Annotated in this window: 49 protein-coding genes, 3 pseudogenes and 1 other annotated feature (2 of these 53 only partly in view); of the genes and pseudogenes, 40 read left to right on the forward strand and 12 right to left on the reverse strand. The window is 39.3% G+C overall.

From position 1 onward, the window contains the following. The 3 genes from IGJ19_RS03555 to IGJ19_RS03565 all read left to right on the forward strand — a co-directional run. Nucleotides 1–1,294, forward strand: partial view of an aminopeptidase C gene (locus IGJ19_RS03555; protein WP_023519252.1) — the 3' portion only. It extends 35 nt beyond the left edge of the window; the window shows 1,294 of its 1,329 coding nt (coding positions 36–1,329); its start codon lies off the left edge, out of view; the stop codon is at nt 1,292–1,294. Nucleotides 1,295–1,475: 181 nt separating this feature from the next. Continuing rightward, on the forward strand, nt 1,476–2,309 hold the full coding sequence (locus IGJ19_RS03560; RefSeq protein WP_430604420.1) for a fructosamine kinase family protein: 834 nt from the start codon (nt 1,476–1,478) through the stop codon (nt 2,307–2,309). A 14-nt stretch (nt 2,310–2,323) separates the two neighbouring features. Next, the gene (locus tag IGJ19_RS03565; RefSeq protein ID WP_430604421.1) at nt 2,324–3,073 is read left to right on the forward strand and encodes an acyl-ACP thioesterase domain-containing protein; all 750 of its coding nucleotides are present in this window, start codon (nt 2,324–2,326) and stop codon (nt 3,071–3,073) included. A gap of 201 nt (nt 3,074–3,274) precedes the next feature. Here the strand turns inward: IGJ19_RS03565 and IGJ19_RS03570 are convergent, their stop codons facing one another. Then, nucleotides 3,275–4,243 carry an asparaginase gene (locus tag IGJ19_RS03570; protein ID WP_071867025.1) on the reverse strand — a complete coding sequence of 323 codons (969 nt, stop codon included), beginning with the start codon at nt 4,241–4,243 and terminating at the stop codon, nt 3,275–3,277. A 142-nt stretch (nt 4,244–4,385) separates the two neighbouring features. On the opposite strand from IGJ19_RS03570, the gene IGJ19_RS03575 reads away from it, so the two are divergent. From IGJ19_RS03575 to IGJ19_RS03640, 14 genes and pseudogenes are all read left to right on the forward strand, one after another. Then, nucleotides 4,386–5,219 carry a DUF72 domain-containing protein gene (locus IGJ19_RS03575; RefSeq protein ID WP_272018004.1) on the forward strand — a complete coding sequence of 278 codons (834 nt, stop codon included), beginning with the start codon at nt 4,386–4,388 and terminating at the stop codon, nt 5,217–5,219. Between the two features lie 120 nt (nt 5,220–5,339). Further along, entirely contained in the window at nt 5,340–6,179 is an 840-nt protein-coding gene (locus IGJ19_RS03580) for a Cof-type HAD-IIB family hydrolase (RefSeq protein WP_071867023.1), read from the forward strand. A 31-nt stretch (nt 6,180–6,210) separates the two neighbouring features. Then, nucleotides 6,211–6,765: an HAD family hydrolase gene (locus tag IGJ19_RS03585; protein WP_430604422.1), complete on the forward strand. Its 555-nt coding sequence runs from the start codon at nt 6,211–6,213 to the stop codon at nt 6,763–6,765. Between the two features lie 202 nt (nt 6,766–6,967). Continuing rightward, nucleotides 6,968–8,689, forward strand: a complete 1,722-nt coding sequence (locus IGJ19_RS03590; RefSeq protein ID WP_071867021.1) for a septation ring formation regulator EzrA — start codon at nt 6,968–6,970, stop codon at nt 8,687–8,689. Nucleotides 8,690–8,889: 200 nt separating this feature from the next. Next, nucleotides 8,890–10,032 carry a cysteine desulfurase family protein gene (locus IGJ19_RS03595; RefSeq protein ID WP_019723566.1) on the forward strand — a complete coding sequence of 381 codons (1,143 nt, stop codon included), beginning with the start codon at nt 8,890–8,892 and terminating at the stop codon, nt 10,030–10,032. A gap of 19 nt (nt 10,033–10,051) precedes the next feature. Continuing rightward, nucleotides 10,052–11,263: a tRNA uracil 4-sulfurtransferase ThiI gene (gene thiI / locus IGJ19_RS03600; RefSeq protein ID WP_430604423.1), complete on the forward strand. Its 1,212-nt coding sequence runs from the start codon at nt 10,052–10,054 to the stop codon at nt 11,261–11,263. A gap of 259 nt (nt 11,264–11,522) precedes the next feature. Continuing rightward, on the forward strand, nt 11,523–12,176 hold the full coding sequence (locus tag IGJ19_RS03605; RefSeq protein ID WP_010736081.1) for a redox-sensing transcriptional repressor Rex: 654 nt from the start codon (nt 11,523–11,525) through the stop codon (nt 12,174–12,176). 103 nt (nt 12,177–12,279) lie between these two features. After that, nucleotides 12,280–12,492, forward strand: a binding site (T-box leader). A 47-nt stretch (nt 12,493–12,539) separates the two neighbouring features. Then, entirely contained in the window at nt 12,540–15,185 is a 2,646-nt protein-coding gene (locus IGJ19_RS03610) for a valine--tRNA ligase (RefSeq protein WP_260697366.1), read from the forward strand. A 121-nt stretch (nt 15,186–15,306) separates the two neighbouring features. Next, nucleotides 15,307–16,620 carry a bifunctional folylpolyglutamate synthase/dihydrofolate synthase gene (locus tag IGJ19_RS03615; protein WP_260697367.1) on the forward strand — a complete coding sequence of 438 codons (1,314 nt, stop codon included), beginning with the start codon at nt 15,307–15,309 and terminating at the stop codon, nt 16,618–16,620. Continuing rightward, nucleotides 16,610–17,263 (forward strand): HAD family hydrolase, encoded by a 654-nt coding sequence (locus IGJ19_RS03620; protein ID WP_260697368.1) that lies wholly within the window; start codon nt 16,610–16,612, stop codon nt 17,261–17,263. The genes IGJ19_RS03615 and IGJ19_RS03620 overlap by 11 nt, the downstream gene beginning before the upstream one ends. 63 nt (nt 17,264–17,326) lie before the next feature. Then, nucleotides 17,327–17,860, forward strand: a pseudogene (gene radC / locus IGJ19_RS03625) (RadC family protein); the annotation flags it as partial. 754 nt (nt 17,861–18,614) lie between these two features. Continuing rightward, a pseudogene (gene ltrA, locus IGJ19_RS03630) lies at nt 18,615–20,534 on the forward strand (group II intron reverse transcriptase/maturase). Nucleotides 20,535–20,639: 105 nt separating this feature from the next. Beyond that, a pseudogene (locus IGJ19_RS03635) lies at nt 20,640–20,795 on the forward strand (JAB domain-containing protein); the annotation flags it as partial. Nucleotides 20,796–20,944: 149 nt separating this feature from the next. Further along, complete coding sequence (locus IGJ19_RS03640; protein ID WP_010736076.1) at nt 20,945–21,145, forward strand: cold-shock protein; 201 nt, start codon at nt 20,945–20,947, stop codon at nt 21,143–21,145. Nucleotides 21,146–21,473: 328 nt separating this feature from the next. On the opposite strand, the gene rnjA is transcribed toward IGJ19_RS03640, so the two are convergent. Further along, nucleotides 21,474–23,153, reverse strand: coding sequence for a ribonuclease J1 (gene rnjA / locus IGJ19_RS03645; protein ID WP_010736075.1), 1,680 nt, complete (start codon nt 23,151–23,153; stop codon nt 21,474–21,476). Nucleotide 23,154: 1 nt separating this feature from the next. Beyond that, nucleotides 23,155–23,367 carry a DNA-directed RNA polymerase subunit epsilon gene (locus IGJ19_RS03650; protein WP_010736074.1) on the reverse strand — a complete coding sequence of 71 codons (213 nt, stop codon included), beginning with the start codon at nt 23,365–23,367 and terminating at the stop codon, nt 23,155–23,157. Between the two features lie 384 nt (nt 23,368–23,751). On the opposite strand from IGJ19_RS03650, the gene efrA reads away from it, so the two are divergent. The 3 genes from efrA (at nt 23,752) to IGJ19_RS03665 (ending at nt 27,800) form a co-directional block, all read left to right on the forward strand. Then, nucleotides 23,752–25,482, forward strand: coding sequence for a multidrug efflux ABC transporter subunit EfrA (gene efrA / locus IGJ19_RS03655; protein WP_430604424.1), 1,731 nt, complete (start codon nt 23,752–23,754; stop codon nt 25,480–25,482). Next, nucleotides 25,479–27,239 carry a multidrug efflux ABC transporter subunit EfrB gene (efrB, locus tag IGJ19_RS03660; RefSeq protein ID WP_074800099.1) on the forward strand — a complete coding sequence of 587 codons (1,761 nt, stop codon included), beginning with the start codon at nt 25,479–25,481 and terminating at the stop codon, nt 27,237–27,239. Before efrA ends, efrB begins: the two co-directional genes overlap by 4 nt. A 72-nt stretch (nt 27,240–27,311) precedes the next feature. Beyond that, on the forward strand, nt 27,312–27,800 hold the full coding sequence (locus IGJ19_RS03665; protein WP_062805556.1) for a gamma carbonic anhydrase family protein: 489 nt from the start codon (nt 27,312–27,314) through the stop codon (nt 27,798–27,800). 82 nt (nt 27,801–27,882) lie between these two features. On the opposite strand, the gene clpP is transcribed toward IGJ19_RS03665, so the two are convergent. After that, on the reverse strand, nt 27,883–28,476 hold the full coding sequence (gene clpP, locus IGJ19_RS03670; protein ID WP_010736070.1) for an ATP-dependent Clp endopeptidase proteolytic subunit ClpP: 594 nt from the start codon (nt 28,474–28,476) through the stop codon (nt 27,883–27,885). Between the two features lie 243 nt (nt 28,477–28,719). Here clpP and IGJ19_RS03675 point away from each other — a divergent pair, with 243 nt between their 5' ends. The 6 genes from IGJ19_RS03675 (at nt 28,720) to glnA (ending at nt 34,160) form a co-directional block, all read left to right on the forward strand. Continuing rightward, nucleotides 28,720–29,184, forward strand: coding sequence for a hypothetical protein (locus tag IGJ19_RS03675; protein WP_371740687.1), 465 nt, complete (start codon nt 28,720–28,722; stop codon nt 29,182–29,184). A gap of 134 nt (nt 29,185–29,318) precedes the next feature. Beyond that, complete coding sequence (locus IGJ19_RS03680; protein WP_071867014.1) at nt 29,319–30,053, forward strand: glycerophosphodiester phosphodiesterase; 735 nt, start codon at nt 29,319–29,321, stop codon at nt 30,051–30,053. Between the two features lie 7 nt (nt 30,054–30,060). Beyond that, nucleotides 30,061–30,984, forward strand: coding sequence for a tRNA (adenosine(37)-N6)-dimethylallyltransferase MiaA (gene miaA / locus IGJ19_RS03685; RefSeq protein WP_071867013.1), 924 nt, complete (start codon nt 30,061–30,063; stop codon nt 30,982–30,984). Continuing rightward, complete coding sequence (hflX, locus tag IGJ19_RS03690; protein WP_071867012.1) at nt 30,981–32,225, forward strand: GTPase HflX; 1,245 nt, start codon at nt 30,981–30,983, stop codon at nt 32,223–32,225. Before miaA ends, hflX begins: the two co-directional genes overlap by 4 nt. A 169-nt stretch (nt 32,226–32,394) precedes the next feature. Beyond that, complete coding sequence (locus IGJ19_RS03695; RefSeq protein WP_010736065.1) at nt 32,395–32,790, forward strand: MerR family transcriptional regulator; 396 nt, start codon at nt 32,395–32,397, stop codon at nt 32,788–32,790. A gap of 29 nt (nt 32,791–32,819) precedes the next feature. Then, on the forward strand, nt 32,820–34,160 hold the full coding sequence (gene glnA / locus IGJ19_RS03700; protein WP_010736064.1) for a type I glutamate--ammonia ligase: 1,341 nt from the start codon (nt 32,820–32,822) through the stop codon (nt 34,158–34,160). A 174-nt stretch (nt 34,161–34,334) separates the two neighbouring features. Here glnA and IGJ19_RS03705 read toward each other — a convergent pair whose 3' ends face one another. Further along, nucleotides 34,335–34,640 (reverse strand): DUF898 family protein, encoded by a 306-nt coding sequence (locus IGJ19_RS03705; RefSeq protein ID WP_071867011.1) that lies wholly within the window; start codon nt 34,638–34,640, stop codon nt 34,335–34,337. Between the two features lie 361 nt (nt 34,641–35,001). On the opposite strand from IGJ19_RS03705, the gene IGJ19_RS03710 reads away from it, so the two are divergent. From IGJ19_RS03710 to IGJ19_RS03730, 5 genes are all read left to right on the forward strand, one after another. Next, nucleotides 35,002–36,612 (forward strand): CTP synthase, encoded by a 1,611-nt coding sequence (locus tag IGJ19_RS03710; RefSeq protein ID WP_034689095.1) that lies wholly within the window; start codon nt 35,002–35,004, stop codon nt 36,610–36,612. A 262-nt stretch (nt 36,613–36,874) separates the two neighbouring features. Next, nucleotides 36,875–37,744: a class II fructose-bisphosphate aldolase gene (locus IGJ19_RS03715; protein WP_010736062.1), complete on the forward strand. Its 870-nt coding sequence runs from the start codon at nt 36,875–36,877 to the stop codon at nt 37,742–37,744. 173 nt (nt 37,745–37,917) lie between these two features. Then, on the forward strand, nt 37,918–39,189 hold the full coding sequence (locus IGJ19_RS03720; protein WP_071867010.1) for a UDP-N-acetylglucosamine 1-carboxyvinyltransferase: 1,272 nt from the start codon (nt 37,918–37,920) through the stop codon (nt 39,187–39,189). Continuing rightward, nucleotides 39,186–40,481 (forward strand): transcription termination factor Rho, encoded by a 1,296-nt coding sequence (rho, locus tag IGJ19_RS03725; RefSeq protein WP_010736060.1) that lies wholly within the window; start codon nt 39,186–39,188, stop codon nt 40,479–40,481. Before IGJ19_RS03720 ends, rho begins: the two co-directional genes overlap by 4 nt. 96 nt (nt 40,482–40,577) lie before the next feature. Next, nucleotides 40,578–40,841 (forward strand): type B 50S ribosomal protein L31, encoded by a 264-nt coding sequence (locus IGJ19_RS03730; protein WP_010736059.1) that lies wholly within the window; start codon nt 40,578–40,580, stop codon nt 40,839–40,841. 180 nt (nt 40,842–41,021) lie between these two features. Here IGJ19_RS03730 and IGJ19_RS03735 read toward each other — a convergent pair whose 3' ends face one another. Beyond that, nucleotides 41,022–42,068: a nucleotidyl transferase AbiEii/AbiGii toxin family protein gene (locus tag IGJ19_RS03735; RefSeq protein WP_142433769.1), complete on the reverse strand. Its 1,047-nt coding sequence runs from the start codon at nt 42,066–42,068 to the stop codon at nt 41,022–41,024. 11 nt (nt 42,069–42,079) lie between these two features. Continuing rightward, nucleotides 42,080–42,802 carry a DUF6577 family protein gene (locus tag IGJ19_RS03740; protein ID WP_071867007.1) on the reverse strand — a complete coding sequence of 241 codons (723 nt, stop codon included), beginning with the start codon at nt 42,800–42,802 and terminating at the stop codon, nt 42,080–42,082. Between the two features lie 257 nt (nt 42,803–43,059). Here IGJ19_RS03740 and IGJ19_RS03745 point away from each other — a divergent pair, with 257 nt between their 5' ends. Together IGJ19_RS03745 and IGJ19_RS03750 are read left to right on the forward strand one after the other, a co-directional pair. Continuing rightward, the gene (locus IGJ19_RS03745) at nt 43,060–44,250 is read left to right on the forward strand and encodes an MFS transporter (protein ID WP_430604425.1); all 1,191 of its coding nucleotides are present in this window, start codon (nt 43,060–43,062) and stop codon (nt 44,248–44,250) included. 426 nt (nt 44,251–44,676) lie between these two features. Beyond that, nucleotides 44,677–46,896, forward strand: a complete 2,220-nt coding sequence (locus tag IGJ19_RS03750; protein ID WP_142432927.1) for a M60 family metallopeptidase — start codon at nt 44,677–44,679, stop codon at nt 46,894–46,896. Between the two features lie 139 nt (nt 46,897–47,035). Here IGJ19_RS03750 and IGJ19_RS03755 read toward each other — a convergent pair whose 3' ends face one another. The 5 genes from IGJ19_RS03755 to IGJ19_RS03775 all read right to left on the reverse strand — a co-directional run bounded on the left by IGJ19_RS03755 (nt 47,036) and on the right by IGJ19_RS03775 (nt 52,170). Beyond that, complete coding sequence (locus IGJ19_RS03755) at nt 47,036–48,358, reverse strand: PTS sugar transporter subunit IIC (RefSeq protein ID WP_019722638.1); 1,323 nt, start codon at nt 48,356–48,358, stop codon at nt 47,036–47,038. A 28-nt stretch (nt 48,359–48,386) separates the two neighbouring features. After that, nucleotides 48,387–48,692 carry a hypothetical protein gene (locus IGJ19_RS03760; RefSeq protein WP_071867004.1) on the reverse strand — a complete coding sequence of 102 codons (306 nt, stop codon included), beginning with the start codon at nt 48,690–48,692 and terminating at the stop codon, nt 48,387–48,389. Nucleotides 48,693–48,911: 219 nt separating this feature from the next. Continuing rightward, nucleotides 48,912–49,715: a TPM domain-containing protein gene (locus IGJ19_RS03765; RefSeq protein WP_142432928.1), complete on the reverse strand. Its 804-nt coding sequence runs from the start codon at nt 49,713–49,715 to the stop codon at nt 48,912–48,914. Continuing rightward, the gene (locus IGJ19_RS03770; RefSeq protein WP_430604426.1) at nt 49,712–50,905 is read right to left on the reverse strand and encodes a TFIIB-type zinc ribbon-containing protein; all 1,194 of its coding nucleotides are present in this window, start codon (nt 50,903–50,905) and stop codon (nt 49,712–49,714) included. The genes IGJ19_RS03765 and IGJ19_RS03770 overlap by 4 nt, the downstream gene beginning before the upstream one ends. 17 nt (nt 50,906–50,922) lie before the next feature. After that, nucleotides 50,923–52,170 (reverse strand): SPFH domain-containing protein, encoded by a 1,248-nt coding sequence (locus IGJ19_RS03775; RefSeq protein WP_430604427.1) that lies wholly within the window; start codon nt 52,168–52,170, stop codon nt 50,923–50,925. A gap of 465 nt (nt 52,171–52,635) precedes the next feature. Here IGJ19_RS03775 and dnaX point away from each other — a divergent pair, with 465 nt between their 5' ends. From dnaX to IGJ19_RS03810, 7 genes are all read left to right on the forward strand, one after another. Beyond that, nucleotides 52,636–54,372, forward strand: a complete 1,737-nt coding sequence (gene dnaX, locus IGJ19_RS03780; RefSeq protein WP_142432930.1) for a DNA polymerase III subunit gamma/tau — start codon at nt 52,636–52,638, stop codon at nt 54,370–54,372. Nucleotides 54,373–54,390: 18 nt separating this feature from the next. Further along, nucleotides 54,391–54,702, forward strand: a complete 312-nt coding sequence (locus tag IGJ19_RS03785; protein ID WP_010736051.1) for a YbaB/EbfC family nucleoid-associated protein — start codon at nt 54,391–54,393, stop codon at nt 54,700–54,702. A 23-nt stretch (nt 54,703–54,725) separates the two neighbouring features. Beyond that, a complete protein-coding gene (gene recR, locus IGJ19_RS03790) occupies nt 54,726–55,322 on the forward strand; it encodes a recombination mediator RecR (RefSeq protein WP_019722633.1) in 597 nt (198 codons plus the stop codon). Nucleotides 55,323–55,411: 89 nt separating this feature from the next. Next, nucleotides 55,412–56,074, forward strand: coding sequence for a dTMP kinase (gene tmk, locus IGJ19_RS03795; protein ID WP_071866999.1), 663 nt, complete (start codon nt 55,412–55,414; stop codon nt 56,072–56,074). Continuing rightward, nucleotides 56,071–56,400: a cyclic-di-AMP receptor gene (locus tag IGJ19_RS03800; protein ID WP_010736048.1), complete on the forward strand. Its 330-nt coding sequence runs from the start codon at nt 56,071–56,073 to the stop codon at nt 56,398–56,400. Before tmk ends, IGJ19_RS03800 begins: the two co-directional genes overlap by 4 nt. Nucleotides 56,401–56,408: 8 nt before the next feature. Then, nucleotides 56,409–57,347 (forward strand): DNA polymerase III subunit delta', encoded by a 939-nt coding sequence (gene holB, locus IGJ19_RS03805; protein WP_071866998.1) that lies wholly within the window; start codon nt 56,409–56,411, stop codon nt 57,345–57,347. A gap of 39 nt (nt 57,348–57,386) precedes the next feature. Further along, nucleotides 57,387–57,671 carry the 5' end (the start) of a PSP1 domain-containing protein gene (locus IGJ19_RS03810; RefSeq protein ID WP_071866997.1) on the forward strand. Its footprint extends 540 nt past the window's final position, so the window shows 285 of its 825 coding nt (coding positions 1–285); the start codon lies at nt 57,387–57,389; the stop codon falls past the right edge of the window.

Raw genomic sequence — 57,671 nt, forward strand, 5'->3', positions numbered from 1 at the left:
TGCCGATCAATTTCAAACGAATAAAAAGCAACAAGCTTTACAAAATGCTGTTGTAAAAAATGGGATCACTGCTTCAGCAGAAAATATTGCTTCACATACAAAAAACACACCGGTATTTTCTGTAGATCTAGCGACTGGGAAAGTCTCAAACCAAAAACAATCTGGCCGTTGCTGGATGTTTGCGGCGTTGAATACATTCCGTCACAAATTGTTGAATCAATTCCACTTAAAAGAATTTGAATTATCACAAAATTATACTTTCTTTTGGGATAAATATGAGAAAGCAAACTATTTTTATGAAAATATTCTTGCAACTGGTAATGAAGCATTAGACAGTCGTAAAGTCGCTTTTTTACTAGCTGTTCCCCAACAAGATGGTGGACAATGGGATATGATCGTATCATTATTCCAAAAATATGGTGTCGTACCAAAATCAGTGATGCCAGAAAGCGCGAATAGCTCAAATTCTCGTGATTTGAATAACTACTTAAACAAATTATTGCGTAAAGACGCCGTTAAACTACGTCAATTAGTGGCAGAAGGAAAAACAAATGAAGAGATCCAAGTAGAAAAAGAAAAGATGTTAGCTGGGATCTATCAATTTCTAACAACTTCTTTAGGTACGCCACCAACTGAATTTGATTTTGAGTACCGAGATGAAGAAAAAAATTACCATATCGATCAACAATTGACTCCACAAATGTTTTACGATAAATATATTGGTGTAAATTTGGATGATTATGTAAGTATCATCAATGCACCGACGGCAGACAAGCCTTACGATCGCTCTTATACGGTCGAAATGTTAGGGAATGTTGTGGGAGGAAAAGAAGTCAAATATCTTAATGTCGATATGACAACGTTCAAAAATTTAGCGATTGCTCAATTGGAACAAGGAGAATCTGTGTGGTTTGGGTGTGATGTTGGTCAATCTTCTACAAGAGATAGCGGCATCATGGCAACAGACGTTTATGAGATGGATGAATTATTTGATTTAGATTTTTCTATGACGAAAGCGGAGCGTTTAGATCATGGAGAAAGCTTGATGACTCACGCGATGGTCTTGACTGGTGTCGATTTAGTTGATGGAAAATCAACTAAATGGAAAGTCGAAAACAGCTGGGGAGAAAAAGTCGGAGATAAAGGGTTCTTTGTGATGAGTGATGAGTGGATGGATGAATATACGTATCAAATCGTTGTCCGCAAAGATTTATTGACGGAAGAACAGCTAGCCGCATTTAATGCTGAACCAATTTTATTAGCTCCTTGGGACCCAATGGGGGCATTAGCTTAATTTCAATATCAATCAAAACAGATACAGAGACTTGATAGTTTTCTGTATCTGTTTTTTGTTGATTTCTTGATTTCAGGATTTTATAAATACCTGTGTTATACTTTAAAATGATATAGGAGTTGTTGCGGGTGTACTTGATCGATGAATGATCGATCTTGTGAAATAGCAAGGAGGAGTGAAAATGGATATCCAAGAAGTGTTAACAGAGATTCGTTTGAGTGGTAAGGTGATACCGATTACTGGGGGAGATGTGAATCAAAACTATCGAATTGAAGAACAGCAAAAATCCTATTTTCTAAAAATCCATCCTCATGTGACCAAACGCTTTTTTGAAGCAGAAGTGGATGGTCTGAAAGAGCTTGCACCACATGTACGAGTACCTGAAACTTATATGTTAGGCGAAACAAATGAAGGTGCCTATCTATTGATGGAATGGATCGAACCAGGGAAAGGTGATCCTCGAGAACTGGCAAAAGACTTAGTAAAAATCCATCGTTCAACTGCACCACAGTTTGGTTTTCGCAAGGACAATTATCTAGGCAGTTTACCACAGCTCAATACATTTGAAGAAGATTGGTGGACCTTCTTTTTCAAAAATCGCTTGGAGGCTCAAATCGACATAGCGGAGAAAAACAATCGATGGAATGAAACACGTGAAAAAGAGTATCAGCGGTTAAAAAAGGAACTACTAAATCGTGACGATCATCGGAAGATTACGCCTAGCCTCTTGCATGGAGATTTATGGAGTGGTAATGTTTTCTATGATAGGCAAGGAAGACCAGTGTTTATCGATCCGGCAGTTTCTTATGGGAATCGCGAACAAGATATTGCGATGAGTCAGTTGTTCGGTGGCTTTCGTCCTGAATTCCTAGAAGCTTACCAAGAAAGCTGGCCATTGGAAGAGGGCTGGGAGAGTCGTTTGCCACTCTATCAACTCTATTACTTGTTGGCGCATCTCAATATGTTTGGAGAGAGTTATGGGACACAGGTCGATCAGATATTAATGAAGAAGTAATTGGAGGTTTTCTTTTGGCACAAAAATATACAAAAAAACATGAAGTATCTTATTATGAATGTGATATCAACAAAACAATGACTTTTCCGTCCATGCTGGGTGTAGTCATCAAGACTTCGGAAGAACAAAGTGATCATTTAGGTCGAGGAACCGACTTTGTCAGTAGCTTTGGCTTGACTTGGGTAATCACGAACTATTCGATGAAAATCAATCGCTTGCCTCATGTAGGTGAAACAATCGATGTTACCACACAAGCGATGCAGTATAATAAATTCTTTTGCTATCGTAATTTTTGGATTCATGATGAGGAAGGAAATGAATTAGTTGAAATCGAATCAGTATTTGTTTTGATGGATCTAGTGAACCGTAAGATGAGTAGTGTGAATGAAGAAATCATTGCACCTTTTGAAAGTGAAAAAATCAAGAAAATCAAACGACAAGAAAAAATCGAGCCAATCGAATCTGGCTTGATGTTGCCATATCGTGTTCGATTTTATGATATTGACAGCAATCAACATGTGAACAATGCGATGTATTTCAACTGGATCATTGATGTTTTAGGTTACGATTTTTTGACAACACATACACCTAAATATGTGTTGATCCGTTTTGATAAAGAGGTTGAATATGGCAATGAGATCGAGAGTCATTATGAACAAACGGTTTCTGAAACAGAAGTAAAAACGAGACATGAGATCAGAATGCAAGAGCAACTTTATTGTGCAGCAAATATCTCATGGGAGAAAAATGCAGAAACAAAATAAATCGAGTGAGATAAGATTGTGAGATGTTTTGCTTCGATAAATAAGCGCGAAAAACCGAAAATTGTTCTTCCAATTTTTGTGTTTTTCGCGCTTATTTCTGAAGGAGTTTCATTTGGAACTCCGTTTATCAACAATATGATTATAGCGTCTATTGAGTTCTCAACATGATGAGACGTACAAGACCCGTATTACTCGATTTTTTTATTGTGTCATAAATTTGATCAACTGTTCTTCTGACAAGCCACCGTTAATGGCAATCAAAAGTTTTATTCTAGCTTTTTGGCTATTGATACTATTACAAAAAATAACGCCCATACTTGCGAGTTCTTTTCCGCCACCCTCGTAATCATAGACGGGTTCAGCGATTCCGTTGAAACAACGAGAAACCAAGACTACTGGTATTTTTTGGATCAAGAGTTTCTTTAATGCTGTTAATGCCTGCGGAGGGAGGTTCCCAGCGCCTAAAGCTTCAATGACCAGACCGTCGACTTTCGAATGGGCAAGTGCTTCTAATAAATCACCTTGCATACCCGCATAGGCTTTGACGATTGGGATCGTTCCTTTGACTGATGCGATATCTAGTCTTTGCGCTTCAAGTAATTCTTGCATAAACAATATACGATTTTTAGTGATCAAACCGATTGGTCCTAACGTAGGAGTACGAAAAGTAGCGACATTAGTCGTGTGGGTTTTAGTGACATAGCGTGCTGAGTGGATCTCATCGTTCATCACGACTAAAACACCTTTGTCTTTTGCTTCCTCACAACTTGCTACTCGAATCGCACTTTCAAAATTATATAGACCATCGCTACCTAACTCATTACTTGAACGCATCGCTCCTGTTAAGACGATCGGTAATTTATCGCCAATCGTTGAGTCTAGAAAAAATGCTGTTTCTTCCAACGTATCTGTCCCATGGGTGATCACGACACCTTGGATGTCAGAAAGAACGGCTTGATTGATTCTTTCTTTAAGTTGTAACATATGTTTAGGCATGATGTGCGGGGAAGGAAGATTAAAGATATCTTCCATGATCAAATCAACATTTTCTGGAATCGTTACTTCTGCATCTAATAGTGGGTTAGCCACATCTGGACTCACGCCACCTGTTAAAGAATTTTCTTTCATGGCGATCGTACCGCCTGTGTGTAAGATAAGAATTTTTTTCATTTTCAGAACTTCCTCACGAATAATTTTGCATAGGGTTTCTAGCTTATTGTATACTATATAAAAGAGTTTTGCTATGAATGAATCAAACGGAGTAACTTGAACAAAAAGATAAAATGAATTTAACGAATGGAAGTGATTCGCCGTGATCAAAGTTGGCTTGACTTCATTTAAAGAACATGACAAATTAACAGGAAAAAAGAATAATACTCTTTACGATTATGCGAGTGTCCTTTCATTAGTCGAATTAGATACCGCCTACTATGGCATCCCCAGAAAATCATCTGTGGAAAAGTGGGTGAACGAGGTGCCGGCAGCTTTTCGTTTTGTGATAAAAGCCTATCAAGGAATCAGTGGTCAAGGTGACTGGCAAAAGTATTATCAATCTGAAGAAGAGATGATCGCACGCTTTTTAGAGGTGATGGCACCGATGAGTGAAACAGGAAAACTCTTTTGTTTTTTAGTTCAATTTCCAGCTTCATTTAAATGCACCAAAGAAAATGTCGCCTATTTAAGAAAACTAAGAAAATGGTTCAATGGCTATCCGGTAGCTATTGAGTTACGTGACTATTCTTGGTATAGCGACCAATTTCTGTCACGCACGAGACAGTTTATGACTCGTGCAATGTTTTCCTTAGCAATCATTGATGAACCACAATTACTGAATACGACGATTCCTTTCGATCCTTATGTGACAAATACGGATTTTACCCTTTTTCGTTTTCATGGAAGAAATGAGCAAGGTTGGCAAGCAAATGATCAGGATTGGCGAAAAAAAAGAACGTTGTATCGCTATTCTGAAGAAGAGTTACAGGAATTAGCAGCAGCCATCAAAAAAGTAGACGAGTCAACAAAATATGTTGGGGTGATCTTCAATAATAACTCTGGTGGAGATGCGGCTGAAAATGCCTTGGCATTACAAAAGATCTTAGGGATCGAACCAGATGAGCTGAATCCAAAACAAATCGATTTGTTTTGAAGACCTGTCTTTTGTAATCACTCTATATAAAAAGTAGCACGCACGCCTTACCAATAAGAATTGAAACTGTTCAACTAGAAATTTTTACTAAATAATAATCGGAAGAGGTGATGGAACGACATGATCAAAGCAGTTTTTTTTGATATCGATGGCACATTAGTCAACAACCAAGCAAAAGCGTTGGCTTCAACTAAATATGCGATTGATCAACTACAAAAAAAGGGCATATTATGCGGTGTTGCCACTGGGCGCAGCCCTGTAAGAATCAAAGAAGTGATCGATGAACTTGAACTAGACATGTTCGTCGTCTACAATGGTCAATTAGTCTTTGACCGTGATCAAACGATCGTCGACCATCCTTTTGATAAAACAGTATTAGCGGATATCGTCCACTTTTCAGATGCTCATCACCGACAAATCATTTTTGGTGGGCGAGATCAACTAGATGGTTCAACGACGATGATGCTAGGACAATCGATCATCATCAAAAAAATCGTCAATCACTTACCAAAAAAATTCCCTGTACGTCTGTTGAAAAAAATCTTACAAGTGTTCAGTCCACATCGTCAACGTAAACGGTATGAAACCTTAGCGATATTGAATGAACCGATTTATCAATGCATTTTATTGAGCCAAACATCTGAGCAAGAAAAACTCATCCAACGATTCCCAGAGTGTTCGTTCCAACGTTCTAATCCTTATACGGTCGATATTATTCCTAAAGGGGGATCCAAATTGTTAGGAATCCAACAGTTTGCGACAAGCAAAGGAATGGCATTGTCTGAAATCATGGCATTTGGCGATCATTACAATGATGTTGAAATGCTAAAAGGAGTAGGAATCGGTGTTGCAATGGGGAATGCGCCAACTGGTGTGAAGCAGCAAGCTGATTTTGTCACAGCATCAAATGAAGCGGATGGTATTTATAAAGGTTTGAAGCATTTCGGGATAGTTGATTGAATGTATGTCAGTTAGGAGGACTAGAATCATTATGGAGCCAGAAACACCTTATCAAAAAGTAGAACAATTCCATCGGACATTCGATCCAAGAATACCAGAGCGACCCACTGCATTTACTAAAGAACATGCGGATGATCGAGCAGGATTCAAAATCGAAGAGTTAGTTGAATTTGTGGCAGCAGCCAGTGAGGGTGATGCGAAAAAATTGCATGATTCCGTCCAATACTTGCATCATGCACTTGATCAAGCAGAAAAAAAGATTCTCAAAAAAAATGTTTGGGGAGAGGAAAGTCTCGTCGAGCAAGTAGATGCGCTGACCGATTTGCTTTATTTTACGTATGGCTCTTTTTCTTTGCTGGGCGTTGATCCTACGAGGATTTTTGATATTGTCCATCAAGCGAATATGGGTAAACTATTTCCAGATGGTAAACCTCACTACGATCCTGTTACAAACAAAGTATTGAAGCCAGACAATTGGCAAAAAAATTACGCGCCTGAAGAAAGGATCGCAAAGGAAATCAAGGAGCAAATGAAGAAGGCAGAGCAAGTAAAGTTTGCCACAGAAAATTCTTCAACGGGTCCTTGATAAGGTCTTCTCATTTTAGTTGGTAGAAAGATGGCCAAAAGATTTTTTATGTAGGTAGTGTATGACTGAACATAGTATGTTATAATATAAAATAGATGTCTTTTTGCACGAAAGACGTATTTACAATGTTATGCAAATCAGATTCGTCTGATCATAAACAAATAGAGACAGTAGATGCATATTGAAAACGGAGGAACCTTAAATGGGAAATAATGTTATCATCGGGATCGTCATTGCAATCATTATAGTCGCCATTCTGGCTTTTTTGGTTAGTTACGTAATGAAGAAAAAAAACCAAGATCGATTGGACGTCTTAGAAAAACGCAAGGAAGAATTATTCGACTTGCCTGTGATTGAAGAAGTTGACGATGTCAAAAAAATGCATCTAGTGGGGCAAAGCCAAAATACCTTTCGTGAATGGAGTCAAAAATGGAACGACATCTCTACCTCATCATTTGCCGAGTTAGAAAGTCAGATCTTTGAAGTCGAAAATCTCAACGAGAGCTTTAGATTCTTAAAAGGAAAAAAAGCAGTAGAAGAAGCCGAAGCAACCATGAACCAAATGGAAAAAGAAGTTGCGGAGATTCGTGAAGGCTTAAAAGAATTGCGTGAAACAGAAGAACGTAATTCCTTAGCTGTTCAACAAGCTTTAGACGTTTATGAGGAACTAAAAGCAACGATCCGAGAAGAAGAACAGCAATACGGTCCAGCTTTACCTGAGTTACAAAAGCAAGTGAAAACGATTGAAAATGAGTTTACACAATTTGTTACGTTAAATACTTCAGGTGATCCAGTGGAAGCCCGTGAAGTGCTGGATAAAGCGGAAAAACACACGTATGAAGTGGATGCGTTAATGAAAAAAATCCCGCCATTATTTGAAGATCTGAATACGACTTTCCCGGCGCAAGTGGAAGAGATCCAAGAGACCTATGACCGCTTGATCAAAGAGGAGTATGTTTTTCCAGAAGAAAACCTGTCTGGCGATATCGAAACGATCAATCGTCGAATCGAACGTTCGTTGATCAATATTGAGAAAACGGAAGTTGAAACTGTTGAATTTGAAAATCGTGAAACGGCTAATCTGATCGATGCATTATATGATATTTTAGAACGTGAGATGGAAGCACAAGCATTTGTGACTAAAAATCAAGCAACGATCGAACAATATATCAAACATGCGACAAAAAACAATCGTCAATTGTTGATCGAATTAGATCATACCGCTCAAAGTTATACATTGAACCATAACGAAATTGGGCGTGTACGTGGTTTCCAAACAGAAGTGGAAGAAATCGAACGCCAAAACGAACAAATCAAACCACAGTTACAACAACATGAAGTGGCTTACTCAGAAGTAAGAACGTTCTATAAGAAAGTCTTCAAAGTATTAGAAGATATTGAAAACCAACAGGTTGAAATCAGCGATTCTTTACACGAACTAAGAAAAGGTGAAAAAGAAGCGCAAGAAAAAATCGATACATTCGAATTTAAATTGCGCAGTCTTAAACGGTTTGTTGAAAAACAACGATTACCAGGTTTGCCAAATGATTATCTAGAGTTTTTCTTTGTGGCAACAGAACGTATCGAAGAATTGAGTACTGTGTTGAATAAAATCAGAGTCAACATGGATGAGGTCGAACGTCTTGTAGCATTATGTGAAGAAGATCTAGAGTTACTTGATAAGAAAACCCACGATCTAGTGGATGCAGCAGCATTAACCGAGCAAATGTTGCAATATGCGAACCGTTACCGTCACACACATGAAGAAGTGAAAGAAGCCATTGAAAAGAGTTATTACTTATTCAATAAAGAATATCACTATCAAGAGGCTTTGGATGAGATCGGCACAGCATTAGAGCGCACAGAACCAGGTGCATTCAAACGAATCGAAGATTTTTACTTCAATCATCCTGATTTAGTATAATCCTGCGATCAAAAAAGACAACACAGGCAAGTGCCGAGTGTTGTCTTTTTTTGGGAGTCATTGACTAGTAACTATTGGGTAGAGAAATACGTTGATTCGATCGATTTTTTTATAGAGTCCAACTCAGAGAAAACGCCACTTGAAAGCACAAGGGACAACCGTTATAATAGGTAAGAATTTCAAAAAAAGAAGGTTTAAATATGATATATTTCGATAATAGTGCGACAACACCGATTTATCCGCAAAGTTTGGATGCGTATGTCAAAACAAGTCAACGGATCATCGGGAATCCATCAAGTCTACACGATTTAGGCAATCAGGCGAACCGCCTGCTACAACAAGCGAGAAAACAAATCGCTGAACTGATTGCTGTCTCCCCTGAAGAAGTGTATTTCACATCAGGTGGAACAGAAGGAAATAACTGGGTGCTTAAAGGAACGATGCTTGAAAAACTAGGTTACGGTAACCACATGATCATTTCAGGCGTTGAACATCCAGCTGTCAGTGAAACAGCTGAGCAGTTAAAAAAACTCGGTATCGAAGTGAGTATTGCTCCTGTCGATAAAAGAGGGATCGTCCGCGTAGATGAGTTGAAAAAATTAGTGCGTAAAGAAACGATTTTAGTTTCCGTTATGGCAGTAAATAATGAAGTAGGTGCGATCCAACCAATCAAAGAAATCAGTAGTTTTTTAAATGATTTTCCTAAAATCCATTTCCATGTGGATGCGGTACAAGCCATTGGTAAAGTTCCTTTAGAGGAATGGTTGACTGAACGTGTGGATTTTGCCACTTTTTCTGCCCATAAATTCCACGGGCCTCGTGGTGTTGGTTTTGTTTATTGGAAAAAAGGCCGCCGGTTAGCACCGCTGTTCACTGGAGGCGGACAAGAGAAAAATCAACGGAGTGGAACAGAGAATGTGCCGGGAATCGTCGCGATGGCAAAAGCCCTGCGTTTAGCTCTAGATATCAAAGCACAAAAACCAAACCAAACTGCCTATCTTAAACAAGCATTGATTGAAGCTTTACATACGTATGATAAAGTAACGATTTTTTCTGAAGGTGAAGATTACGCACCCCATATTTTGTGTTTTTCATTAAAAGGTATTCGTGGTGAGGTATTGGTCCATGCATTAGAAGAAAAACAAATATTTGTCTCTACGACAAGCGCTTGTTCTTCTAGAAAGCACATGGCAAGTAGTACGCTGCATGCGATGCAAGTACCCAATGATTTAGCTACTTCAGCGATTCGCGTCAGCTTAGATGAAAGCAATACGATGGCAGAAGTCGAACAATTCATGATCATCTTTAAACAGTTGTACAAGAAATTTTCAGTCATCAATTAAGAAACAGAGGAGTGTTTTTGTGAAGTACAGTGAAATCATGGTTCGCTATGGTGAACTTTCAACAAAAGGAAAAAATCGTCGCAGTTTTATTATGCAGTTGGCACAAAATGTCAGACAGGCATTGAGCGATTTTCCTGAAATCAAGATCCACGCAGAGCGTGATCGGATGCATCTACTGTTGAATGGTGTAGACGGAGACTTAGTTATCCCTAAGTTAGCGAAGATATTTGGAATCCAAAACTTTTCACCTAGCGTGCGAGTAGAAAAAGAAGTACAAAGTTTAAAACAAGCGGTTCAGGAAATCATGCAAGAAATCTATACAGGAAAAGAAACATTCAAGATCATTGCAAAACGTAGTGATCATAGCTTTGAATTGGACAGCAATGAACTAAACCAAGCATTAGGAAATGCAGTCATCGATGTTTTTCCGGATATCCAAGTACAGATGAGAAAGCCAGATATTGCGTTGCGTGTGGAAATCCGCCGAGATGGGGCTTATCTTTCCTATGAGACGATCAAAGGAGCTGGCGGTCTGCCTGTCGGTACAAGTGGAAAAGGTATGTTGATGCTTTCTGGAGGGATCGATTCTCCAGTTGCCGGTTATTATGCCATGAAACGTGGGGTAGAAATTGAAGCTGTCCACTTTGCTAGTCCACCTTACACGAGTGAACAAGCCTTGCAAAAAGCGAAAGACTTAACAGTGAAGCTGACACCCTATGTTGGTAAAATCGAATTTATCGAAGTACCGTTTACAGAAGTGCAAGAAGAGATCAAACGAGTGGTGCCCCAAGGCTACTGGATGACGATCACACGTCGGATGATGCTTCGTTTGACAGATGAGATCCGCCGTATTCGTCATGGACTAGTGATTTTAAATGGTGAATCATTAGGGCAGGTGGCTTCCCAAACACTCCAAAGTATGGTGGCAATCAATGAGGTCACGAATACACCGATCATTCGTCCTGTAGCGACGATGGATAAATTAGAGATCATCGAAGTGGCTGAACAAATCGATACGTTTGATTTGTCCATTCAACCATTTGAAGATTGCTGCACGATCTTTGCACCGCCACAGCCTAAAACTCGTCCACGACTAGAAAAAGTGCATCAATACGAAGAACGTTTGGATATCGAAGGGATGATCGAACGTGCATTGGCAGGATTAAAGATCGAAACGATCCACACAGAAACAGCAAAAGAACAAGTAGAAGAATTTTCTGATTTACTTTAAACGAAGGAACTTGTACTTCTTGTACGAGTCGATCATTCGTAATAAAAGATCCAGTCTCAAGAAGTAGACAGGTGAAAGAGGACGAGACAATTGTTTAGCCTCGAGAAATAAGGCGCCATCCACAAAAATTGTATGTCAAATTTTGTGGATGGTACCTTATTTTTCTTGTTTTTCATGGAGTTAAGCTTCCTCCTATTGCGAGGTTCCTTGTTCCATGCTAAACTAAAATTATGTGAAATGATTAACAAGGAGAAACGATATGCGAGAAAAATCAGAAACGTTACCCAAAGCAACAGCGAAACGGTTGCCTTTATATTTGCGCTATTTGAATATGTTGAATGATTCTGGTGTTCAACGAATCAAATCAAATGAATTTAGTGAGATCACACAAGTACCTTCTGCCACGATCCGAAGAGATTTTTCTCATTTAGGAGAATTAGGGCGAAGCGGTTATGGGTACGATGTTCCCTATTTGATTGAAGTATTTGATCGAATTTTGAACACAGAAGAAGAAAAAAGAATCGCTTTAGTTGGTTTTGGGAATTTAGGAAAAGCATTGAAACACAATAATTTCAGAAGAAATGCAAATTTGAATATTGTTTGTGTATTTGACAATGATCCAGCCATCGTCGGAAAAGAAATCGAAGGTGTGATGGTTTATCCTATGGATCGTTTTAGTGAAATCGTTGAAAAAGAAGGAATCAAAGTGGCGATATCGACTGTACCAAGTAAGTATTCACAAGCAGCTATCGATGAAATCGTCAAAGGAGGCATTACTGCGATCTTGAACTTTGCGCCAGATCGTGTCAATGTTCCGCCACATGTCCATATGCAATACATCGATCTGACAACTGAGCTACAGACGTTGATCTATTTTGATGAAAATTATTCGCAAGTCTTTCCTTCCAAGTAGAAAACAAGTGGAAAGATCGTACCAAAGTGAAGTCTTTATGTGAATCGAACAGTGATTCATCAAGAGCTTTTATTGACTTTGGCTACTAACCATTGTAAAATGAGTCAAGATGTTGATCAAGAGGAGTAACTAGTCCGACGTTTAGAGAGAGAGAACGAATGGTGGAACGTTCTTAGCGAAAGCTAGTGAAGGTAGCTTGGGAGTTTTTGTCTTGAATCGAGTAGAGATGAACGAGTAGTGATCGTTAACTCACTTTGAGAGGTAATAGGCAACTATTACAAATTAGGTGGTACCGCGTAATTTATACGTCCTAAATACGAAAGTATTTAGGGCGTTTTTTTTATTTCAAAGGAGGAAGACAGTATGACGGAAGAAAAGAATCTATCGACAAAGTATAATCCGCAAGAAGTTGAAGCGGGGCGTTATCAAAACTGGTTAGACGAAGATTTATTCAAACCTAGTGGCGACAAAAAAGCAAAACCTTATTCAATCGTTATCCCACCTCCCAATGTGACTGGTAAACTCCATTTAGGTCATGCTTGGGATACAACATTGCAAGACATGTTGATTCGACAAAAAAGAATGCAAGGCTATGATACGTTATGGTTACCGGGGATGGACCATGCAGGGATTGCAACGCAAGCAAAAGTAGAAGAAAAACTACGTGAGCAAGGTGTTTCTCGTTATGATCTAGGTCGCGAAAAATTTATTGATCAAGTATGGGAATGGAAAGAAGAATATGCCGGTCATATCCGTGAACAATGGGCAAAAATGGGTTTATCTTTGGATTATAGCCGTGAACGCTTCACCTTAGATGATGGCTTGTCTGAAGCTGTTCGTAAAGTATTCGTTAGCCTATACGAAAAAGAGTTGATCTATCGTGGCGAATACATCATCAATTGGGACCCACAAGCACGCACAGCTCTTTCTGATATCGAAGTGATCCACAAAGAAATCGAAGGTGCCTTTTATCATATGAGCTATGAATTGGCTGATGGTTCAGGTGTGGTGGAAATTGCAACGACTCGTCCAGAAACGATGCTTGGTGATACGGCGATCGCTGTTCATCCAGAAGATGAGCGTTACCAAGCATTGATTGGTAAAAAAGTCATTTTACCACTAGTGAATAAAGAAATACCGATCATAGCAGATGAATATGTCGACATGGAATTTGGAACAGGGGTTGTAAAAATCACGCCCGCACATGACCCAAATGACTTTGAAGTCGGTAACCGTCATGACCTCCCACGAGTGAATGTCATGAATGAAGATGGCACGATGAATGAATTAGCAGGTAAGTATCAAGGAATGGACCGTTTTGCAGCACGTAAAGCGATCGTTGCGGATCTAAAAGAACTTGGGCGTCTGATCAAAATCGAAACGATGATCCACAATGTAGGCCATTCTGAGCGTACAGGGGTAGTTGTTGAACCTCGTTTATCAACACAATGGTTTGTAAAAATGGCACCTTTAGCTGAAAAGGCGATCCAAAATCAAGAAACTGATGATGCAGTTGAGTTTTTCCCACCACGTTTCAACCAAACCTTCTTACGCTGGATGGAAAATGTTCATGACTGGGTAATCTCACGTCAACTATGGTGGGGACATCAGATCCCTGCGTGGTATCATAAGGAAACTGGTGAAATGTACGTGGGCATGGAAGCACCAGCAGACAGTGAAAACTGGTTACAAGATCCCGATGTGTTGGATACTTGGTTCAGTTCAGCGCTATGGCCTTTTTCAACAATGGGCTGGCCTGACGAAGACAATGAAGATTACCAACGTTACTTCCCAACAAGTACATTAGTAACGGGCTATGATATCATCTTTTTCTGGGTAAGCCGAATGATTTTCCAAAGCTTGGAATTTACAGAACGTCGTCCATTTGAGAATGTACTGATCCATGGATTGATTCGTGATGAACAAGGACGCAAGATGAGTAAATCTCTTGGAAATGGGATCGATCCAATGGAAGTCATTGAAAAATACGGTGCTGATGCGTTACGCTGGTTCTTATCCAATGGTTCAGCACCAGGACAAGACGTACGTTTTAGTTACGAAAAAATGGATGCTTCTTGGAACTTCATCAATAAAATCTGGAACGCTTCTCGTTTCGTTATCATGAATGTAGAAGGAATGACCGTAGAAGATATTGATCTTTCAGGTGAGAAAACTGTAGCCGATCGCTGGATTTTGACACGTTTGAATGAAACAATCGCTAAAGTGACTGATTTATTTGAACAATTTGAATTTGGTGAGGCAGGTCGCCAATTGTATAACTTTATCTGGGATGATTTCTGTGACTGGTACATCGAGATGAGTAAAGAAACACTTTACGGTGAGGATGAAGTAGCGAAACAAACCAACCGTAGTATTCTTATCCATACGTTGGATCAGATCTTACGCTTATTGCATCCGATCATGCCATTTGTCACAGAAGAAATCTGGCAACACATCCCTCATAAAGGCACATCTTTAGTAGTGGCTGATTATCCAGTCGTGCAACCGGAATACGATGATGAAGCTGCTTCAAAAGGGATGGAAGTACTGAAAGAATTGATTCGTTCTGTACGTAATATCCGTTCTGAAGTGAATACACCATTATCAAAACCAATCACGTTACTGATCAAAACAAATGATCCGAAGATCGATCAATTCTTAAATGAAAACACTAGCTATATCGAGCGCTTCTGTAATCCAGCAGAGTTGACGATCTCAAGTGACGTAACTGCACCGGATCTAGCAATGTCAGCGGTCTTGACTGGCGCGGAAATCTTCTTACCTTTAGCAGGGCTGATCAACATTGAAGAAGAAATCCAACGTTTAGAAAAAGAACTAGCAAAATGGACAGGCGAAGTGAAACGTGTACAAGGAAAATTAAGTAATGAGCGTTTTGTATCGAATGCACCGGATGATGTAGTTGAAGCAGAGCGTGCAAAAGAAAAAGATTATTTAGAAAAACAAGCAGCTGTCAATGAACGTATTGCGCAATTAAAATCAATCAAATAAAACGAAAGGGAGAGGTGACGGAAGTTGCCTCTCTTTTTTAAGTAAAAAGAGTTCTTCTGGATTTCATTGTTTCCTACGTAAGCTTTTTTGTTATAATGAAGAGGAATGGGGGGATAGTAACGTGAAAATCGAAGAAGCAATCAATTGGATCCATAGCCGATTACCATTTGGCTCACGTCCTGGATTAGACAGAGTAGAGGCCTTATTAGAGGTAGTCGGACACCCAGAAGAAAAAGTCAAAACGATCCATATTGCAGGGACGAATGGCAAAGGTTCAACAGTGACTTATTTAAGATATTTATTAGAAGAAGCCGGCTTGACAGTCGGAACATTTACCTCCCCATATATCGAATCCTTCAATGAGCGCATTTCGATCAATGGACAAGGCATTCCTGATGAATCATTGATTCGACTAGTAAAGAAATATCAACCGCTAGTTGAGCAGATGGATCAATTTGAAGCAGTAGCTGGCATTACCGAATTTGAAACGTTGACTGCTATGGCATTTGATTATTTCTTGGAAGAACAAGTGGACGTCGCGATCATTGAAGTGGGATTGGGTGGTTTACTCGACTCAACAAACGTAGCGAAACCTTTGTTGACGGGTATCACAACGATTGGTATGGATCATACAGATATTTTGGGCGACACGATCGAAGAAATCGCTGCTCAAAAAGCAGGGATCATCAAACAAAATGTGCCACTGGTCACTGGAAATATCGTACCTGAAGCCTTGGCAGTGATCGAAAAACAAGCAAAATTAAAAAATGCTACACAACACGCATGGGGAGAGGCTTACACAGTCAGTTACAAACATCCGGCAGAAGAGTGGGGCGAAATTTTTTCATTCCAAAATGAGTTTGGCAAAATCCCTAAGTTGATCATCCATATGATTGGGAGACATCAAGTTGAAAATGCGGGTATGGCGATTGAAATGTATCAAATCTATTGTGGACGGATGAATCTTCCATTCCGTGAAAAAGACGTGATCAATGGCTTGAAAAAGGCGCAATGGCCAGGTCGTATGGAACGATTAAGTGAAGAACCCTTAGTGATTTTAGATGGGGCGCATAATACCCATGCGATGGCACGTTTAGTCCAAAATCTTAAACAAGAATTCAAAGGCTATCATATCCATCTTTTGTTCTCTGCTTTACGAACAAAAGAGGTTGATAAAATGTTACACCAATTACAAGAAGTACCAGACGCAACAATTTACGTCACTACTTTTGATTATCCTAAAGCAATCGAGCTGTCGGATATCCAAGCAACGACTGATGAGAAAGTTACGATTGTTTCAATGTGGCAATTTGGGCTTGCAGAGATCTTGGAGAAGATGACGGCTGAGGATGTTCTTGTAGTGACAGGTTCACTCTATTTTATTTCGGAAGTGCGACGTTTGCTTGTACAGTTGGGAGGAAAAAATGAAAGTTAATGCAGTGATTTTTGATATGGATGGCTTATTATTTGATACAGAGATCGTTTATTATGAGGCATCCCAAACAGTAGCCGATCGGATGGGGTTTCCCTATGACAAAGATCTTTACTTGCGATTTTTAGGCGTTTCTGATGAAGAAGTTTGGGCGAACTACCATACTATTTTTGCAAACTTTGGTCGAGAAACTGTCCAAAAATTTATCGACGATTCCTATCAAGAAACGCTTGATCGTTTTGCCTTAGGTCAAGTTGAATTAAAACCAGGTGTTTTAGAATTCTTGAACTTTTTGGAAGAAAAAGATATCCCAAAAGTAGTCGCATCAAGTAATCAGCGACATGTCATTGAACTGTTGCTAGAAAAAAATAATCTACGTCATCGTTTTGATACGATCGTCTCAGCTGAAAATGTCAAACGTGCAAAACCAGATCCAGAAATCTTTTTACATGCCCAGGCGTTTTTAGGTACTGAAAAAGCGGAGACATTGATATTAGAAGATTCACAAAATGGGGTACTAGCAGCGTATGGTGCAGGAATCCCAGTAATCATGGTGCCAGATTTACTAGCGCCTTCTGATGAATTAGCCGCTAAGACAACAGCGATTGTTTCTTCACTTCACGAAGTTCCGGCATTGATCAAATAAAAATAAAATAAATATCCTCCTTTTTCGTATCTTATTTTGAGCGCACGGGAAAGGAGGTTTTTTATGGAAAAAAATTTGCTTCAAACAGTACCCGCTACGTCTCTACCAAGGGAGAGGATGGAGACTTATGGAGAGGATGCGTTATCAGATCAAGAGCTTTTAGCCATTTTGCTTCGGACTGGTCAGCATCCGTATAATGTATTAGAAGTTGCGGGTACGTTATTGAAGAAATTTGGTGGTTTAGCGCTCTTGAGACAAGCAACACTAGCAGAATTAGAAGCGGTTCGTGGGATTGGTCGGGTCAAAGCCTTAGAGATCAAAGCATTGATCGAGCTTGGTCGACGGATACAAGTCGATCAGTTGCGTCAAACGACGACTGTCCATGCGAGTTATGAATTGGCAAAAGAATTGATCCTAGAACTAAAAGATCAAAAACAAGAACATTTAGTTTGCATCTATCTCGATACCAAAAATCAAATCTTACTAAAGAAAACCTTATTCATCGGGTCATTGGATCAGACAATCGCACATCCACGTGAAGTGTTCCATTACGCAGTCCGCTATTCAGCAGCACGGCTTGTACTTGCTCATAATCATCGTGAGACACGTTCGTAATTGAAAAGATTACGCACGTCCTCTCAGAAATAAGAGAGTCGTGAACTCTTTGCTTGATAGGTGAAATGAAGGAGTAACGTCCTGAAGCGCTTACTCTGATACTCCGGCATGCGTCATTTCATATATTGGGAATGAGGTGTGAATCTCGGTGAAGTCGGCTGAAAGATACCGTCTGTTGATTAAAATAGTGAACTGCAACGAAATCTCTCTAGCGGTAGAGGGTGTATCAGATAGGTCGGGAGTCGTTAAACTTGATAAGGTGAGAATGTGGTGAAACACTGACGAACCAGCGAATGAAATATCCATAAGTGGCGAATACCTAGAAATGGGTAAGGCTAACAGTAGGTTAGTTATGTTCCGTGGGCGAGTACCTATGGTGGTTCCGAAAGCTCCATGCACAGTTACAGGCTGTGGAGAGAACATTGGGTAAGAGTTGGCACCTAAGTCAAGACATAAGATAAAGCAAAGGGAACGTGGAAAGCTGTCATCGTGGAGAGAGTATACTCAATGAAGCGATTTTAAGGGGAATCATAAAGAGGAAACTTAAATTTGTGGCAGTGAGAGTGGAGGCACGAGCGAAGAAATTTCTGTAATGGAGATGGAGCAACAGCCTCTAGCCGTTAGTTTGATATACTTCAACTCAGTCATAGCAAAGGATTCTGGTATGACTCAAAAGGTCACGTACCTATAAGGAGCGTGATAGACCTTGAAAGAAAGTTTTAAGAAGATCCCTAGAATGAAAAACACACGGTTACGCCATGCGGAATATTATGGTATGACCGAAGTCTTCGATTCAATCTATGAGCGAAGTAATAAGGGCGAAAAATTTAAAAACTTGATGACGATCATCACCTCAACAGATAATATTCTTCTAGCCTATCGAAATATCAAACGTAATAATGGTAGTGCGACACCTGGAATAGATAAGGTGACTATCTACGATATCGAGAAGCTGGATACAGAGGAGTTTGTCAACAAAGTCAGGAAACGTTTCACTCATTACAATCCTCGAAAAGTAAAACGAGTAGAGATTCCCAAGCCGAATGGGAAAACCAGACCACTAGGAATCCCATCAATGTGGGATAGAGTCGCACAACAATGTATCCTACAAGTCCTTGAACCAATCTGTGAACCAAAGTTTTATAAACACAGCTTTGGCTTTCGACCAAACCGTTCAGCAGAAAACGCTGTTTCTACAGCGGCGGGGCGAATTAATCGAGCAAAAATGCAATATGTAGTCGATGTAGACATCAAAGGATTCTTCGATGAAGTCGATCATACAAAATTATTGCGACAGATATGGACATTGGGAATACAAGACAAACAACTACTCGTGATTTTGCGTAAAATGTTAAAAGCACCTATCCAAATGCCTAATGGAGAAACGATCTATCCAACGAAAGGGACACCACAAGGCGGGATTCTTTCCCCGTTGTTGGCAAACATCAATTTGAATGAATTTGATTGGTGGATCGCGAAACAATGGGAAAGTTTCAATTGTGAAAACATTAATGACTATTACAACGAAAAGGCTGAAAGATGGAATCACCAACATAGATATAAACGGTTGAGAAAAACGTCAACACTAAAAGAAATGTATATAGTCCGTTACGCAGATGACTTTAAAATCTTTACAACTACAAGAGCAAATGCTGAAAAGATTTTTACAGCAAGCAAAATGTGGTTGGAAGAACGGTTAAAACTACCTATCTCTCCAGAAAAATCAAAGATTACAAATCTGAAAAAGAAAAGTAGTGAGTTTCTTGGATTTGAATTGAAAATGGAACGTAAAGGATACGACAGAATGGGACGTAAGAATTATGTTTGCCAATCCCATATTTGTGATAAAGCCAAAAAGAGGATCAAGAAACAGCTCAAAGATCAGATAAAATTGATATAAAAAGCACCAAACGGCAATGATGTTACCCGTCACCTAAACATTTACAATAGTATGGTTATCGGGATTCACAATTATTATCAAATCGCAACACAAGTCAATGCCGATTTGATGCCGATCCAGTATCAATTAACCCAAGTTGAGAAGCACAGATTTAAATACTTGGGAATAAAGAAGACATCAAAATATAAAACTCGTGATAAAGGTATTCGACCGTATCTAAAATCGAAAATGACAAGGTATATTAACGATATACCGATTATACCGATTGGTTTTATAAAGACGAGAACGGCTTTAATGAAGCACAACGGTGTGTGTAAGTATACAGAAGAAGGTAGAAAACTGATTCATAAAAAGCTTCAAGTAGTTTCAGTGCAAGCACTTCAATGGCTTAGAAGCCATCCAGTGATTGGCGAACGAGCAACAATTGAGTTTAACGATAATCGTATTTCTCTATTTGTGACCCAACAAGGAAAATGTGCGGTTACAGGTGAAGAACTGGATGTCATACAAATGCACTGTCACCATAAAATCCCATGGATCAAATCAAAAGATGATCGATACTCTAATCTCGTTTTGATTAGCGATACCATTCATCGATTGATTCACGCAACACGTGAAGACACACTTCTATCTTATTTGCAAGACCTTAACTTGTCGGATTCGGAATTAGAGAAAGTCAATAAATTGCGAGTAGCAGTAGGAAACACAAAAATTTCATTCAGTAATCAATTTAAAACCGGACTGAGACAAACATGAAGTAATGAACTAACGGGGGAACGCCGTGTACGGTGAAAGTCGTACGCACGGTGTGAAGTGGGGGAAAAACTGGCGATAATATCAAAGGTTTACCTATCGCTATCCAGCGGCAACGTTCTTCCGTCCAAGCAAGACATGCGATTGACACGACGCATTCAGGAATGTGGAGAGATGATGGGGATCGAAGTTCTTGACCATCTGATTATTGGCAGCAAACAATACTTTAGTTTGCGTGAAGAAGGATTAATGGAAAAAGAATGATGTAGCTTTCTTGCAAAAAAAAACAACCAAGTGTACAATTATAATGTAATTTTGTTTGGGAATAGAAGTTGAAACATCTGTTGCACCTCTATCGTACACGAGCAATGTTACAATCAAATAAGTGCTTTGGCACGAGGAGGGTATTATTAATGGAAAACGGAACAGTTAAATGGTTCAACGCTGAAAAAGGATTTGGTTTTATCTCACGTGAAGATGGAAGCGACGTATTCGTACATTTTTCAGCAATCCAAGGTGACGGATTCAAAACATTAGAAGAAGGTCAAGCAGTTACTTTTGACGTAGAAGATTCAGATCGTGGCCCACAAGCTACAAACGTTGAAAAAGCGTAATCTATACGAAAATATACTGTTATGAGGCTTGCTTTGTCATGGAGCGAACCAAGTAATTGATGACAGAGGTTGAAACCAACATGTTTCCCTCGAAAAATAAGACGAGACCCACAAAAATTGTTCTTTCACATTTTTGTGGCTCTCGCTTTTTTTATAAAAAACCGGGAGTAGGACATTAATTCTCACCACCTAAAACCGAATAAACGGCGGGAACAGAAGAACCGCTTCGATAAACAAGGCGCCAACCACAAAAATTTGAAGAACAAATTTCGTGGCTGGCGCCTTATTTATCGAGGCTGAACACTTCTGGCCCGACCTCGCTTTTAAGTTAGTTTTGATCCGGTGTCATCACCATAGGGATGATCATTGGATGTCTTTCTGTACGATCGAACAAGTAAGGTTGTAATGCACCGACCATCGCTTCTTTTAATTTGTGCTCCGAACAGTCGGGGGCATTTAGCACATCACGCAATGCGTGGAACAAAATGCGTTGCGCTTCATTGATCATATCCCCTGATTCACGCATATAGACGAAGCCACGAGAAAGGATATCTGGTCCAGCTAGAATTTCTTTTTTCTTGATATCGACAGTTGTCACTGCAAGAACGAGTCCTTCTTCTGAAAGTAAATGACGATCTCGTAAAACAACATTACCGATATCACCGATTCCACTGCCATCGATATACACATCGCCAGCGACGAATTTTCCAGCTAAACGAGCAGAATCACTTGTCAATGCTAATACATCACCGTTTTCCATGATAAAACAATTCTCAGCTGGTACACCTGTGTCTTGTGCAAGAGAGGCATGGATCTTCAACATCCGAAACTCACCATGCACCGGTACAAAATATTTTGGCTTCATCAAACGAAGCATCAATTTTTGTTCTTCTTGACCACCATGACCAGATGTGTGGATATTATTGATTTTTCCATGAATTACTTCAGCACCAGCTTCAGACAATAAGTTGATCAAGTGGTTCACACTTGTTGTATTACCTGGGATCGGTGAGCTAGAAAAAATCACCGTATCATCTGGTTGGATTTGGATTTGACGATGGGTACCATTCGCAATGCGGCTCAATGCAGCCATTGGTTCACCTTGCGAACCTGTACATAGGATCATTGTTTCATTTGCAGGCAAACGATTGATTTCATGCGCATCGACAAAGGTACCGTCAGGCACTTTGATGTAGCCGAGACGTTGTCCGTTGACGATCGCATTTTCCATACTACGCCCGAAAACAGCAATTTTTCTACCCGTTGCTACAGCGGCTTCCGCTGCTTGTTGTAGACGGAAGATATTGGAAGCAAAGCTGGCAAAAATGATCCGACCTTCGATTTTCTCAAATATTTTCAAAATAGAAAGGCCAATCGTTTTTTCTGATTTCGTAAACGTTGGAATCTCTGCATTGGTACTATCTGAAAGGAGGCAAAGAACGCCTTCTTCTCCGATACGAGCCATTTTATGCAAATTTGCTGGTTCTCCTACAGGTGTAAAATCGAACTTGAAATCTCCAGTAGCCACGATGTTACCAGAAGGTGTTTTGACAACCACACCTAAAGCATCCGGAATACTATGGGTCGTTCGGAAAAAGCTGACGGATGTTTTTCTGAAACGGATCACAGTGTCTTCATTGATTTCATTTAGCACAGCGTCACGAAGTAAGCCATGTTCGTCCAGTTTATTTGTGATCAAAGCTAAAGCTAGAGGGCCAGCGTAGATCGGGATATTTGCTTGCTTTAATAAGTAAGGTATCCCACCAATATGGTCTTCGTGTCCATGAGTGATCACTAAAGCTTTGATTTTGTGTATGTTTTGTACGATATAGTTGTAATCAGGAATGACGTAGTCAATGCCAAGCAGTTCATCTTCTGGAAACTTGATTCCAGCGTCGATGATAATGATTTCATCTTGGAATTGTACCCCATACGTATTTTTCCCGATTTCACCTAATCCACCAATCGCAAAGACGCCTGTCTCATTATTTTTGATGGAAAGTTTCATCTTAAAACTCCACTAATGTGAATGCTGGGTTTTCTTTTTCGTATTCTAGATGGTTACCTTCTAGAAGTTGTACGAATTCGATATTGTATGGGGTATTTTCTTCCACTCGTTGGCGTGCTTCAACATCGCTGTTTGCTTCGATGTATAGCGATTGTGTTTCTTCACGTTTTGGGTTACGGATTTTTGACTCTTGATAATAAACTTTGTAAATCATGGTTTATGTCTCCTTTATCTGCTTAAAGCAGTAATTTAGCGTATTTTTTGGACAACACAAAACGAGGGGACAAGCCACCTATGTTTTTTTATACTTTAAGAAAAATACTTGATTCTCCTTAAAGAGACAAGCCTCGCATTTGCTTATCCAATTGGAATATTTTTTACTCGGATCCTCTGTATGAAACATACAATAGTTAATTGCTATTCTAGCATAAATCAAGAGATAAGTATAGAAAACGGTCACTGTAAAATGAAAAAACGTACGAAGAGAAAATATTTTTCAGAAAAAATTCTTTTTAAAAAATGTAGTGTTCTATAAAGTAGTAGATTGTGCTACTATTGAAAGTAATGGCAAGATAGAATATTTAAAGGAGATGATAAAGTGAAGTTAATGTGGCATTACACCATGCGCTACAAAAAATATTTGGTGTTGAATTTTATTTGTGTGTTCGGCTTTATTCTGATCGAACTAGGTCTACCAACTATTTTAGCGCGCATGATCGATGTTGGAATCCTCAACGATGATTTTGACTATGTGAAACAACAAGGACTATTGATGATCGTGATTACTGTGATCGGGATCATAATGAATATATTTTTAGGTTATTTTGGGTCAAGGATCACGACGAATATCGTTGCAGACATTCGTGATGATCTGTTCAAACATATCCAAACGTATTCACATCAAGAGTATGAAACACTAGGCGTATCATCATTGATCACTCGTACGACCAATGATGCGTATCAAATCATGTTGTTTCTACAAAATATTTTAAGAATCGGTTTTATGGCACCGATGATGTTTGTTGTTAGTTTGTATATGGTTATGCGAACAAGTCCATCTCTTGGTTTATACGTGATTGGTGCATTGCCATTCTTATTATTGGCTGTTGTTGGGATTGCTAAGTTTTCTGAACCTTTATCAAAAATCCAACAAAAGAATTTAGACAGGATCAATAGTATTCTACGTGAAAACCTATCAGGTCTACGCGTTATCCGCGCGTTTGTAAATGAAAAATTTGAAGAAAAAAGATTTGAAAAAGTCAACGAGAATTATGCTTCAAGTTCTAAAAGCCTCTTTCGCTTGATGGCGGTTGCCCAACCTGGCTTTTTCTTCTTATTCAATATCGTGATGATTTTGATTATTTGGAGCGGTACGCTACAAATTGCAGATGGACAGTTGCAAGTAGGGAATCTAATTGCTTTTATTGAGTATATTTTCCACGCGTTGTTTTCATTTATGTTGTTTGCGAGTGTGTTTATGATGTATCCACGAGCAGCAGTCTCTGCTAGTCGTATCCAAGAAGCTCTAAATGCTGCTCCTGCTATTGTTGAAGATCCAAATGGCATATCAGAAACAAAAACGAAAGGCTACATCGAATTTAAAAATGTGACCTTCGCTTACCCTGGACATTCGCAAGAACCAGTGATTCGCAACGTCAGCTTTACTGCTTCACCTGGTGAAACAGTGGCATTTATTGGTAGTACAGGTAGCGGGAAGTCTACATTGATCCAATTGATTCCACGTTTTTATGATGTTACTCATGGTGAGATCCTGATTGACGGTGTAGATGTGCGTAAGTACAAGTTGAGTAAACTAAGACAAAAAATCGGGTTTATTCCACAGAAAGCACTATTGTTTACTGGGACGATCGCTGAAAACTTGAGATACGGAAAAGAAGATGCAACGCAAGAGGAAATGGAACGTGCGGCTGATATTGCGCAGGCGACTGATTTTATTTCTAAAAAAGCGGACGGTTATGATGAACATCTTTCTGAAGGTGGCGCAAACTTCTCAGGTGGGCAGAAGCAACGGTTAGCCATTGCTCGGGCAATCATCCGTCGACCAGAAATCTATATTTTCGATGATAGTTTTTCAGCACTTGATTATCAAACGGATGCAAAACTTCGTGCGAGATTGAAAAAAGAAACAACTGAATCAACTGTATTGATCGTTGCACAACGTGTGGGTACGATCATGCACGCCGATAAGATCATCGTATTGAATGAAGGAGAAGTAGTAGGCATGGGCACACATCGTGAACTACTAGAAAATTGTCCGATTTATTACGACATTGCCGCTTCTCAATTATCGAAGGAGGAACTAGCATGAAAAAAACCTTCGCTTCATTTAAACGTTTAGCTCGCTATATCCGTCCTTATCGATTGACGTTTATCTTCGTGCTACTATTTACATTTTTAACGGTGGCTTTCAATGCGGCATTGCCTTATGTCGTCGGGCTTCCAACAACAGAAATCAGCAAAAATCTAGTGAATAATGAGGCAATCAATTTTTCTTATATCATCAACTGTTTGATTTGGATCGCGGTGGTTGGTACAGGTTATAGTATCTCTCAATTGCTTTCTGGGGTATTGATGACAAATGTTGTTCAGAGTGCCATGAAAGACTTGCGTAGAGATATTGAAGAAAAAATCAATCGTTTGCCGGTTTCTTATTTCGATAAAAATCAACAAGGGAATATTTTATCTCGTGTGACGAATGACGTAGATGCAGTTAGTGGTGCCTTGCAACAAGCCTTTATCGGTATCGTCAATGCAATCTTAGGGATTACGATGGCAGCAGCGATGATGTTTTATATCCAACCGGTCATGGCGTTGATTTCAATGATCATGATTCCAGCGTCAATTTGGATATCTAAACGAGTGATCAATGCTTCTCAAAAATATTTCCAAGAAATGCAAAATTCTTTAGGTGAATTAAATGGCTATGTTCAGGAAAACATGACTGGATTCAGTGTGTTAAAAGTATACGGTCGTGAGAAAGAAACATTTGAAGGATTTCATAAGGTCAACCATAGCTTGAAACATTTTGGGTTTCGAGCAGCCTTTATTTCTGGATTGATGATGCCGTTAGTACAATTAACTGCCTACGCTACGTATATCGGTATGGCAGTTTTAGGAAGCTTTTATGTGATTTCTGGAGTCATTGTGGTTGGGCAATTACAAGCCTTTATCCAATATATTTGGCAAATCAGCCAACCAATGGGTAATGTGACGCAATTATCTTCCGTATTGCAAAGTGCATCCGCAGCCACGAAACGGGTATTTGAGATTTTAGATGAACCTGAGGAAAAAGAAAACAAGACCGATGTTCCTTTGCCAGAAACGATCCATGGAAATGTTTCGTTTGAACATGTCGATTTTGCTTATGATCCGAAGAAACCTTTGATCCAAGACTTGAACTTTGAAGTGAAAGCTGGACAAATGGTGGCAGTTGTCGGACCGACGGGCGCTGGGAAAACAACATTGATCAACTTATTGATGCGTTTTTATGATGTGACGCATGGCGCGATCAAAATTGATGGTATTGATACGAAAGCGATGAGCCGAAGTGATGTTCGTTCCATGTTTGGGATGGTACTGCAAGATGCTTGGTTGTACGAGGGAACGATTGCCGACAACATTCGTTTTGGTAAATTAGATGCAACAGATTATGAGATCGTTGATGCAGCGAAAACAGCGAATGTCGATCATTTTATCCGAACGATGCCTGATGGTTATGAAATGGAGATCAATTCAGAAGGAGATAATGTCTCGTTGGGACAAAAACAATTGCTGACGATTGCTCGTGCGGTTGTTTCCGATCCGAAGATATTGATTCTGGATGAGGCGACTAGTTCCGTTGATACGAGACTTGAAGCGTTGATCCAAAAAGCAATGGATAAAGTGATGGAAGGACGAACGAGTTTTGTGATCGCTCACCGTCTATCAACGATCCGTGAAGCCGATCTGATCTTAGTGATGGATCAAGGCCAAATCATTGAAAAAGGAACACATGAAAGTTTATTAGCAAAAGGCGGTTTCTATGAGAAACTTTATAACAGCCAATTTGCTGAAGCAGCGGAATAATGAAAAGAGGTTTCTAGAGGCGAACAGCCTTCTAGGACCTTTTTTCTTCAATAAATGAAAAGAGGGAAAAAGATGGCAAGGTTTATAGCAGATAATGCGACGGTTATCGGTGATGTAGAATTAGGAGAAGATGTCACGGTTTGGTACCAAGCAGTGGTTCGTGGCGACAGCAATTGGATCAAGATCGGCAAAGGAACCAATATCCAAGATGGGACGGTCATCCATGTCGATCATGATGCCCCAGTTGAGATTGCTGAAAATGTCACAGTCGGACATCAATGTATGCTTCATGGCTGTAAAATTGAAAAAGGCGCATTGATCGGCATGGGAGCGACTGTTTTGAACCATGCAGTCATTGGGGAGAATAGTTTGATCGGAGCAGGCTCACTTGTGACAGAAGGAAAAATCATCCCACCGAATGTTTTAGCTTTTGGTCGACCAGCCAAGGTAATCCGTCCGTTAACAGAAGAAGAAATCCAAAAAAATAAACAGAATATCACGCATTATATCGAAATGGGACAAAAACATGCAGAAGGATTCTTCAAAGAATGGCAACAATAGTTTTAACACATGTTTTTACAGCAAAAAAAGAAGGTCTGTCATCCAAGGATGAAGGCCTTCTTTTTTGATCTTGATAGGTTGATTAGCTTAATGAAGCACTGTTTTCCATGACTTCATCGATCAAGCCATATGCTTTGGCTTGTTCAGCAGTCATATAGTTGTCACGATCTGTGTCTTTTTCAATCACTTCGATTGGTTGACCAGTACGTTCCGCTAAGATTTTATTCAAACGTTCGCGGGTTTGTAAGATATGACGCGCAGCGATTTCAATTTCTGTTGCTTGTCCTTGTGCGCCACCAAGTGGTTGGTGGATCATGATTTCAGCATTTGGTAAAGCAAATCGTTTCCCTTTTGTTCCGGCAGTCAATAAGAAACTTCCCATTGAAGCAGCCATCCCCATAACGATTGTTTGGACATCTGCTTTGACAAAATTCATTGTGTCATAGATGGCCATTCCAGCAGTCACAGAACCACCAGGTGAGTTGATATAGATGTAAATGTCTTTTTCAGAATCTTGTGCATCTAGAAATAGTAATTGTGCGATGATTGAGTTTGCTAAATCATCTGTTACTTGTCCACTCAACATGATGATGCGGTCTTTCAGTAAACGTGAGTAAATATCGTAGGCTCTTTCCCCACGTGAGGATTGTTCAATAACTGTAGGAATTAAATTCATAATAAGGTTCCTCCTTGATTTGTTTAGAAATAGTGTAACATAAATTGATTTTGATTACCTACAAAGTAGTATACATTTTTGGTCAATAAAGGTCAAATGAAAAAACTTTCCGAGAGCTAGTCTCATAAAGTGAGTTTATGTTATGATAAAAAAGAAATCAATAAGAAGGAGGAACCGTAATTGGTAATTGCTATCACAGGTTTTATCGGTGTATTAGTAGGAGCGATCTTAGTCTACTTAGGGATGGCGATCCAAATGCGTCATCTTGAGAATAAAGAGCAACGTAGACGCGAATTGGAACTGAAAGTCAAAGAAATCGAAACATTGAATCAATTAAATAAAAAAATCAATGAGATTCTCCAAAAGCGTGCGAGCTTGTTGGAAGAATATGTCAGCTTTGATGCTTTTGACGATTGTTATATCACAATCGATGACTTTGCGTATCTGCAATCATTTTCTGCACAAAATAATTTTTATTTACCAAATTATATTTTAGATGAATTATTCCAAAATATCGCTCACCGCAAAGTGATTCTTTCACCGGATGAAACGATGAAGATCGGCGGCTATGCTTACAAAGGTGGGCGTGTCATTTTGGAAAACTTTACAGATAATTTGACCGCAATGATCAATGAGAAAAAATCCCAGTTGAAAAATACGACGAGACAACCAATCGGCTTTTTCTCAAAAGATGATGTGTGGAGCTAAACAAAACATATTGTTTGTTCAAGGATAAGAGAAACTAAACATTTTGATAAAGTAAAAGTTTGGGCACTTACAAGGAGTCCAAGCTTTTTCTTTTTTGTTCCTGTGGTAAAATAGGGATGATCGGAGTGAGGACTATGGTACAGATTTATGCACATCGAGGAAGTAAAGGAACCCATCCGGAAAATACATTGCCCGCCTTTTCTGAAGCAGTAAGAGTGGGGGCGGACGGGATCGAGCTAGATGTCCATCTTAGTAAGGACGGTCAAGTAATCGTTATCCATGATGAAACCGTTGATCGAACAACCAACGGCAAAGGCCTTGTTCGAGAAAAGACTCTCGAAGAGCTGAAAAAATTGAATGCAGGTAGTTGGTTTAGTAAAGATTTCCCAGCAGCGAAAATCCCTGCGCTAAAAGAAGTACTCTCGCTACTTCTCCAAAAAAATTATCGAGGAACATTGATGATTGAAATCAAAACGGACAAGTATGAGTATGAGGGGATCGAAGCACAAGTGTCTGAACTCATGACAAAAAATGAGTGGCCGTTTCGTCATGCTTATTGTAGTTTCAACCTTCGTTCATTAGAACGTTTATCCGTCATCGAACCAGACGCACAACTGGATCTTTTAATGAGTGATTCAATGAAAAAATTAGATCTAGCTAAGACCTTACCTTTTATTGAAGGTCTTCACCCTAAAGCAACTTGGGCATTTGCGCATCCTCAGGAAATACAAGAGTTTACAAAGCGTATTCGTCTTTGGACAGTCAATACGACAGAAGAGCTTGAAAGAGGATTAAAGGAACCTGTGGATGCACTCATCACAGACTTTCCTGAACGTGCTTGGTATGTTAAACAATTAATGAAAAAGTAGGAGCCATATGGAAAAAGTATTAGTGATCGTAGGACCCACAGCAGTTGGTAAAACAGCGTTAAGTGTGACACTTGCCCAAAAATTCAACGGCGAGATCATCAGTGGAGATTCCTTACAAATTTATAAACATCTGGATATCGGTACGGCAAAAATCAAGCCAGCTGAAATGATGGGGATTCCTCATCATTTGATTGATGTGATCGAGCCAGACCAGCAGTATTCGGCAGCGGATTTTCAACAGGCAGGTCGCAAGTTGATCAAGGAAATCACCGAAAGAGGACATTTGCCGATCATCGTCGGTGGCACCGGTTTATATATTCAATCGTTATTGTACGATTTTCAATTAGGAGCAAATGAAGAAACGGATTCTGCTATTCGAGAGAAATATGAAAAAATGGCTGAAGAACTAGGAAAAGAACAACTTTGGGCTTATTTGAATGAACGCGATCCGCTTGCGGCGGGAAAAATCCATTGGAATAATCAGCGAAAAGTGATTCGCGCATTAGAAGTATTTGAGACAACAGGCTACAGTATCATGGCACCGAAAGAAAGACCTGAGTGCTTGTATGATTATTATATGATCGGTCTGGATACGGAGCGTGAGTTCCTTTATAGTAGAATCAACCAACGAGTGGATCAAATGCTCACAGAGGGATTGATTGCAGAAGCAAGAAAGGTCTATGAATTAGGGGCGGTTCAAGCCAGTCAAGGGATCGGCTATAAAGAATTCTTTCCTTATTTTGAAGAAAATATCACTCTAGATGAGGCAGTCGAACAAATCAAATTGAACTCTCGGCGCTATGCCAAACGACAACTGACTTGGTTTCGTAATCGCTTGACGGCGCATTGGTTCGATCTCTTGAAAAAACCGACAGATCTAGCAGAGATCGAAAATGCCATCGAAGGTTGGCTGAAAGAGGTGAGGACATGAGAGAAGCAAAAGAAAAAGTAATCATTGTTGGTGTGGAAACGGAAGAAAATCAGCGATATTTTGCTGAATCAATGAAAGAATTGGAACAATTGATCGATACAGCAGCTGGTGAAGTCGTATATAGACTCACGCAAAAACGACCGCAAGTGGATCGTCAAACGTTGATCGGTAAAGGAAAGCTTCAAGAATTGACTCAATTAGCAGATGCTTATGAGGCAGATCTTGTCATATTCAACCACGAATTGACTCCGCGTCAAAGTCAGCTGATTACCGATGCAGTAGGGGCGCCGGTCATTGATCGAGTCCAATTGATCTTGGATATCTTTGCGATGCGTGCGCGATCTAAAGAAGGAAAACTGCAAGTCGAATTGGCGCAATTGCAATACCTACTACCTCGTCTTGCTGGACAAGGCGAGTCGCTTTCTCGTCTTGGTGGTGGGATCGGTACAAGGGGACCAGGAGAAACGAAACTGGAAACGGATCGTCGGCATATCCGCAACAAGATCTTAGGCGTAAAAAGAGAGCTAAAAGCAGTGGAGGCCCATCGAGAACGTAATCGGCAAAAAAGACAAAGTAGTGAAGTGTTTCAAATTGGTTTGATCGGTTACACGAATGCGGGTAAATCAACAATCCTTAATTTATTGACGCAGGCCGAATCATATGCGAAAGATCAACTATTTGCCACCCTTGATCCGCTGACGAAAAAATGGCGTTTTGCGGAAGGATTCGAATTGACTGTAACGGATACCGTTGGTTTTATCCAAGATCTGCCCACCCAGTTGATTGATGCGTTCCATTCAACCCTTGAAGAAAGTCAAGGGATGGATCTCTTGCTCCATGTTGTCGATGCAAGTTCTTCTGATCGAATCTTGCAAGAACAAACGGTTTTAAAGTTGATGGATGAGTTAGATATGAAAGAAATGCCTGTATTGACTGTGTATAATAAATCAGACCAGATCGATACAGCAGGGTTTACACCGACTTTATTTCCGAATGTCTTGATTTCTGCTCAGACACAAGAGGGGAAAGAACGCTTGATCGAGGCCATCAAACGGCAGTTGATGGAGTTGATGCTTCCTTATACGAAACTTGTGCCGAGTGACCAAGGACAAACATTAAGTGAGTTGAGACGGCAGACACTTGTATTAGATGAACACTTCATTGAAGAACAAAATAGCTATGAAGTACGTGGGTTTGCGAATAAAAATTCAAAATGGCTAAAAAAAGATGAGTTATTTTAAAAATGAAATAATAAGAAAATACGAGCTTGATCGACTTCATTTAGAAGTGGATCAAGTTTTTTTATAAAAAAAACCGTTTCTTATGTAAGGAAACCTAACATGAGAGGTTGACAGTCTTTTTTGTGATTGGTATACTTTATTCAATTGATAGGACGAAAGGAGACGTCAGATGGGAGAAAAGGAATTACGTCGTTCAATGTCAGTATTTCCAATTGGTACAGTTATGAAACTAACAGACTTGACTGCTCGACAAATCAGGTATTATGAAGAACAGGAATTTGTTCACCCTGAGAGAAGTGAAGGGAATCGACGCATGTATTCACTGAATGATATCGATATTTTATTAGAGATCAAAGACTATCTTTCAGAAGGATTGAATATGGCTGGAATCAAACGGGTCTATGAAATGGCACAGGCGAAAAAACAAGAAGAAAAAAGTAAAAAACCGCTGACCGATCACGACGTTCGTCAAATTTTCCGTGATGAGATATTAGCTCAAGGCGGGTTAGCCAAAACAGGACATTATCAGTCACAAGGCTTGCAACAACGTCAATACTTTGACTGAATGAAATAAAAAAAAGAAAGAGGGATACCATGGTAAAGAAACAAATCACAGGCGAAGAGATTAAACGAATCATTGAGGATGAGAACGTACGCTTTTTACGTTTGATGTTTACAGATATATTAGGAACAATCAAAAATGTTGAAGTTCCAGTGAGTCAAATCGACAAAGTACTTGAGAATAAAATGATGTTTGATGGTTCTTCGATTGAAGGATTTGTCAGAATCGAAGAAAGTGATATGTACTTGTATCCTGATCTTTCTACTTGGATGATTTTCCCATGGGAAAGCGACCACGGCAAAGTGGCGCGCCTGATTTGTGATATTTATAATCCGGACGGTACTCCGTTTGCTGGTGACCCTCGTGGCAATCTGAAACGTTCATTAAATGATATGAAAAAACTTGGCTTTACCTCATTTAATTTAGGACCTGAACCAGAATTCTTCTTGTTCAAATTAGATGAAGATGGTGGCATCACAACGACGTTGAATGACAAAGGTGGTTACTTCGATTTTGCACCAACGGATCTAGGCGAAAATTGCCGTCGAGATATCGTACTGGAATTAGAAAGCTTAGGCTTTGAAGTGGAGGCTTCTCACCATGAAGTGGCTCCTGGACAACACGAGATCGACTTCAAATATGCGGATGTCGTTGATGCTTGTGACAATATCCAAACGTTTAAATTAGTTGTGAAAACCATCGCTCGTAAACATGGCTTGCATGCGACTTTCATGCCAAAACCATTATTCGGGATCAACGGTTCTGGCATGCACTGCAATATGTCTCTATTCAATGAAGATGGAAATGCCTTTTACGATAAAGACGGAGATTTAGAATTAAGTCAAACTGCGTATCATTTCTTAGGTGGCTTATTGAAACATGCGCGCGCGTATACGGCAGTCTGCAATCCAACGGTCAACTCTTATAAACGTTTAGTTCCAGGCTACGAAGCACCTGTTTATGTGGCATGGAGTGGACGTAATCGTTCGCCATTGGTACGTGTACCGGAATCTCGTGGTTTATCCACTCGTTTAGAATTACGTTCTGTCGATCCAGCAGCGAACCCATACCTAGCAATGGCTGTTTTATTACAAGCAGGTTTAGATGGTATCCGAAATGAATTGACACCACCACCGGCTGTTGATCGTAACATCTACGTGATGAACGAAGAAGAACGTGAAGAAGCACAAATCCAAGATCTGCCATCAACGATCCACAATGCCATCAAAGAATTACGCAAAGACAAAGTAATGATCGATGCGTTAGGCAATCATATCTTTGCAAACTTTGTGGAGGCAAAACGTCTGGAATGGGCTGCCTTTAGACAAACCGTTTCTGAATGGGAAAGAGAACAATATTTAGAGCTTTATTAATCCAGTTTGTAGAAAATAATAAAAAATGTAAAATGCCGAATCTATGGAGTAACATCCATGATTCGGCATTTTTTTATCTACGGAATATGCATTTCTTGTAAGTATATTGATTAGTTTTGCGATGAATTTTAAGGAACTGATTTACTGCTATTTATTTCATATCATATGTAAACATCAATCGATTGTATGTGTGTGTTTCACTCGCCATTGTTCTAATTTAATAGTTAACCAGAAACCATATATTCCTAAAGTAATGAGAGTGAGTAATAACCATTTGATCCAATGACCAAATAATTGCATTGCTGTACCATCGAAATAAAGTCTTTTTCCGTTGATTACAGTATGTTTGATTTTCCAATTATACAAAAAACAAAATCCCCAAGGTGCGCAGATACCTAACGTTAATATGGTGATAAGTGAAGCTAAAATCGATGTACCAATATAAGTAGCAAGTCCACCATCAAAATAAGATTCTTTCATAAATATTCCTCTTTTCTGGATATATTTTTTAATTCAATATTAATAGTAACATTTTCTGCCTATATTTTCCTAAAATTTCGGTAACATTTCCTATGTTGCCATTTTCCCTCTTACTTTGATCAATTGAATACTAATCAAAGTCTTTTACGAAAGTGAGTGTATCCTTGTTTAGTGAATTTGTTCAATCACAATTGAATACTTGACTTTCGTTTAGATAGCTTGTAATATACACCTTGGGCACCCTTTTAGAGGGTCAGAAGTTTACAGAAATCAACGCTCCCTATTCTTTAGAAGGATAGGGAGCCTTATTTATTTTCTTAGACTTTTCCTGCAGATAAAACAAGAAGGAGTTTTTGAACATATGACAAAATACATTTTTGTGACAGGCGGCGTGGTTTCATCGATTGGTAAAGGGATCGTAGCAGCATCTTTAGGCCGTTTGTTGAAAAATCGTGGATTGAAAGTAACGATCCAAAAATTTGATCCATACATCAACGTGGACCCAGGGACAATGAGTCCATACCAACACGGAGAAGTTTTCGTTACGGATGATGGAGCAGAAACGGATTTGGACTTAGGCCACTACGAACGTTTTATTGACATCAACTTGAACAAATACTCCAATGTGACGACAGGAAAAATTTATTCAGAAGTTTTACGTAAAGAACGTAAAGGGGAGTACTTAGGCGCAACTGTCCAAGTGATTCCGCATATTACGAATGAAATCAAAGAAAAAATCATGCGTGCAGCTAAAATGACTGACTCAGATATCATTATTACAGAGGTCGGCGGCACAGTTGGGGATATTGAATCACTGCCATTCTTAGAAGCGTTGCGTCAAATGAAAGCTGATGTTGGTTCTGATAACGTGATGTATATCCATACAACGTTGATTCCTTATTTAAAAGCGGCTGGTGAAATGAAAACTAAACCAACACAACATAGCGTGAAAGAGTTACGTGGATTAGGTATCCAACCAAATATCTTAGTCGTGCGCACAGAGCAACCTGTATCTCAAGATGTCAAAAATAAATTGGCACAATTTTGTGACGTTGAACCAGAAGCCGTGATCGAATCACCAGACGTAGATACACTATATTCAATCCCGTTATTATTGCAATCACAAGGAATGGATCGGATCGTTTGTGATCATTTGAAGCTCTCAACGCCAGAAGCAGATATGACAGAATGGAAAGCATTAGAAAATCGTGTCTTGAACTTGAAGAAAAAAGTTCGCATTGCTTTAGTAGGGAAATATGTTGAATTACCTGATGCGTATATTTCAGTTGTGGAAGCATTGAAACATTCAGGCTTTGCATTTGATGCAGATATCGAATTGGATTGGGTCAAAGCACATGAATTGACGAGTGAAAATGTGGACGAACGATTGAAAGAGGCAGATGGGATCTTAGTACCAGGTGGTTTTGGTGATCGAGGAATCGAAGGGAAAATCGAAGCCATTCGTTATGCTCGTGAAAATGATGTCCCATTCTTAGGGATTTGTTTAGGGATGCAAATGGCTTGTGTTGAATTTGCTCGCAATGTCGTAGGTCTAGAAGATGCTGCTTCAGCAGAAACAATTCCAGAAACGACAAACAACATCATCGACTTGATGGCAGATCAAGAGAACGTTGAAAATCTTGGTGGAACATTGCGTTTAGGGCTTTACCCATGTAAAGTCAAAAAAGGCACGACTACTGCTACAGCTTATGATGGTGCAGAAGTTGTCCAAGAACGTCACCGTCATCGCTATGAATTCAACAACAAATATCGTCAACAATTTGAAGCACATGGTTTAGTCTTTTCAGGTGTATCTCCAGACAATCGTTTAGTTGAGATCGTTGAGATCACCGAGAAGAAATTCTTTGTTGGATGTCAATTCCATCCAGAATTGATCTCACGTCCGAACCGTCCACAGAAATTGATCAAGGCATTTGTTGGTGCTTCGTTAACGGAACGCGAATCAAAATAAAAAATACTAGGAATTGATCCGTCAAAATCAGCGGGTGTCAAATTATTAGAATTGTTATTAATAAATATTTTAAATGTTTATAGAGAACCTTTTACCTACGATATTTCAGTGAATTTTATTTATTTAATGAAAAAAGCGTCTTGAAAATTTTCATTTTTATTGATTTTAGTAGAAAACTAGTGAAATGTTTGGTAAAATAGGTTCGTTGGTTAAGGATCATCTTAACAAATTTAGTTTTCACAAAATTTAGGAGGAATTTATTATGCCAGTAGTATCAGGAGCTGAATTTTTACAAGCTGCTCGTAAAGGCGGTTATGCTGTCGGCGGGTTCAACACAAACAACTTAGAATGGACTCAAGCGATCTTAGAAGCAGCTGAAGCTAAAAAAGCACCAGTACTTATCCAAACTTCAATGGGTGCAGCTAAATACATGGGTGGTTACAAAGTATGTAAAGACATGATCACTAATTTAGTTGAATCAATGAACATCACTGTTCCAGTGGCAATCCATTTAGACCATGGTGACTACGATGCAGCATTAGAATGTATCGAAGTTGGCTATACTTCAGTTATGTTCGATGGTTCTCATTTACCATTCGAAGAAAACTTGAAATTAGCTAGAGACGTTGTTGAAAAAGCTCACGCTAAAGGAATCTCAGTTGAGTGTGAAGTTGGTTCAATCGGTGGAGAAGAAGATGGAATCATCGGAACAGGCGAATTAGCAGACATCGAAGAATGTAAACAAATGGTAGCAACAGGTATTGACTACTTAGCATGTGGTATTGGTAACATCCACGGTCAATATCCAGAAAACTGGAGCGGATTAGCATTTGATCACTTACAAGCAATTGCTGATGCTGTAGGTTCAGATGTACCTTTAGTATTACACGGCGGATCTGGTATTCCTCAAGATCAAATCGAAAAAGCTATCTCAATGGGTATTTCTAAAGTAAATGTGAACACTGAATTCCAATTATCATTTGCTGCAGCAACTCGTGAATATATCGAAGCTGGTAAAGACCGCGAAGGTAAAGGATTTGACCCTCGTAAATTATTAGCACCAGGTAAAGCAGCAATCGTTAAAGATGCTGAATCTCATATCGACTGGTTCGGTTCTGCTAACAAAGCATAATCGATTAAAGTTAGATCAAACGAGATAACTGATAGAAGAGAACAATGTGCCGATCCGGCGATTGTTCTCTTTTTTTATTTAAATAAAAGGAACGATACTCGTTTCTTCGTTTCATCTATGATAAAATACAAGCATATGTATAAAATTTGAGGAATAAACAAGGTGGGGAACAAATGAAAAAAATAATCATCGAAGGAAATCGTCCATTGACTGGTGAAGTAACGATCAGTGGTGCTAAAAACAGTGCAGTTGCCTTAATACCAGCAGCGATTTTAGCAGATTCTCCTGTGATCTTGGAAGGTGTACCTGACATTCAAGATGTTCATTCATTGATAGAAATTTTAGAAATCATGGGCGCGACTGTCCGTTTTGAAAACAATGTATTAGAAATCGATCCACGCGGTGTCGTTTCAGTACCGATGCCAAGTGGGAAGATCAATAGCTTGCGTGCTTCTTACTATTTTATGGGCACGTTATTAGCTAAATTTGGCGAAGCAGTTGTTGGTCTACCAGGCGGCTGTTACCTTGGTCCGCGTCCAATCGACCTTCATATCAAAGGATTTGAAGCGTTAGGAGCAAAAGTCACAAATGAACATGGTGCGATGTACCTACGAACAGAAAACAAAACGCTTCATGGAAATCGTGTGTTTATGGATGTGATTTCTGTTGGTGCAACGATCAATATCATGTTAGCCGCAGTAAAAGCAAAAGGACAGACGACGATCGAAAATGCGGCGCGTGAACCTGAAATCATTGATGTTGCGACATTATTGAACAATATGGGTGCCAAGATCCGTGGAGCAGGCACTGACGTGATTCGTATTGAAGGAGTAGAAGAACTGCATGGCTGTCGTCATTTCATGATTCCTGACCGTATCGAAGCAGGGACTTATTTGGCTGTAGCTGCTGCTGCAGGAAATGGTATAAAAATCAAGAATGTGATCTATGAGCATCTTGAAAGTTTTATTGCTAAACTTCAAGAAATCGGTGTGAGCATGAAAATCAGTGAAGATGAGATCGAAGTCTATCCTTCAAAGAATTTAAAAGCCGCGAATGTGATGACTTATCCGTATCCAGGTTTTGCCACAGACTTACAACAACCGTTGACACCGTTATTATTGATGACTACTGGAACTGCTGAGATCGTGGATACGATCTATTCGAAGCGAGTGAATCATGTTCCTGAATTAGCACGAATGGGTGCTGATATCTCAGTAGAAGGGAATATGATCATCCTGAATGGGCCGAATAAACTTCATGGCGCGGAGGTCGTTGCCTCAGATTTGCGTGCAGGTGCTTGTTTAGTCATTGCTGGATTGATGGCAGAAGGCACGACAACGATTTATAATGTCGAATATATTTTGCGTGGCTATGATCATATCATCGAGAAATTAACAGCAATTGGAGCAAGTATCAAAATGGTGGAGGAAGTGGAAGCCGAATGAGCGATTATTTGACAATGGCCGAACTGGAAAACAAAACACTAAAAGATGTTTACAGTTATGCAAAAGAATTCAAGATTCCTTATTATAGTAAGATGAACAAAAAGGAATTATCCCTAGCTGTTATTCGAGCTCAGGCTGAAAAACAAGGCTTTTACTATATGGAGGGGATTTTAGATATTGTTGGACAAGACGGCTATGGTTTTTTGCGTCCGATCAACTATGGGCCAAGTGTCGAAGATATTTATATCTCTGCCTCCCAAATTCGTCGCTTCAGTTTAAGAAACGGTGACAAAGTAGCTGGTAAAGCAAGACCGCCTAAAGAATCAGAACGATATTACGGATTGATGCACGTTGAAAGTGTCAATGGGAGAGATCCGGAAGATGCGAAAGAGCGCCCGCATTTCCCAGCATTGACGCCGCTTTATCCGGAGAAGCAACTTCGTTTAGAAACGACACCGCAACAAATTGCAACACGCATGATCGATATTTTCTCGCCGATTGGCTTTGGACAACGTGGGTTGATCGTTGCACCGCCGAAAGCAGGAAAAACATCCATCTTGAAAGAAATCGCTAATGGAATCACTGAAAATCATCCAGAAGTGGAATTGATCGTCCTATTGATCGACGAAAGACCTGAAGAAGTAACCGATCTTGAGCGTAGTGTCAAAGGCGATGTGGTTTCTTCCACATTTGATCTGCAACCACAAAACCACACGCGGGTTTCTGAATTGGTTTTAGAGCGTGCCATGCGTTTAGTTGAAGATAAACGGGATGTCGTCATCTTGATGGACAGTATCACTCGCTTGGCTCGTGCTTATAATCTAGTGGTACCACCAAGTGGTCGTACATTGAGCGGAGGGATCGATCCTGCTGCACTGTACAAACCGAAAAAATTCTTTGGCGCTGCCAGAAATATTGAAGAAGGCGGTAGCTTAACGATTTTGGCTACGGCATTAGTTGATACAGGGAGTCGGATGGATGATGTCATCTACGAAGAATTCAAAGGAACAGGGAACTTAGAATTACAACTCTCTCGTGAACTATCAGAGCGACGTATTTTCCCTGCTATCGACATCAAAAAATCAGGTACTCGTAAAGAAGAGTTATTGATGGATAGTGATCAGCTAGAAGAAATCTGGAAACTCCGTAAGCATATGATTGGCGACTCATTAGAATATACGGAACAATTGATTCGTTTCTTGCGAAAAACTAAAAATAACCAACAATTTTTTAAAGATTTCCAAGATGTTTCTTTTGGCAAAAAAAATCCCACAAGAAATTTAAAAAGATAATTGCAAGCTTATAGGAAACATGGTAAGATGTAAATGTTGTAAATCGACAAATCAACTCTGGTTCAGCAAATGAAGCAGGGCAAAGGAGCGAATAGCATGAAAGAAAATATCCATCCAGATTACCATCCAGTCGTATTTTTGGATTCTACAACTGGTTTCAAATTCTTGTCAGGTTCAACAAAAACTTCACAAGAAACAGTTGAATGGGAAGACGGTAATACATACCCAGTCATCCGTGTCGAAGTAACTTCTGACTCACATCCATTCTACACTGGACGTCAAAAATTCACACAAGCAGACGGACGTGTGGACCGTTTCAACAAAAAATACGGTCTCAAAGACGAAAACGCTGCAGAATAATCAAACCATTGTTAAGTCAAGGTTTAACAGACTATCCTATCAGGATAGTCTGTTTTTTTTGATCTTTTGTAATTCTTATGTAGAGCTCATAAAAACTGCAAAACGATTTGCTGTTTCTTCTGATTACTGGTTATGTGTTTACGAATAATCTTAAATGTTAGGTTTATTCGTTTGTTATATCTAAATAATTTCTTGAGCCTTCACAAAATAATAATATGCTTCTGGACTAAATTTTTTAATCTTTCCCATTTTTTTAAAGAGTGGAACACCAGTTAGCTCAGATAAAGGTTTAGAGGAATTGTAATGGTCAATATTAGTATGATTAGATTTTAACAGACAAGCTAAATATGCAGCTTTAGAAGCACTGACCACAGCTTCTTCTAAAATATAGTTTCTACTAATGATATGAGACTTGATTCTACGTATTCCATCTTCTAATTTTAAGAATGTTTCTTTATAGCTACTACCACGCCCTCCAATGATACATGCGGTCTTTAAGATATCGTCTAAAACATCCTCAGGATTCAAGCTACTTAATTCGCGATATATAAGTTCTTGTTTAGCACATTTGATGAATGCAGCTCTTATTTTACCTAAATCAATTGCTTGATCAAATAAACTTTCAATATCAAATAACTGCTTAATAATTTCCATTTCTTTTCCTTTATTGTAAGGAATACCAGTAGTATTTGGGGCAAATGCAGTTAACTTATCGCCTAGAATGTTTTCGATATCTGGGACGGAAACTATTTTGTTTGGTGGTGAAGTAACAACAAAAGGACTTTTGATTGGAAGTTCTATTAAATGATTGTAGGGAGAGGGTTCAAATAAAATATCAAGTAACACATAAGATTCTGTACCATCTAATGGCGATGGATAGAAAAACTTGAAATGGACCTTTGGAATCTCAGTTTGATAGCGTGATTGTTCTTCAAATCGGGTAAAAATAGAACAGTCAATAATTGTTTGTAACGTATTAGAAAGTTTTTCTTTGGAGATTATTTCAGTAATAACAATATCAATATCAATAGAGAATCGTTTGATTTTTTCCAGTAATAAAAGTAAACAAGTTCCACCCTTGAAAATAAACTCTAATTGAGTATCTGTAAGCTTTTCTAGTAAATATAAAGCGTGAGTTACTTTGTCCAATAAGTTATGATCTAAGTTTTGATAGTTATTTTCTACAGAGGCATACCAGTCAGTAGTAAAACTTGATTCTTGAATCATTCTTCTTCTCCTTATATAGGCAATATTTTTTTAAGTTCTTGGTGTACATTTCTCTTGTTTGCGTAACGGGTAAGTGTTGAATAATTAATATTGTACGTATCTAGAGCAGTAGAGATAATTGTATGGATTTCTGAAGAACTGATTGGAAGAATAATCGGATTGTTCACAAGCAAATCGACAATTAATTTTTCTATTTTAGGAGTATAAAAGCTTCCATCAAACCTATTTAAAGGAGCATCAACATATAACCTATTTACAATAATATTTTCTTCTGAAGGGTTAATATAGTAGTCATACATCTTTTGATCCGGAGATACAAAAGTATTTGGAAACCGTTCCTTCAAATAATGAAAGGCAGCATTTAAGGTATCAATCTCAATCTCAATGATCAGATTATTTGTCTGATACATGTGATTGGATAGATTCCCAATCCATCCTGTAGAGTATATACTGAAATTCATATACGGAAACTTGGTTTGTAAAAGGTTGGCTATGCGTAAAATTTTATCATTAGGTGCTAAAGCAAATGTCTCCTTTTCATTGAGTGCATAGACACCTCTTTTGGGACTATATATGATTCCTTGTTGTTTGAGCGCATAAATTCGCCAACGTAAGGTATTCAATGGTAATTCGGGAGTGAATTGCCGATAAAATAGCAAGAGTTCTTGTGTGGAAACTTCTGATTTATTTTTTAAATAATCAATTAGCTCATTTTTGTATAAATTACTAGACATAATAATTCTCCTAGGCAAATAATTGGGTTTAAACGTATTTTCAACCCGAATGTTTGCTTAATTCTACCAAATAATTGGGTGTAAATCAAATTATGACCCGAATATTTTTATTATTCTAATCTCTAATTTTAAAAGTCTGACTTGTGATAATATAGATTACAAAAGAGATGGCAAAACCTCATATTAATTCCTTGGTAATTAATGATCTCTTGCAACAAAAACATGTAAGAGAAGAGGCGCAGAAAAAGGAGAAAAAAATGAAGGATAAAAAAGCTTTTTTGTGTTTGGTGTTCGGTCAAGCAGTAGCGAATATCGGTGATACGATTTATACAGTAGCAATCATCAGTGCTGTTTTTTCTTGGACAAATTCAGCATTTGCTTCAGCCGTTGTACCAGTCGTCGTTACAGGAGCAATGATGTTGGCTAGCTTTTTGACACCCTTATTCTCCATGAAAATATCGCTTGATAGAATGTTGAAATGGAGTCAAATAATGAAGACCATTTTTTTGACTGTTCTAGCAGCCTATCTCTCTTATCTGCCTAAACCAATTAACCTAGGCGTAATTTACTTTTTGATTGCTTGTATTGCATTTTTAGATGGATGTGCGGAACCAGTCAGTATGGCACTTATTCCTCGATATATCAAAAAAGATCAGTTGATTCGGGCAAATAGCTTATTTAGCACGATGCTTCAAGTCGTTAATATCGGAAGTTGGGCGGTAGGTGCTTCTCTACTTATCTGGTTTTCTGTTTCTGAGCTAGTTTGGATAGACGTGGGACTATTTTTAGTTTGTTCTGTTTTATTTTTATTTCTACCTAGAGCTGTTGAAAAAGCAGCAAAGCACTCAAAATGGCAAGAGTTGAAAAAAGGTTGGCGATACGTTTGGAGAGAGCCTTTGATACGGATAGTCGTGATCATGGATACAATAGAAGGAATTGCCAATACAGCATGGGCCTCTTCTATTGTGCTGGTTTTTGTATCGGTAGTATTGGAACAACCAGCTAACTGGTGGGGCTATATCAATACTTCTTATTTTATTGGCGCGTTACTCGGAAGTTTGATCGTGATGAAAAGTCCGGCCTTTTTTGATAAAAGTAAAGGAAAAGCAATCGTAGGAGGCTCTTTTTTGGGTGGTGTAGCAACTTTGCTAGTCGTGTTGCTCCCTTATGCGTCATTTGTTTTTCTCTGTACGTTTATGATCGGAATCTTTTTCCAGATAAAAAATATTCCGCAAGCAACGATCATTCAGCAAAAGACTTCAGAAGAAAAGTTACTTTCTGTGTATGCGATATCAGGAGTAATCCATATGGGCACTTTTTCGACTGCGATGCTAGTTATGGGGAAAATTGCTGATCTTTTTGGCGTGAAAGTTGTTTATCTTTGTTCAGGGATACTTCTTATACTCGTGGCGCTCATCGGTCAGTATAAGAAAAATCTATTTGCTTGAAAAAACTAGTATTATTTTAACACGAGATGGGACAGAAGTGTTTAGCCCTGATAAATAAGGTGCCATTGACGAAAAATTGTTCTTCAAATTTTCGTGGATGGTGCCTTATTTCTGAAAGTGTTACTTCTGTTTCCACTGCTTATTCGATTTCAGGTGGTGGGAGAGGATTAATAGCCTAAACATGTTTTTTTATTATTGTGAGAAAATATGGCAAGCGTGTTGTTGTTTATTTATTTTTTACATCATTGTTTGGTAAGGATAGTGGTATAAACAGCAATTTTATAGGTAATTGTCAGTAGAAACATAAATAAAATAAAAATTTTTTTATTTTTTTCAGATGTGAAGAAAAATTGGTAAATAACACATTCTTGCGGATGTTATAGTTATTTTGTAATAAAAAATGATTTTAGGGGAGTTATTTTAAAAATGAAGAAAAGTTTATTATTTAGCGCTGCACTTTTAGGGATGGTTATGTTTTCTGATGTAACTACCGCAGAGGAAGTTATTCATTCGGGGGATAATGAAAAAGCTACCACTTCTGCAATCGTACAAAACAATCAAAATATTTCTACTAAACTAGAACTCAAACAGAGTGAGAATCTAAATACATATAGATCAACTATTTTAGATAATCCATATGGTCCGAGTACTAATCAATCGACCGGAATATATAAACGTGCGAATGATGTGATCGAGATATACGTAGATGAATCAACTGATCAAACACAACTACCGACGTATACAGTTACTACACCTGCTTTAACGAATTTTTCGGAAGGCTCGGCAAATGGAACACAACTTGTTAAGGGACGTAATGTGATTTCTGGTTCGCAAGTCGGTCTGATCCACATTCGTAATGAATCTGGTCAAACAGCGCAAGGAAAACTAAGTATTGAAATCAAAGGCGGGGTAACGATTCCTCGATTTATTCTTGGTGAAACAACTCAGCAAGAATGGACAAAAATGATTGCCGATAATCCGACAGCAGTAGGCTATGAACTAGTCAGTGACCGTGTGTTAGTGACAGGATCGAATCGAACACTCCAAGATGCAAAGGATCCTGAGACGATTCTTAATGCACATGAGAAAGTCATTACGTTCCATAATCAAACATCTGGTTTAGATGGTAGTTCTGCTGTCCATCGTAAGCCAGTTGGGTTGTTCCAACATTTGCGAGAAACTATCCAGTCTGGCTATTATATGTACGCTTTTTACCAACATACAGCTTATAACAGCACCTCCGATGCAATGAGAGCAGTACTGAATCCTACGACTAGGGGACAATGGGGAATTTGGCATGAACTTGGTCATACCTACCAATTATCACGAATGAATTGGAAAGACTTGACGGAGGTCACAGTAAACATCTATTCTATGCGTGCAGAAAAAGGACTGGGCGTGCGTAGTCGTCTAGAAAGCGATAATCGTTATCCAACTATTTTCAACTATTTGAATGGAACAGGGCAAAAACAATTTGATAGCCAAAACGTTTGGACAAAATTAGGAATGTTCTGGCAATTGGAATTAGCATTTGGTGAAGATTTCTATCCAAACTTACATAAAATGTATCGAAACGAACAACGATCACTGCCGACGGAACAAGACAAACGTCAGTATTTTGTCGTTGCAGCTTCAAAAATCAGTGGTCAAAACTTGCAACCTTTCTTTGAAAAATGGGGCATCCAAGTGACTGCTGAAAGTCGAATCGAAATGGAAAAGCTACCAAGCTTGACTAAAAAAATCTGGGAATACCGAGATGAGATGACAGGTGAAGTAGGGGATATCGATGGTGGTACGAACAATAATGACAAAGAAGCACCGACAATCCCAACAGGTCTTGCAGCGAATGAGGTAACAAGTCATTCTGTTAAATTAGCATGGAACCCATCTTCGGATAACACGAAAGTCAAAGGGTACAATATCTATAGGAACAACGTAAAAGTGGGAACAACGGATAAGCCTGAATATTTAGATGGAAATCTAAAGAGTAACGAAGTATATGTGTATCAGGTGAGCGCTTATGATGAAGCAGGGAACGAATCAGAAAGAACGAGCTTCTTGACGGTCGTTACAAGACAAGAAGAAAAAGATGATGAAGCACCAAGCATCCCAACAGGTTTGACGCAGGGAAGTGTAACGACTAATACCGCGCAGATCATTTGGACTGCTGCGACAGATAATCTACGTGTGGCTGGCTACAATATCTATCGTGACGGTGTAAAAATCAATTCAGTAACAGGTTTGAATTTCACTGATACGAATCTAGCAAGCAATACTAGCTATACTTACCAAGTCAGTGCTTATGATGGAGCAGGTAATGAGTCAGGAAAAAGTCAGGCAGTGACAATCAAGACCAACGAGCAAAATGTTATTCAAGATACTTGGCGCAGTGACCAAATTTACACAGCAGGAGACTTAGTGATTTATAACGGCATCCAATACCGTGCTAAATGGTGGGTCAGAGGAGAACGTCCTGATACATCACAGGCTTGGGAGAAAGTAGATAAAACACAATCAGAAGAATGGGGAGCGAACAAGGCATATTCTGGTGGTGACCAAGTTGTCTACAAAGGAAAGACCTATGAAGCAAAATGGTGGAATACTAATAGCAATCCAGAAACAAGCAGTGTCTGGGTATTGAAGTAATAAGTTAAAACAAATCAGTTTCACTAGAATAAAAAATCAGTAATGAAAAACAGCACCTACTTCTTTCTCTAAGGAAAGTAGGTGCTGTTTTTATGAAATAAAAGAAGTAGACTCAATCTTACTCTAAGTATCTCTCAAATTAGTTAGATAGTGGTGTTTCTTTTGATGTTTCAGTTTCTAAAGCCTGTTCTTTTGCTAATTCATTTTTATCATAAATCTTAACGAATGGATAATACATAAAAATGGAAAGAATGATTAATAAAATGTTCAATACGGCTGCCCGCCAGTCACCACCTGTAGCTAAGTAAGCACCAATAGGACCAGGGAGCGTCCATGGTGCGGTGATGGTAACAGCACTGACTAAGCCTAGTTTAGTCGCAAACCAAGCGATGGTTGCGCAAACCATTGGAGCAAAGATAAACGGAATGATTAGTGTTGGATTCAATACGATCGGTACGCCAAAGATAACTGGCTCATTGATATTGAAAATAGAAGGAGTGATGATTGCTTTACCTAATTTTGAAGCATATTTTGATTTGGCTGTGAAGGCAAGCAGAATCGCTAAACCGATCGTACAACCTGCGCCACCGATCCAAACAAACCATTGATAAAAAGGTTCAGCTGCAATGTTGGGTAACGCCTCACCAGCTGCTGCTGCAGTTGTATTGGATTCTAAGATCTGCAACCATAAGGGGCGAGCAAGTGAACCAATGATGGATACGCCATGGATACCGAATGCCCAGAAAAAAGTGATTAGAAAAATCAGCAACAAGACACTCGGCAACGTATCGGTTGCGCTGATCAAAGGGCTGACAATTTTTGAAACGGCAGTGTGCCAATCAAAGCCGATGTAATAGCTGATCGATGCCATGACTAAAATCACGATCAAGGTTGGCGTTAATGCTTCGAAAGAACGAGCGACCGCAGGAGGTACTTGCTCAGGCATTGTGATTTTAAATTTCGATTTATCCGTCAAACGATACACTTCGACTGCAAAAATTGAAGTAATGATTCCGACAAACATCCCACCACCGCCAAGATTGGCCATAGGCAAAACAAAACCAGAAGTACCAGCAGCTTCCGCAGCCTCAAGAGGAATATTGACAGGGATAAAGGTCAACAAAAAAGCAATCGTAGCGAGTAACCCGCCAGAAACAACATCTAGTTTATAGGTTTTGGCTAAACTGGCACCGATACCAAATGTCGCATATAGAGACATGATATACATGGTCATGCGATAGGGTAATAAAATAGTTGCTGCATTTTCGGACAAGAACTGATAGATCCCCCAACTGGGCGGTAAAGGAGGAAAAGCAATGATCAAGAAAAACGAACCGACGATAATTAGTGGCAATGTAGCGATGATCCCATCACGAATGGCACGTAAATGTCTTTGGTTGGCAATTGTAGCCATTGGACCTGCCAAATAACGCTCAATGATTTCTGTAAACTTTGTTAACATTTCGACACTCCTTTTTTATCGATAGAATTTAGAAGATGATGCCTTGATACAACCATAAGTAAGCGGCGGACATGAGACAGACTGTAGCAATAAGAAATGTTCGGATACATCCTTTAGTAAAGCCTATATTAGTTGAAATAAAATAATAATTGCCAGTGATGACAGCAGCTAAAGAGGGAGGAAGAAAGAGAAAGACACCCAGTCGAACTTCCCAGTGTAATAAATAGAATAAATAGGGAATGAAGATACCACTCACGATACAAGCAAGAAGCAAGTAACAAGCCGATTTCATTCCAAAACGAATGATTGATGGAGCTGTTTCTTTATTATTCATGGTACGACCTCCTTTCATTTTTGAAACGCTTACATAAGTCAAGTATACATTTATGAAATTAAAAATCAACATATATATCTATTTAACGTAATTTTATTTCTATGACTATTTCAGTATGGGTAAGTGTGTAAGTATTTAATGATAGTATAAAAAAACATGAATCAGATAGAGGGATTCCCTCATAGTCTGATCCATGTTTCGTGTTCTGTTTTCATTGAATTAAAAACTTCGGCCACCGCCGCCAAAGGTACCGCCACCACTCGAATGAGTCGTGCTGCCACCACCACCGCTTCCTGGGGGTGGCGCTTTAGGGATACGACGAGTCGTGACAAAGGAGTTCGTTAAACGATCTGTTTTGTCCGTCAATTTGATACTTGCCTTTTCACGGAATGGGTATTTATATGTCCCGGATTTCAATTGGTATCGTGAGGCGGTGATCATATAAAAAGCGATGCTTAAGATAGCTGCCAAAGCCACCGCAATCACTATTTCGACGGTAGTCAAAACTTTATACCGAGTGATTTTACCTGTGGCTTCATCTATACGATAATGACCGCCAGGCACTCCTTCATCTACATAAGTAGAAGCTTTGGTCAAATAGGCTTGGGCTGCTGCATAATAGTTTGCATTCGTCATCTGATCATAGACATCATCCAAAATCGAATCGATCCTGCGGTCCGTCAAATAGTCGATCATATTTCCAGAAGTGGAGATATAGATTTCTCGTTGCCCCATATCTAAAAGTAAAACAGAACCATTTTGATCATTTCCTATTGCGGTTCTTAAATAGTTGTCAGCGAAATCTCTCGGTTCTGAACTATTTGAGGTAGTTGTGACGATAAATACTTGTCCTTTGATCTTTTCATTGATTTCTTTCGCTTGTTGGTTCAGTGTGTTGACTTGTTCGCTTGTAAATAAATTCGCGTCGTCATTGATTGTTGGGGTAGCAGCTCCTACGATCGGTGTCCACAGTAAACTAATAGCTAATAAAAAGAAAATGGAGAGACTTTTTTTACTCATCATATCAAATAGCCTCCAATCATAAAGAGGATCGCTAAAACAGTGAATATCCCAAAAGAGGTCAAAGCGAGTTTTTTATGACTGATCGGTAATACACCGCTAACTTTACCCGTTTGGCCATTCATTGCATAATAATAGACTTTCTTGTTAGAATCGTTGCTACGGTAAGTAACAAGCCAGACCGGTAACAAGACATATTCATTTTTTTCGCCAGTGATTTCCGCAGAAGTACGTACTCCGGTCAAAGTAGTATAGCCATTGGCTGTATCTCGCAACAATTTTTCGGAATAATCACGTAACTCATTTTGGATATCTGCTTTGATTGCTTGGTACTCAATGTCACGTTTCTCTGCTTGGAAACCAGCAAGATACTGACTTTTGAATCCGATAGCTTTAGCTAATGGAAATGGTTGGACAGCCTCCACCATTTTTTGTTGTGTATTTTTTGACAAAGCATTTTTTACTAATTCTTTGAAGGAAAGCTTTCCTTCGCGGTGAACCGCATATTGTTTTGTTTCGGTATACTCGATATCACCAACACGCCAGATCCTGACCACTGTCCCGTTGGCTTGTAAGGAACCATCTAGTTCAGCATCGGTTGCCCAATAAGGGAAATAAACGCCAGTTAATTTGTCGATTTGATCCTGATTGAAAAATGCTTTTGGTACAAACCATTTTTTCTTCGTCCATGCGAGAAACTGTTTGATTGCTTCTTCTTTTTCCACAGCAAAAGGTAGGACTTTATTTGGTAAGAAGTCACCACTTAACCGTCCTGATAGCACGACTGGATTATGGCAGTAGTAACAATAGGTAGCAGCTGTAGTGGCTTCTGTGACGATTTCTGCACCGCAGTTTGGACATAAAAATAGTTCCATGTTGCTTTGCTCATCGGTAGCCGTCTGTCCAGCTGTTGTCTCTGTATGGGTTGTTCCACCAGCATCTGCAAATGCTTGACGTTCTGTTTCATCCATTTGATCGAACTGTTCTTCTGCTGTAAAAGTGAAGTCATCCGTTGCAACTGATTGATCTTGAGTCCCATTGATGTCGCGGGCCGCTGTTTGTTCTTCTTCATATTGACTAACTTCTGCTTCTGTATAAATATTTAAGCAATAATCACAATGAAATTTTTGATCTTTTGGATCGAAGGTCAATGGTCCGCCACAATTGGGGCATTTATGTGTTAAAGCATCCATTCAGGCACCCCTTTCAACTAGTCGAGTGGGATACCTTTGAATGGTTTTCCACAATTTGGACAAAACTTAGGAATTCCATTTGAAAGATCCACTACTTCATGACATTCGCTACATTTCATTTCGAGCTTTGGCTGGCTATTCGCTACTGGTTTTGCACCACCACAGTTTGAACAGAATTTACCAGTGTTTTCGGTACCACAGACAGGGCAAGTCCATGTATCATTAGTGCCTTGCGCTGTTTGTTGGTTTTGTTTTTCTTGTTGTTGCTTGATTTGTTCTTGATTATTTTGTGAGGACTGAGCTAAGTAGGAGCCATTGGCATTCATGCCCATTCCCATGCCCATAAAGCCAGTCATTGCACCGGCATCATTTTTACCTGCAGCTTCCATCCCACGAGCAATCGAACCTTGCACATAGCCCTCACGGACACTAGGATCACCTAACATGGCACCTTCATTACGCATGTTGATGAGTTTGACCGAATCATCTGTGTAAGAGATGCTAGCAACTGCGACAGATACAATCTCCATCCCACGAAGCTCACGCCAGGAATCGTCTAACGCTGTGCCCATATATTTGCTTAGTTCTAAACTTTTTGATGGGACATAGGAAATACGTTGCCCATCAGCAGACATTTGGTTGATCGCTGATTGAAGAGCAGTCAAAAATTCTGCTAAATATTGTTCATTGATATCTGCAATTTCAACTTGCGTCTTATTTTTAGGAATTGCATTTGTATAGAATAAGATTGGATCGGTGATATGGATAGAGTACGTTCCATGCGCACGTAAGAATAATTCTGCATTATAGAAATTATCAAAGTAATTCAACGGAGCGCTTGTGCCAAATTTGATTCCCTTGATCTCTTGTAGATTGATATAGAATACTTGTTGTTTTTGTGGTGTCACGCCACCAAATTTAAAGCGGTCGAAGGTTTCAGCGATTGCACCTTTCAATGAACCATTGAACATGGAAGGGGCAGCATCATTTTTGATCGTATAATAGCCTTCCTCAGCTGTGTAATCGATGATTTTTCCACCATCTACCAAGAGCATCATCATGTTCGGATAGACATGAACGACTGTGCCGTCTGTCAATACATCTTCTGTACCTTTTCGATTGGATCCTCGTTTATCGTCTTTACGTACCTTGACACCTTTTGCCATAACTGTGGTGTCGCTCATATTGTCTGGTTCAATGACTTCGATCCATTGATCTGCTAATCCGCCGCCGATCATGCTAGTTGCTGCTTTAATAAGTCCCATAAAAAGTCCTCCCTGTGAGCAAGTATTTTTTTACTACGTATATGTTTATATTATACCATAGGAGACTGAAAATGCTCTCAGTCGAAAGATGTAGAAAACCAGAGCAACTCTTTTCCACGTTCAGCCATACATTTTAGAACTGAACTTTTTTTCAGAATCTGGATAAATACTGTTCAAGGCGCAACTCTTTGGACACAGCTCAAAAAAATCAACGATGAAATAGCTATTTTGGATGTTTCTGTCTAATAGTCTAGAGTTTAAGGCTTCTTTCACAACCTAGCCAAACGATGTTCGAAATTGGTATTTAGCCGAAACATCCCAAAATACGAGCAGCTTTTTTGAATGTTAAGACTTATTTCTAAGTGTTGCTCACTTCTGTTACAACCGAATAAAGTATAGTAGTTTTTTTTTGCTAAATCACGTATAATAAAAGTTAGTGAATTTTTCAAAAGAAGGGGGATCCTTATGGCATATCAAGCACTTTATCGTGTGTGGCGTTCACAGCGATTTGAAGATATCGTTGGACAAAAAGCTGTGACACAAACATTGAAAAATGCGATTGTTTCCCATAAAACCTCACATGCCTATTTGTTTACAGGACCAAGAGGGACAGGGAAAACAAGTGCGGCAAAAATATTTGCCAAGGCGATCAATTGCCCAAACAGCAAAGATGGTGAACCTTGTAATCATTGTGAGATGTGTCAGTCGATCACGACTGGGACACAAGAAGATGTCATTGAAATCGATGCGGCAAGTAACAATGGTGTCGAGGAGATCCGTTTCATCAGAGATCGAGCAAATTATGCACCAACAAAAGCCGCTTACAAAATTTATATCATTGATGAAGTCCACATGCTTTCGACTGGAGCGTTCAATGCTTTACTGAAAACACTGGAAGAACCAAAAGAAAGTGTAATTTTTATTTTAGCAACCACTGAACCGCACAAAATCCCTGCAACGATCATCTCTCGAACACAACGTTTTGATTTCAAACGGATCAATGCAGCAGATATTACCGAACATTTAGAATATATCTTGGATCAAACAGAGATTGCTTATGAAGCGCCTGCGTTGACTGTCATCGCACGAGCAGCAGAAGGTGGGATGCGGGATGCGTTAAGTATTCTTGACCAAGCGATTTCTTTCAGTGATGGCACGATCACGTTGGATGATGCGATGCAAGTCACGGGGAGTTTGACGAATGAGATGATGGATGCGTATCTATCCGCTTGTTATAGCAAAGAGATCCCACAAGCCTTACAAGAATTGAATCAAATTTTAGCGGCAGGAAAAGAATCACGGCGCTTTTTAGAAGATCTCTTGTCTTATTGCCGTGATCTATTGATGTATCAGCAAGCACCAAATCTATTAGAGGAAACCTCACATGTCAAAACAGAAACATTCACGACATTGGCGAAAGAAATACCGGCACAACGCTTGTTTCAAATGATCCAAATTTTGAGCGATACACAAAATGAGGTGCGTTTTACAAATAGCGCGACCATTTATTTAGAGGTTGCCACAGTGAAACTAGCTCAATCTTCAGCAAATGAAAGTCAGCAAGTGCCTAGTGAGATCGATCAGCAACAAGTAAGACAATTGCAACAAGAGATCCAAGAGCTGAAAAAGGAAATCAAAGAAATCAAAAATGGTACGGTGAAAGTCACTGCGAATCAGCAAACGACGCAATCACCTGTTCAGAAAAAACAGCCAAGTACATACCGTATTCCCACGGAACGGGTGTATAATGTACTAAAAGAGGCGACAAGGAAACACTTGAATGAAGTAAAAGAAGTCTGGGATGATCTTTTGATGAGTTTGTCAGTGACCCAGCGAGCGATGCTCAAAGCAAGTGAACCAGTTGCGGCAGGACCTAATGGACTAGTGATTGCTTTTGATTATGAAATCGTCTGTCAGCGCGCAGCTAATGACGAAGAGCTTCAATTAGCGATCCACAACCAACTTAGTCGCATGATCAAAGATTATGCGCCAGAGCCTGTCTATATCACACGGGAAAGTTGGCCCGGTCTAAGAAAAAATTATCTCGTCCAAGCAAAGGATGGAGAAGCCGAAGAATCGTTTGCGTCTGATGATGAATCAGACGAGATCGAATTGCTTCCTCAAGAACAAACAAACCAAGAAAATGTAGTGACGAAAGCTGAAGAACTTTTCGGTTCAGCAGTCACAGTAATCGATGATTAGAAAAGGAGAGCGATACTAATGATGCGCGGAATGGGAAATATGCAAGGGATGATGAAACAAGTCCAAAAAATGCAAAAAGAAATGGGCGAAGCCCAAGAAAAACTAAATGAAACAGAATTTACTGGCAGTTCTACGAATGACTTAGTCAAAGTCGTCTTTACTGGTAATCGTCGAATGAAAGATATCCAGATCAATGATGAAGTAGTTGACCCAGAAGATACAGAAATGCTACAAGATTTGATCGTGATGGCTGTCAATGACGTATTAGAAAAAATCGATACAGAATCAGAAAAAACAATGGGAAAATACACTAAGGGCTTACCCTTTTAAATTTTCCTGAAGGGGAAATGAACATGCAATATCCAGAACCAATTGCCAAACTGATCGACAGTTATATGAGACTTCCAGGTATTGGTCAAAAAACAGCGACAAGACTAGCTTTTTATACGATCGATATGAAGGATGAAGTGGTCAATGAATTTGCCAAAGCTTTATTGAGCGTCAAACGTGATCTACATTTTTGTAGTATTTGCGGAAATATCACAGAAGAAGATCCTTGTGAGATCTGTAAAGATCCATCGAGAGATCGTGGTATCATTTTAGTCGTTGAAGAACCAAAAGATGTCATGGCGATGGAGAAGATGCGTGAGTATCGTGGCTTGTACCATGTGCTACATGGTGTATTGTCACCAATGGAAGGCACGGGTCCAGAAGATATCAATATTCCTCCTCTCTTACAACGCTTGCATGATGCAGAGGTCCAAGAAGTGATCATCGCAACGAATGCGACCACTGAAGGAGAAGCAACTGCAATCTACCTTTCACGATTGATCAAGCCTGCTGGTATCAAAGTCACACGGTTAGCACATGGCTTATCTGTTGGTTCCGATATCGAATACGCAGACGAAGTGACTTTAATGAAAGCGGTCGAAGGCAGACGTGAACTATGATTTTTTGCTACGAGTCAGATCGCGGTAGTTTGATCAACAAAGATTTTCAGATACAATAGAAAAGCAAGAGAAGAGATGGAGGAACAAGTGTGAACGGCTTATTTATTACGATCGAGGGACCTGATGGTGCAGGTAAAACGAGTATCATCAAAGAACTATTTCCTCTTTTACAACAAGTAGCAAAAACAGAGATCATTCAAACTCGAGAACCAGGTGGGATACCAATTGCTGAACAGATTCGTGCAGTGATCCTTGATCCGAAAAATGATCGCATGGACGAGCGAACAGAAAGTTTATTATACGCAGCTGCTCGAAGACAACACTTAGTCGAAAAAGTTTTACCTGCACTTTCGAGTGGGAAAATCGTTTTGTGCGATCGTTTTGTCGATAGTTCGTTGGCCTATCAAGGTGCAGGTCGTCGGATCGGCGTAAACGAGATTGCTGAACTGAATGAATTTGCTACAGAAGGAACGACTCCTGATTTTACTCTTTATCTTGATGTGGATTCTGACACAGGATTACGTCGAATCGCTAAAAATCGCCAGAATCAAATCGATCGCTTAGATTCAGAAGGATTAGAGTTCCACCAGCGTGTCCGTCATGCCTATTTGAAATTGGTAGAGGAGCATCCAGACCGCATCCATAAGATCGATGCAAGAAATAGTTTTGAAGAAGTGTTACAATTGAGTTACCACGCAATTATCAACCAATTTCCACAATATTTTGAAAGTCAGGAAGGTGAACGTAAATGAAAATCATTTTAGCAATCATTCAAGATAAAGATAGCAACCGTTTGTCCAATGAATTGATCGATGCAAACATTCGTGCGACTAAATTATCTTCTACTGGTGGTTTCCTTAAAGCGGGAAACAGTACATTTATCGTTGGTATCGAGGACGATCGCGTCGAAGAAGCATTAGAGATCATCAAAAAAACGTGTGAGTCAAGAAAACAATTTGTTTCTACTCCAGTAACGTTAGATATTTCAATGGACGGTGGCGTTCCTTATCCTGTAGAAGTAGAAGTGGGCGGAGCAACAGTCTTTGTCTTACCAGTTGAAGGATTCCACCATTTCTAGGAGGAACTATGGCTCAAGAAAACATACTTGCGCAAATGCAACCTCTCGTGTATCAACAACTTCAACGAAGTTTTGAGCATGGGCGTCTCGCTCATGCTTATCTTTTTGAAGGTGAAAAAGGTACAGGAAAGCATGAGGTAGGCATTTGGTTAGCACAACATTTATATTGTACGAAGATGAACAACCAACAACCTTGTGGCAGATGCAATAATTGTCAACGGATCCAAAATCAAGAACATCCAGATGTACTCGTTCTTGCACCCGATGGTCAGTCGATCAAGGTCGATCAGATCCGGCGCTTACAGACAGAGTTTAGTCGTAGCGGATATGAATCAAGGAAAAAAGTATTCTTGATCCAGGAAGCAGAAAAAATGAATGCGAGTGCGGCCAATAGTTTATTGAAATTTTTAGAAGAACCACCTGGTGATTTTCTAGCGATTTTAGAAACGGAAGCCATTGGTCGGATCTTACCTACGATCCAATCTCGTTGTCAAACCTTGCATTTCCAAGAATTGTCAAAGGATTCATTGATTCAAAAATTACAAGATCAGCAAATTTCTGCGGAAAAAGCAAAACTTTTGTCATTCTTGACAAACAGTTTAGGAAAAGCAGTTGAAATCTCAGAAGATGAATGGTTTAATGAGGCTAAGGACTTGATTTATCAATGGTTTGTCTACTTGGATAAAAGAGATACACAAGCCTTTATCTATGTCCAAAAACGATTGGTGAAAGTATTTAAAGAAAAAAATCAACAATTTACTGGTTTTTCAATTTTAATGTATTATTATCAGGAAGCTCAAAAACAGGCGATAACATCTGGGGAGTATGGTAAAGTCAAACGGCTGAATCAAACGATTGAACGTCTTTTGTTAGCAGAACAAAAACTACGTAGCAATGTGAGTTTTCAAGCCGTCGCTGAGCAATTTGTATTACAAACGATTTTTTGATTTGTCAATTTATATTTTGCGTAATCAAGGAGGCCACAAATGGTAGAAGTAGTAGGTGTCCGTTATAGAGATGCTGGTCATGTCTATTATTTTACACCCGGAGATTCAGAATATGCATACAATGATAAAGTGTTAGTCGAGTCTCAGCAAACTTTACATATCGCAACGGTTGCTATTCCCAAAAGAGATATTGATCTGGAAGATTTACCTGAAACCATCAATCCCATTTTGCATAAAGCAACAACTGCTGAGCTTAAAAAAAGCAACAAAAATGAAGAAGATGCAAAAAAAGCTTTTTTGATTGCGAAAGAAAAAATTAGAGAT

Origin of the sequence: Enterococcus sp. DIV1368b, assembly GCF_050529595.1 — a bacterium.
Taxonomy (GTDB): Bacteria; Bacillota; Bacilli; order Lactobacillales; family Enterococcaceae; genus Enterococcus_B; species Enterococcus_B mundtii.

Bases quoted from the DNA above. Each gene is read 5' to 3' on its own strand.
- IGJ19_RS03620 (WP_260697368.1), top strand. From the start codon at position 16,610: ATGAAAGTTAATGCAGTGATTTTTGATATGGATGGCTTATTATTTGAT.
- IGJ19_RS03735 (WP_142433769.1), bottom strand. From the start codon at position 42,068: ATGATTCAAGAATCAAGTTTTACTACTGACTGGTATGCCTCTGTAGAA.
- IGJ19_RS03680 (WP_071867014.1), top strand. From the start codon at position 29,319: ATGGTACAGATTTATGCACATCGAGGAAGTAAAGGAACCCATCCGGAA.
- IGJ19_RS03720 (WP_071867010.1), top strand. From the start codon at position 37,918: ATGAAAAAAATAATCATCGAAGGAAATCGTCCATTGACTGGTGAAGTA.
- IGJ19_RS03730 (WP_010736059.1), top strand. From the start codon at position 40,578: ATGAAAGAAAATATCCATCCAGATTACCATCCAGTCGTATTTTTGGAT.
- IGJ19_RS03800 (WP_010736048.1), top strand. From the start codon at position 56,071: ATGAAAATCATTTTAGCAATCATTCAAGATAAAGATAGCAACCGTTTG.
- IGJ19_RS03785 (WP_010736051.1), top strand. From the start codon at position 54,391: ATGATGCGCGGAATGGGAAATATGCAAGGGATGATGAAACAAGTCCAA.
- IGJ19_RS03570 (WP_071867025.1), bottom strand. From the start codon at position 4,243: ATGAAAAAAATTCTTATCTTACACACAGGCGGTACGATCGCCATGAAA.
- IGJ19_RS03585 (WP_430604422.1), top strand. From the start codon at position 6,211: ATGGAGCCAGAAACACCTTATCAAAAAGTAGAACAATTCCATCGGACA.
- IGJ19_RS03770 (WP_430604426.1), bottom strand. From the start codon at position 50,905: ATGGATGCTTTAACACATAAATGCCCCAATTGTGGCGGACCATTGACC.
- holB (WP_071866998.1), top strand. From the start codon at position 56,409: ATGGCTCAAGAAAACATACTTGCGCAAATGCAACCTCTCGTGTATCAA.
- IGJ19_RS03675 (WP_371740687.1), top strand. From the start codon at position 28,720: ATGGCGATCCAAATGCGTCATCTTGAGAATAAAGAGCAACGTAGACGC.
- IGJ19_RS03745 (WP_430604425.1), top strand. From the start codon at position 43,060: ATGAAGGATAAAAAAGCTTTTTTGTGTTTGGTGTTCGGTCAAGCAGTA.
- IGJ19_RS03765 (WP_142432928.1), bottom strand. From the start codon at position 49,715: ATGATGAGTAAAAAAAGTCTCTCCATTTTCTTTTTATTAGCTATTAGT.
- IGJ19_RS03750 (WP_142432927.1), top strand. From the start codon at position 44,677: ATGAAGAAAAGTTTATTATTTAGCGCTGCACTTTTAGGGATGGTTATG.
- IGJ19_RS03760 (WP_071867004.1), bottom strand. From the start codon at position 48,692: ATGAATAATAAAGAAACAGCTCCATCAATCATTCGTTTTGGAATGAAA.
- IGJ19_RS03775 (WP_430604427.1), bottom strand. From the start codon at position 52,170: ATGGGACTTATTAAAGCAGCAACTAGCATGATCGGCGGCGGATTAGCA.
- IGJ19_RS03695 (WP_010736065.1), top strand. From the start codon at position 32,395: ATGGGAGAAAAGGAATTACGTCGTTCAATGTCAGTATTTCCAATTGGT.
- IGJ19_RS03710 (WP_034689095.1), top strand. From the start codon at position 35,002: ATGACAAAATACATTTTTGTGACAGGCGGCGTGGTTTCATCGATTGGT.
- IGJ19_RS03560 (WP_430604420.1), top strand. From the start codon at position 1,476: ATGGATATCCAAGAAGTGTTAACAGAGATTCGTTTGAGTGGTAAGGTG.
- IGJ19_RS03715 (WP_010736062.1), top strand. From the start codon at position 36,875: ATGCCAGTAGTATCAGGAGCTGAATTTTTACAAGCTGCTCGTAAAGGC.
- IGJ19_RS03650 (WP_010736074.1), bottom strand. From the start codon at position 23,367: ATGATTTACAAAGTTTATTATCAAGAGTCAAAAATCCGTAACCCAAAA.
- IGJ19_RS03740 (WP_071867007.1), bottom strand. From the start codon at position 42,802: ATGTCTAGTAATTTATACAAAAATGAGCTAATTGATTATTTAAAAAAT.
- efrB (WP_074800099.1), top strand. From the start codon at position 25,479: ATGAAAAAAACCTTCGCTTCATTTAAACGTTTAGCTCGCTATATCCGT.
- rnjA (WP_010736075.1), bottom strand. From the start codon at position 23,153: ATGAAACTTTCCATCAAAAATAATGAGACAGGCGTCTTTGCGATTGGT.
- IGJ19_RS03610 (WP_260697366.1), top strand. From the start codon at position 12,540: ATGACGGAAGAAAAGAATCTATCGACAAAGTATAATCCGCAAGAAGTT.
- IGJ19_RS03755 (WP_019722638.1), bottom strand. From the start codon at position 48,358: ATGTTAACAAAGTTTACAGAAATCATTGAGCGTTATTTGGCAGGTCCA.
- rho (WP_010736060.1), top strand. From the start codon at position 39,186: ATGAGCGATTATTTGACAATGGCCGAACTGGAAAACAAAACACTAAAA.
- IGJ19_RS03590 (WP_071867021.1), top strand. From the start codon at position 6,968: ATGGGAAATAATGTTATCATCGGGATCGTCATTGCAATCATTATAGTC.
- IGJ19_RS03640 (WP_010736076.1), top strand. From the start codon at position 20,945: ATGGAAAACGGAACAGTTAAATGGTTCAACGCTGAAAAAGGATTTGGT.
- IGJ19_RS03605 (WP_010736081.1), top strand. From the start codon at position 11,523: ATGCGAGAAAAATCAGAAACGTTACCCAAAGCAACAGCGAAACGGTTG.
- clpP (WP_010736070.1), bottom strand. From the start codon at position 28,476: ATGAATTTAATTCCTACAGTTATTGAACAATCCTCACGTGGGGAAAGA.
- IGJ19_RS03595 (WP_019723566.1), top strand. From the start codon at position 8,890: ATGATATATTTCGATAATAGTGCGACAACACCGATTTATCCGCAAAGT.
- IGJ19_RS03705 (WP_071867011.1), bottom strand. From the start codon at position 34,640: ATGAAAGAATCTTATTTTGATGGTGGACTTGCTACTTATATTGGTACA.
- glnA (WP_010736064.1), top strand. From the start codon at position 32,820: ATGGTAAAGAAACAAATCACAGGCGAAGAGATTAAACGAATCATTGAG.
- IGJ19_RS03665 (WP_062805556.1), top strand. From the start codon at position 27,312: ATGGCAAGGTTTATAGCAGATAATGCGACGGTTATCGGTGATGTAGAA.
- miaA (WP_071867013.1), top strand. From the start codon at position 30,061: ATGGAAAAAGTATTAGTGATCGTAGGACCCACAGCAGTTGGTAAAACA.
- hflX (WP_071867012.1), top strand. From the start codon at position 30,981: ATGAGAGAAGCAAAAGAAAAAGTAATCATTGTTGGTGTGGAAACGGAA.
- dnaX (WP_142432930.1), top strand. From the start codon at position 52,636: ATGGCATATCAAGCACTTTATCGTGTGTGGCGTTCACAGCGATTTGAA.
- recR (WP_019722633.1), top strand. From the start codon at position 54,726: ATGCAATATCCAGAACCAATTGCCAAACTGATCGACAGTTATATGAGA.
- IGJ19_RS03580 (WP_071867023.1), top strand. From the start codon at position 5,340: ATGATCAAAGCAGTTTTTTTTGATATCGATGGCACATTAGTCAACAAC.